This window comes from Pseudomonas lopnurensis, from assembly GCF_015070855.1.
Taxonomy (GTDB): Bacteria; Pseudomonadota; Gammaproteobacteria; order Pseudomonadales; family Pseudomonadaceae; genus Stutzerimonas; species Stutzerimonas lopnurensis.
In genome coordinates, this window is sequence record NZ_JADDIX010000077.1 from 21560 (window position 1) to 77864 (window position 56305).

The 56305-nt window shown below is 65.0% G+C and carries 54 protein-coding genes (1 of these 54 only partly in view); 23 read left to right on the forward strand and 31 right to left on the reverse strand.

All coding sequences use genetic code 11. The features are described from left to right. Position 1: 1 nt before the first annotated feature. From putP to IN820_RS15235, 3 genes are all read right to left on the reverse strand, one after another. A complete protein-coding gene (putP, locus tag IN820_RS15225) occupies positions 2-1486 on the reverse strand; it encodes a sodium/proline symporter PutP (RefSeq protein ID WP_193681772.1) in 1485 nt (494 codons plus the stop codon). Between the two features lie 300 nt (positions 1487-1786). Continuing rightward, complete coding sequence (gene putA / locus IN820_RS15230; RefSeq protein ID WP_193681773.1) at positions 1787-4948, reverse strand: bifunctional proline dehydrogenase/L-glutamate gamma-semialdehyde dehydrogenase PutA; 3162 nt, start codon at positions 4946-4948, stop codon at positions 1787-1789. A gap of 392 nt (positions 4949-5340) precedes the next feature. After that, a complete protein-coding gene (locus tag IN820_RS15235; RefSeq protein ID WP_193681774.1) occupies positions 5341-6096 on the reverse strand; it encodes an AraC family transcriptional regulator in 756 nt (251 codons plus the stop codon). A gap of 116 nt (positions 6097-6212) precedes the next feature. On the opposite strand from IN820_RS15235, the gene lon reads away from it, so the two are divergent. The 4 genes from lon (at position 6213) to cmoB (ending at position 10942) form a co-directional block, all read left to right on the forward strand. Next, complete coding sequence (gene lon, locus IN820_RS15240; RefSeq protein WP_193681775.1) at positions 6213-8600, forward strand: endopeptidase La; 2388 nt, start codon at positions 6213-6215, stop codon at positions 8598-8600. A gap of 161 nt (positions 8601-8761) precedes the next feature. Next, positions 8762-9163, forward strand: coding sequence for a protease inhibitor I42 family protein (locus tag IN820_RS15245; protein ID WP_193681776.1), 402 nt, complete (start codon positions 8762-8764; stop codon positions 9161-9163). 61 nt (positions 9164-9224) lie between these two features. Beyond that, positions 9225-9983, forward strand: coding sequence for a carboxy-S-adenosyl-L-methionine synthase CmoA (gene cmoA, locus IN820_RS15250; RefSeq protein WP_193681777.1), 759 nt, complete (start codon positions 9225-9227; stop codon positions 9981-9983). Beyond that, complete coding sequence (gene cmoB / locus IN820_RS15255) at positions 9980-10942, forward strand: tRNA 5-methoxyuridine(34)/uridine 5-oxyacetic acid(34) synthase CmoB (protein ID WP_193681778.1); 963 nt, start codon at positions 9980-9982, stop codon at positions 10940-10942. Before cmoA ends, cmoB begins: the two co-directional genes overlap by 4 nt. Positions 10943-10973: 31 nt before the next feature. On the opposite strand, the gene IN820_RS15260 is transcribed toward cmoB, so the two are convergent. Next, positions 10974-11219 carry a hypothetical protein gene (locus IN820_RS15260; protein WP_235989175.1) on the reverse strand — a complete coding sequence of 82 codons (246 nt, stop codon included), beginning with the start codon at positions 11217-11219 and terminating at the stop codon, positions 10974-10976. A 190-nt stretch (positions 11220-11409) separates the two neighbouring features. On the opposite strand from IN820_RS15260, the gene IN820_RS15265 reads away from it, so the two are divergent. Together IN820_RS15265 and IN820_RS15270 are read left to right on the forward strand one after the other, a co-directional pair. After that, positions 11410-12330, forward strand: a complete 921-nt coding sequence (locus IN820_RS15265) for a LysR family transcriptional regulator (protein ID WP_193681779.1) — start codon at positions 11410-11412, stop codon at positions 12328-12330. Positions 12331-12349: 19 nt separating this feature from the next. Beyond that, on the forward strand, positions 12350-12556 hold the full coding sequence (locus IN820_RS15270; protein ID WP_193681780.1) for a DUF2905 domain-containing protein: 207 nt from the start codon (positions 12350-12352) through the stop codon (positions 12554-12556). 98 nt (positions 12557-12654) lie between these two features. Here IN820_RS15270 and pdxJ read toward each other — a convergent pair whose 3' ends face one another. From pdxJ to rpoE, 12 genes are all read right to left on the reverse strand, one after another. After that, positions 12655-13401: a pyridoxine 5'-phosphate synthase gene (gene pdxJ / locus IN820_RS15275; RefSeq protein WP_193681781.1), complete on the reverse strand. Its 747-nt coding sequence runs from the start codon at positions 13399-13401 to the stop codon at positions 12655-12657. Beyond that, complete coding sequence (gene recO, locus IN820_RS15280) at positions 13394-14083, reverse strand: DNA repair protein RecO (RefSeq protein ID WP_193681782.1); 690 nt, start codon at positions 14081-14083, stop codon at positions 13394-13396. The genes pdxJ and recO overlap by 8 nt, the downstream gene beginning before the upstream one ends. A gap of 51 nt (positions 14084-14134) precedes the next feature. Further along, a complete protein-coding gene (gene era, locus IN820_RS15285; RefSeq protein ID WP_193681783.1) occupies positions 14135-15046 on the reverse strand; it encodes a GTPase Era in 912 nt (303 codons plus the stop codon). Further along, on the reverse strand, positions 15039-15728 hold the full coding sequence (gene rnc, locus IN820_RS15290; RefSeq protein ID WP_193681784.1) for a ribonuclease III: 690 nt from the start codon (positions 15726-15728) through the stop codon (positions 15039-15041). The genes era and rnc overlap by 8 nt, the downstream gene beginning before the upstream one ends. Beyond that, on the reverse strand, positions 15725-16102 hold the full coding sequence (locus IN820_RS15295; RefSeq protein WP_193681785.1) for a DUF4845 domain-containing protein: 378 nt from the start codon (positions 16100-16102) through the stop codon (positions 15725-15727). Before IN820_RS15295 ends, rnc begins: the two co-directional genes overlap by 4 nt. Before the next feature lie 98 nt (positions 16103-16200). Continuing rightward, the gene (gene lepB / locus IN820_RS15300; protein ID WP_193681786.1) at positions 16201-17055 is read right to left on the reverse strand and encodes a signal peptidase I; all 855 of its coding nucleotides are present in this window, start codon (positions 17053-17055) and stop codon (positions 16201-16203) included. Between the two features lies 1 nt (position 17056). Further along, complete coding sequence (gene lepA / locus IN820_RS15305) at positions 17057-18856, reverse strand: translation elongation factor 4 (protein ID WP_193681787.1); 1800 nt, start codon at positions 18854-18856, stop codon at positions 17057-17059. A 183-nt stretch (positions 18857-19039) separates the two neighbouring features. Then, positions 19040-20455 (reverse strand): DegQ family serine endoprotease, encoded by a 1416-nt coding sequence (locus tag IN820_RS15310; protein WP_193681788.1) that lies wholly within the window; start codon positions 20453-20455, stop codon positions 19040-19042. A gap of 34 nt (positions 20456-20489) precedes the next feature. Next, complete coding sequence (locus IN820_RS15315) at positions 20490-20942, reverse strand: SoxR reducing system RseC family protein (RefSeq protein ID WP_193681789.1); 453 nt, start codon at positions 20940-20942, stop codon at positions 20490-20492. Then, positions 20939-21883: a MucB/RseB C-terminal domain-containing protein gene (locus tag IN820_RS15320; RefSeq protein WP_193681790.1), complete on the reverse strand. Its 945-nt coding sequence runs from the start codon at positions 21881-21883 to the stop codon at positions 20939-20941. The genes IN820_RS15315 and IN820_RS15320 overlap by 4 nt, the downstream gene beginning before the upstream one ends. An 8-nt stretch (positions 21884-21891) precedes the next feature. Further along, complete coding sequence (locus IN820_RS15325; RefSeq protein ID WP_193681791.1) at positions 21892-22482, reverse strand: RseA family anti-sigma factor; 591 nt, start codon at positions 22480-22482, stop codon at positions 21892-21894. Positions 22483-22513: 31 nt separating this feature from the next. Beyond that, entirely contained in the window at positions 22514-23095 is a 582-nt protein-coding gene (rpoE, locus tag IN820_RS15330) for an RNA polymerase sigma factor RpoE (RefSeq protein ID WP_102895128.1), read from the reverse strand. Positions 23096-23445: 350 nt separating this feature from the next. Here rpoE and nadB point away from each other — a divergent pair, with 350 nt between their 5' ends. After that, the gene (gene nadB / locus IN820_RS15335) at positions 23446-25062 is read left to right on the forward strand and encodes an L-aspartate oxidase (RefSeq protein WP_193681792.1); all 1617 of its coding nucleotides are present in this window, start codon (positions 23446-23448) and stop codon (positions 25060-25062) included. Here nadB and IN820_RS15340 read toward each other — a convergent pair. Beyond that, positions 25031-25486: a protein YgfX gene (locus IN820_RS15340; RefSeq protein ID WP_193681793.1), complete on the reverse strand. Its 456-nt coding sequence runs from the start codon at positions 25484-25486 to the stop codon at positions 25031-25033. The two genes, nadB and IN820_RS15340, sit on opposite strands and share 32 nt — an antisense overlap. Continuing rightward, positions 25470-25724 carry an FAD assembly factor SdhE gene (locus tag IN820_RS15345; RefSeq protein WP_003293594.1) on the reverse strand — a complete coding sequence of 85 codons (255 nt, stop codon included), beginning with the start codon at positions 25722-25724 and terminating at the stop codon, positions 25470-25472. Before IN820_RS15345 ends, IN820_RS15340 begins: the two co-directional genes overlap by 17 nt. A 148-nt stretch (positions 25725-25872) precedes the next feature. On the opposite strand from IN820_RS15345, the gene ygfZ reads away from it, so the two are divergent. The 3 genes from ygfZ (at position 25873) to IN820_RS15360 (ending at position 28481) form a co-directional block, all read left to right on the forward strand. Next, positions 25873-26820 carry a CAF17-like 4Fe-4S cluster assembly/insertion protein YgfZ gene (gene ygfZ / locus IN820_RS15350; protein ID WP_193681794.1) on the forward strand — a complete coding sequence of 316 codons (948 nt, stop codon included), beginning with the start codon at positions 25873-25875 and terminating at the stop codon, positions 26818-26820. A gap of 99 nt (positions 26821-26919) precedes the next feature. Further along, complete coding sequence (locus tag IN820_RS15355) at positions 26920-27756, forward strand: HDOD domain-containing protein (protein WP_193681795.1); 837 nt, start codon at positions 26920-26922, stop codon at positions 27754-27756. A gap of 209 nt (positions 27757-27965) precedes the next feature. Next, positions 27966-28481, forward strand: coding sequence for a DUF4142 domain-containing protein (locus tag IN820_RS15360; protein ID WP_193681796.1), 516 nt, complete (start codon positions 27966-27968; stop codon positions 28479-28481). Between the two features lie 39 nt (positions 28482-28520). Here the strand turns inward: IN820_RS15360 and ung are convergent, their stop codons facing one another. Next, on the reverse strand, positions 28521-29216 hold the full coding sequence (gene ung / locus IN820_RS15365; protein ID WP_193681797.1) for a uracil-DNA glycosylase: 696 nt from the start codon (positions 29214-29216) through the stop codon (positions 28521-28523). Between the two features lie 249 nt (positions 29217-29465). Between ung and IN820_RS15370 the strand changes: the two genes are divergently transcribed. The 3 genes from IN820_RS15370 (at position 29466) to IN820_RS15380 (ending at position 32865) form a co-directional block, all read left to right on the forward strand. Further along, a complete protein-coding gene (locus IN820_RS15370) occupies positions 29466-30710 on the forward strand; it encodes an ABC transporter substrate-binding protein (protein WP_193681798.1) in 1245 nt (414 codons plus the stop codon). Between the two features lie 159 nt (positions 30711-30869). Next, a complete protein-coding gene (locus IN820_RS15375; RefSeq protein ID WP_193681799.1) occupies positions 30870-31688 on the forward strand; it encodes an enoyl-CoA hydratase in 819 nt (272 codons plus the stop codon). 70 nt (positions 31689-31758) lie between these two features. Next, the gene (locus IN820_RS15380) at positions 31759-32865 is read left to right on the forward strand and encodes an enoyl-CoA hydratase/isomerase family protein (protein WP_193681800.1); all 1107 of its coding nucleotides are present in this window, start codon (positions 31759-31761) and stop codon (positions 32863-32865) included. Positions 32866-33073: 208 nt separating this feature from the next. Here IN820_RS15380 and IN820_RS15385 read toward each other — a convergent pair whose 3' ends face one another. After that, on the reverse strand, positions 33074-33460 hold the full coding sequence (locus IN820_RS15385; protein ID WP_193681801.1) for a hypothetical protein: 387 nt from the start codon (positions 33458-33460) through the stop codon (positions 33074-33076). 196 nt (positions 33461-33656) lie between these two features. Between IN820_RS15385 and rsxA the strand changes: the two genes are divergently transcribed. The 8 genes from rsxA to IN820_RS15425 all read left to right on the forward strand — a co-directional run bounded on the left by rsxA (position 33657) and on the right by IN820_RS15425 (position 40882). Then, positions 33657-34241, forward strand: a complete 585-nt coding sequence (gene rsxA / locus IN820_RS15390; RefSeq protein WP_193681802.1) for an electron transport complex subunit RsxA — start codon at positions 33657-33659, stop codon at positions 34239-34241. Then, complete coding sequence (rsxB, locus tag IN820_RS15395; RefSeq protein ID WP_193681803.1) at positions 34238-34813, forward strand: electron transport complex subunit RsxB; 576 nt, start codon at positions 34238-34240, stop codon at positions 34811-34813. The genes rsxA and rsxB overlap by 4 nt, the downstream gene beginning before the upstream one ends. Then, the gene (gene rsxC, locus IN820_RS15400) at positions 34810-37287 is read left to right on the forward strand and encodes an electron transport complex subunit RsxC (RefSeq protein ID WP_193681804.1); all 2478 of its coding nucleotides are present in this window, start codon (positions 34810-34812) and stop codon (positions 37285-37287) included. Before rsxB ends, rsxC begins: the two co-directional genes overlap by 4 nt. A gap of 57 nt (positions 37288-37344) precedes the next feature. Beyond that, a complete protein-coding gene (locus IN820_RS15405; RefSeq protein WP_193681805.1) occupies positions 37345-38373 on the forward strand; it encodes an RnfABCDGE type electron transport complex subunit D in 1029 nt (342 codons plus the stop codon). 1 nt (position 38374) lies between these two features. Beyond that, the gene (rsxG, locus tag IN820_RS15410; RefSeq protein WP_235989176.1) at positions 38375-39145 is read left to right on the forward strand and encodes an electron transport complex subunit RsxG; all 771 of its coding nucleotides are present in this window, start codon (positions 38375-38377) and stop codon (positions 39143-39145) included. Beyond that, a complete protein-coding gene (locus IN820_RS15415; protein ID WP_193681806.1) occupies positions 39142-39855 on the forward strand; it encodes an electron transport complex subunit E in 714 nt (237 codons plus the stop codon). The genes rsxG and IN820_RS15415 overlap by 4 nt, the downstream gene beginning before the upstream one ends. Positions 39856-39954: 99 nt before the next feature. Continuing rightward, positions 39955-40593, forward strand: a complete 639-nt coding sequence (gene nth, locus IN820_RS15420; protein WP_193681807.1) for an endonuclease III — start codon at positions 39955-39957, stop codon at positions 40591-40593. Positions 40594-40702: 109 nt separating this feature from the next. After that, positions 40703-40882, forward strand: coding sequence for a PA3496 family putative envelope integrity protein (locus tag IN820_RS15425; RefSeq protein WP_003282969.1), 180 nt, complete (start codon positions 40703-40705; stop codon positions 40880-40882). A gap of 387 nt (positions 40883-41269) precedes the next feature. Here the strand turns inward: IN820_RS15425 and gloA are convergent, their stop codons facing one another. From gloA to IN820_RS15440, 3 genes are all read right to left on the reverse strand, one after another. After that, a complete protein-coding gene (gene gloA, locus IN820_RS15430) occupies positions 41270-41662 on the reverse strand; it encodes a lactoylglutathione lyase (protein ID WP_037038671.1) in 393 nt (130 codons plus the stop codon). Positions 41663-41797: 135 nt separating this feature from the next. Beyond that, complete coding sequence (locus IN820_RS15435) at positions 41798-43015, reverse strand: argininosuccinate synthase (RefSeq protein WP_193681808.1); 1218 nt, start codon at positions 43013-43015, stop codon at positions 41798-41800. An 87-nt stretch (positions 43016-43102) separates the two neighbouring features. Then, positions 43103-43993, reverse strand: a complete 891-nt coding sequence (locus IN820_RS15440) for a flagellar protein MotY (RefSeq protein ID WP_193681809.1) — start codon at positions 43991-43993, stop codon at positions 43103-43105. 187 nt (positions 43994-44180) lie between these two features. Here IN820_RS15440 and pyrC point away from each other — a divergent pair, with 187 nt between their 5' ends. Together pyrC and rnt are read left to right on the forward strand one after the other, a co-directional pair. Beyond that, positions 44181-45224, forward strand: a complete 1044-nt coding sequence (gene pyrC, locus IN820_RS15445) for a dihydroorotase (protein WP_193681810.1) — start codon at positions 44181-44183, stop codon at positions 45222-45224. After that, positions 45221-45901, forward strand: coding sequence for a ribonuclease T (rnt, locus tag IN820_RS15450; protein WP_193681811.1), 681 nt, complete (start codon positions 45221-45223; stop codon positions 45899-45901). The genes pyrC and rnt overlap by 4 nt, the downstream gene beginning before the upstream one ends. A 99-nt stretch (positions 45902-46000) precedes the next feature. Here rnt and IN820_RS15455 read toward each other — a convergent pair whose 3' ends face one another. The 8 genes from IN820_RS15455 to IN820_RS15490 form a co-directional block, all read right to left on the reverse strand. Next, positions 46001-49000, reverse strand: a complete 3000-nt coding sequence (locus IN820_RS15455) for an FAD-binding and (Fe-S)-binding domain-containing protein (RefSeq protein WP_193681812.1) — start codon at positions 48998-49000, stop codon at positions 46001-46003. A 33-nt stretch (positions 49001-49033) separates the two neighbouring features. Continuing rightward, positions 49034-50242: a pyridoxal-phosphate-dependent aminotransferase family protein gene (locus IN820_RS15460; protein ID WP_193681813.1), complete on the reverse strand. Its 1209-nt coding sequence runs from the start codon at positions 50240-50242 to the stop codon at positions 49034-49036. A gap of 76 nt (positions 50243-50318) precedes the next feature. Beyond that, on the reverse strand, positions 50319-51506 hold the full coding sequence (locus IN820_RS15465; protein WP_193681814.1) for a CaiB/BaiF CoA transferase family protein: 1188 nt from the start codon (positions 51504-51506) through the stop codon (positions 50319-50321). Between the two features lie 29 nt (positions 51507-51535). Next, positions 51536-52327, reverse strand: a complete 792-nt coding sequence (locus IN820_RS15470) for an enoyl-CoA hydratase (protein ID WP_193681815.1) — start codon at positions 52325-52327, stop codon at positions 51536-51538. 24 nt (positions 52328-52351) lie between these two features. After that, on the reverse strand, positions 52352-53635 hold the full coding sequence (locus IN820_RS15475) for a TRAP transporter large permease (protein WP_193681816.1): 1284 nt from the start codon (positions 53633-53635) through the stop codon (positions 52352-52354). A 53-nt stretch (positions 53636-53688) separates the two neighbouring features. Continuing rightward, entirely contained in the window at positions 53689-54222 is a 534-nt protein-coding gene (locus IN820_RS15480; protein ID WP_193681817.1) for a TRAP transporter small permease, read from the reverse strand. Between the two features lie 68 nt (positions 54223-54290). Next, a complete protein-coding gene (locus IN820_RS15485) occupies positions 54291-55268 on the reverse strand; it encodes a TRAP transporter substrate-binding protein (RefSeq protein ID WP_193681818.1) in 978 nt (325 codons plus the stop codon). 729 nt (positions 55269-55997) lie between these two features. Continuing rightward, positions 55998-56305, reverse strand: the 3' portion of a protein-coding gene (locus IN820_RS15490) for a GlcG/HbpS family heme-binding protein (RefSeq protein WP_193681819.1). It continues 154 nt past the right edge of the window; the window shows 308 of its 462 coding nt (coding positions 155-462); its start codon lies off the right edge, out of view — the gene reads right to left on this strand; its stop codon occupies positions 55998-56000.

The window sequence follows — 56305 nt, forward strand, 5'->3', positions numbered from 1 at the left end:
ATCAGCCGGCGTGGTAGTCCGCGTCGGCTTCCTCGAAGCGCTTGACGATGCTCGGCGCCGGTTCGGCGTCCAGCTTGCTCACCACGAAGATGGCGAGGCTGGCGAGGATGAAGCCGGGGATGATCTCGTACAGGCCCAGGCCGATGAATTCCTTCCACACCACCACGGTAACCGCACCGACCAGCATGCCCACCAGCGCGCCGTTGCGCGTCATGCGCTTCCACAGCAGCGAGATCAGCACCACCGGACCGAACGCCGCGCCGAAGCCGGCCCAGGCGTAGGACACCAGGCCCAGCACCTTGCTCTCCGGGTTGGAGGCGATGCCGATGGCGATCAGCGCGATCAGCAGCACCATGCCGCGGCCGACCCACACCAGCTCGGTCTGCGAGGCGTTCTTGCGCAGCATGGCCTTGTAGAAGTCCTGGGTCAGGGCGCTGGAGCTGACCAGCAGCTGGGCGCTGAGGGTGCTCATCACCGCCGCCAGCACACCGGAGAGGATGATGCCGGCCACCCACGGGTTGAACAGGATCTTCACCAGTTCCATGAACACCCGCTCGCCGTTCTGGCTCACCGCGCCCGCCTGCTCCGGGTGGTCGGCGAAGTAGGCGATGCCGAGAAAGCCCACCGCCACCGCCCCGGCCAGGGTCAGGATCATCCAGGTCATGCCGATGCGCCGGGCGTTGGGGATGGTCTTGATCGAGTCGGCGGCCATGAAGCGCACCAGGATGTGCGGCTGGCCGAAGTAGCCCAGGCCCCAGGCCAGCAGCGAGATGATGGCGACGAAGGACAGGCCACGGAACATGTCGAAGTTGGCCGGGTTCTGCGCTTCGATGGTGGCCATCACGGTGCCCATGTCGCCCAGGGCGAGGATGACGAACAGCGGCGTGATCAGCAACGCGAAGATCATCAGCGTGGCCTGCACGGTGTCGGTCCAGCTCACCGCCAGGAAGCCGCCGATGAACACGTAGAGGATGGTCGCCGCCGCGCCGACCCACAGCGCGTATTCGTACGGCATGCCGAAGGTCGACTCGAACAGCCGTGCGCCGGCCACCACGCCCGAGGCGCAGTAGATGGTGAAGAACACCAGGATCACCAGCGCGGAGAAGATCCGCAGCAGGCGGCTCTGGTCCTCGAAGCGGTGGGAGAAGTAGTCCGGCAGGGTCAGCGCGTTGTGGTTGTGCTCGGTGTGCACGCGCAGACGCCCGGCGACGAACAGCCAGTTCAGCCAGGCGCCGACGATCAGGCCGATGGCGATCCAGCTTTCCGACAGGCCGGCGACGAAGATCGCCCCGGGCAGGCCCATCAGCAGCCAGCCGCTCATGTCCGAGGCGCCGGCCGACAGCGCGGTGACGAAGCTGCCGAGGCTGCGCCCGCCGAGGATGTAGTCGGAGAAGTTCTTGGTGGCGCGGTAGGCGATGAAGCCGATCAGGATCATCGCCGCGATGTAGATCAGAAAGGTGATCAGCGTGGGTGTACTGACGCTCATTGTGTGTCCCTCGTTAGTTGTTGTTCGGCGCAACGCGAGCGGCCCCGCGCGACACCTTGGCAGAGGGCGATGGCGAAAAAGGCCATCACCTGCGACAGACCCAACCCGGGCCCGTCAGTGGCGGAAGAGCGACCGCCAACTGTCCAATTGTTGTTGTGTTCCGGCTGCCGCAGCAGCCGGGAGGTTTACGCCATTCCGTAGGGTGGATGGCCGCAGCCATCCACCAACCCGCTGCATCCGCGTGGCTGCATCCGCGTGGAAAATCGCTTCGCGAGTTTTCCACCCTACGATCTGACCCGCTCAATCGTCGCCGAGCGACAGCAGCGAAGCGTTGCCGCCCACCGCCGTGGTATTGGTCGAGGTGGTGCGCTCGTTGGTGAAGCGCAGCAGGTAGCTGGGCCCGCCGGCCTTCGGCCCGGTGCCGGACAGCCCGCAACCGCCGAAGGGCTGCACGCCGACCACGGCGCCGATCTGGTTGCGGTTGACGTAGAGATTGCCGACCCGCGAAAGCCGCTCGATGCGCGCGGCGGTTTCCTCGTTGCGGCTGTGCACCCCGAGGGTCAGGCCGTAGCCGGTGGCGTTGATCGCCGCGACGACTTTCTCCAGGTCCGCCGCGTCGTAACGCACCACGTGCAGCACCGGGCCGAAGTGTTCTTTCCTGAGTTCTTCGATGCCGCCGATCTCGAAGGCCACCGGCGCGACGAAATGGCCAGCGAGGCCCTCGGGCAGCGTGGCTTCGGCGATCAGCCGCCCTTCGCCCTTGAGCTGCTGGATGTGCGCCAGCAGCGCGTCGCGCGCCTCCTGGTCGATCACCGGGCCGATGTCGTTCTCGCGCAGGTGCGTCGGGCCGACCTTCAGTTCGGCCATGGCGCCCTTGAGCAGCTCGATCACCCGCTCGGCGATGTCGCGCTGCACGTAGAGCACGCGCAGGGCCGAGCAGCGCTGGCCGGCGCTGGTGAAGGCCGAGCCGACGGCATCCTTGATCACCTGCTCGGGTAGCGCGGTGGAGTCGACGATCATCGCGTTCTGCCCGCCGGTCTCGGCGATCAGCGTGGCGATCGGCCCTTCCTTCTCGGCGAGCTGGCGGTTGATGATGCGCGCCGTGTCCGTCGAGCCGGTAAAGCACACGCCGACCACGCGCGGATCGCGACAGAACACGCCGCCCAGGGTGGCACCGTCGCCGGGCAGGAGGGCGATCGCCTCCTTTGGCAGACCGGCGTCGAACATCAGCTCAAGCGCACGCGCAGCAATCAGGCTGGTCTGCTCGGCCGGCTTGGCCAGCACGGTATTGCCGGCGACCAGCGCCGCGCTGATCTGGCCGAGGTAGATGGCCAGCGGGAAGTTCCACGGGCTGACGCAGACGAACACGCCGCGGCCTTCATGGAACAGCTCGTTGCGCTCGCCGGTCGGGCCCTTGAGCTCCTCGCGGCCGAGTTTCAGTCGTGCCTGCTGCGCGTAGTAGCGGCAGAAATCCACGGCCTCGCGCACCTCGTCGATGCCGTCCTGCAGCGACTTGCCGGCTTCCACGGTGCACAGCGCCATCAGCTCGGCGCGGTGCTGCTCCAGCAGATCGCCCAGGCGTTCCAATATAGCGGCGCGGGTCTCCACTGGCGTGGCATTCCAGGTCGGCCAATAGGTGGCCAGGCGATCGATGGCCTGACGCGCCTGCTCGGCGCTGGCGAACTGGGCCTGGCCGACGACCTTGTTCAGGTCATAGGGGCAGCGCACCTCAGCGGGCGTCCCGCTCAGGGGCTGGCCTCCGATCACCGGCGCGGCCTGCCACTGGCGCTCGAGGAAAGATTGGTAGGCGCTGGCCAGTTCGTTCCATTGGTTCTGGATATTCATGTTGATCCCTTGGGAGTTCTTGCGATTGCCGAACAGCGCCGGCGGCAGCGGAATGCGCGGGTTGCCCAGCGCGGCGAACTGGCGCAGCTGGCTCACCGGGTGATCGATCAGCGAGTCCACCGGCACGCGCGGGTCGACCAGCTGGTGGACGAACGAGGAGTTGGCGCCGTTCTCCAGCAGGCGGCGCACCAGGTATGGCAGCAGGTCCTTGTGCGCGCCGACCGGTGCATAGATGCGCACGTTCTTGCGGTACTTCTCGATCACCGTGTCGTACAGCGCATCGCCCATGCCGTGCAGGCGCTGGAACTCGAACTCGCGCGGCTGCGCGTTTTCCTCGGCCATGGCCAGGATGCAACTGACCGTGTGCGCGTTGTGGCTGGCGAACTGCGGGTAGATCACCCCGCGGGTGTGCTCGGACAACAGGTAGCGCGCGCAGGCGAGGTACGAGGTGTCGGTGCCTTCCTTGCGGGTGAACACCGGGTAGCCGTCCAGGCCCTGCACCTGGCACTGCTTGATCTCGCTGTCCCAGTAGGCGCCCTTGACCAGGCGCAGCGGAATGCGCGCACCGAGTTCGCGACCGAGCAGGGTCAGCCACACCAGCACCGGCAGGCAGCGCTTGGAATAGGCCTGGATGACCAGGCCGAACTCGCCCCAGCCGGCGATGGCCGGGTCACGCATGAGCTTTTCGAACAGCTCCAGCGATAGCTCCAGGCGGTCGGCCTCCTCGGCATCGATGGTGATGCCGACGTCGCGCTCACGCGCCAGGATGGCCAGATCGCGGACATTGGCGAACAACTCGGTGAGCACGCGCTCGCGCTGGGCGACTTCATAACGCGGGTGCAGCGCCGACAGCTTGATCGATACCGAGGGGCGCGGTCCCTTGCCGACCTGCGGCTCGGCCCCCACGGTTTCCACGGCCTGACGGTAGTCGGCCATGTACTTGGCGGCATCCTCGGCGGTCAACGCCGCTTCGCCGAGCATGTCGAAGGAATAGCTGTAGCCCTTCTCGCGCTCGGGACGGCCGTTCTTCAGGGCTTCGGCGATGGTCCGGCCAAGCACGAACTGCTTGCCCATCAGCTTCATCGCCTGGTTCATCGCCCCGCGGATCACCGGCTCGCCGGAACGCTTGAGTAGCCGGCCGATGACGTTCTTCGGACGGCCGTCGGCGGTTTCCGGGTCGACCACCTTGCCGGTCATCACCAGCCCCCAGGCGGCGAAATTGACCAGCACGTTGTCGCTCTGGCCGAGGTGGCGCTCCCACTCGGCGGCGTTGAGCTTGTCGCGGATCAGCGCATCGGCGGTGGCCGAGTCCGGCACGCGCAGCAAGGCCTCGGCCAGGCACATCAGCATCAGCCCTTCCTGGGTGTCGAGGCTGTACTGGCGCAACAGCGCATCGAGGGTATCGACGGCGTTCTCGCGGCCGCGCACCGTCTCGATCAGGCTGCGGGCCCGCTCGCGAATGGCGCCGATCCCGGCGTCGCCGGGATCGGCCAGCTGCAGCAGTTCGGTGAGGTAGGCCGCCTCGTCGACGCTGTAATTGGCGCTGATGGCGGGAAAGAATTCTGCGGCTTTCTGGTTGGCGAAGGCGCCATCCAGCACGTGACCGGCCTTGAACATCGCGCCGCTCCTCCAGTGTGGGTGTGTTTGTAATAGCAGGCTGTTGAAAAACGTAGGCGAGGCAGCCAGCGCAAGGCAAAAACAGGCGAAAAAGCGCAGTTTACGAGCGGTAAATGAGCATTTTGAGCCTGTTTTTAACGCCGCGATGGCAACGCAGGTAGTTTTTCAACAGCCTGATAGGTCTAGCCCATCGATCCGGGCACTGGGGCATTGCCGGGCGGATCGTTGCTGAGCGGATGGCGGAATGTAGGGGCAGCGCAGCGCGACGTTCTTGCGAAAAGCTCCGGAGTTTTTGCAGAAGACTGCGAAATTCGACGACGAAAAGCACTGCGCACCAGGATGAGGCAGCCTTCAGGCACTTTGCGCTGGCGCCGCACCAGGACGGCCCGGGCTCAGCCCTCGGTGTCGCGCAGGCGCTTGGGCGTCAATCCCAGATAGCGGCGGGTCGCCGTGGTCAACGCACTCTGGCTGGAGAAGCCGCACTCCTCGGCGATGCGCACCAGCGGCAGCGGCGTCTCGCGCAGCAGGCGGGCGGCGCGATCGAGGCGGGCCTTGAGCAGGTATTGATGGGGCGTCAGGCCGACGCTGTCCTTGAATTGCGCATGGAAGTGCCCCGGACTCAGGCAGGCGACCTGCGCCAGCTCGGCGACGGTGATGCGCCGCGCCAGGTTGTCATGGATATGCGTATCGAGCCGCTCAAGATCCAGCGGGCTGGCCGGGCGCGGCAGCGACTCGCCGAACAGCCGCAGGTGCAGCGCCCGCAGCAGCACGCCGCCCAGCGCGCGGGCGAGCAGCGGATCGCTGCCATAGCGCGCGAGCTCGGCGCCGGCATAGGCGAGCAGGTTCTGAAAATCGGCATCCAGCGCCGGATAGCGCGGCGCCTCGAACAGCCGGGCGAGCAGTTGCGGATCGTCGAGGCAGGCGTCCTGCTCATCCAGGTCGATGATCAGCATGCGGTTGTCGCCCATGCCGGCGAAGCCGTGATCGGCATCGCCCGGCACCAGGCAGGCGCGCATGCGACAGACTTCGCCGCCGGAGCCCTCCACCTCGAATTCCGCGCGCCCAGCCAGCGACATCACCAACTGGTGATAATCGTGGGCATGCTGATGGGCCTGATCATCCAGGCGGAGCAGACGGGCATTGAGCATGGCGGCACTCTACCGAAGCCGGGCGCACATGCCCACCCCCGCCGCCACATCGCCGTGGGATTGAAATCATCCCACGCGCACCCATCTAAGTTGCACGTATTCGAAACGGGTGCCGCATGAACGACGACATCAACCAGGACAATCTCGACCAGGAAATCATCTCCTCCAACGGGCTCGTGCTGCCGGACCAGCAGCAACCGGACAAGCTCTACATCATCCCCATCCACAACCGGCCGTTCTTCCCGGCGCAGGTGCTGCCGGTGATCGTCAATGAAGATCCCTGGGCGGAAACCCTGGAGCGCGTGGCCAAGACGCCGCACCAGCGCGTGGCGCTGTTCTTCGTCGATTCGCCGGTGCTGGACATGGCGACCTTCGACCCGGCCAGCCTGCCGGAACACGGCACCATGGTCCGCGTGCACCACGCCTCGCAGGAAGGCGGCAAGCTGCAATTCGTCGCCCAGGGCCTGGCGCGGGTGCGTATCCGTGGCTGGCTGCGGCGCAAACCGCCGTACCTGGTGGAAGTGGACTACCCCAAGAGCGACGACGATCCGCGCGACGAGGTGAAGGCCTACGGCATGGCGCTGATCAACGCGATCAAGGAACTGCTGCCGCTCAACCCGCTGTACAGCGAGGAACTGAAGAACTACCTCAACCGCTTCAGCCCCAACGACCCGTCGCCGCTGTCCGACTTCGCCGCCGCGCTGACCACCGCGCCGGGTGCGGAACTGCAGGAGGTGTTGGACACCGTGCCGGTGCTCAAGCGCATGGAAAAGGTGCTGCCGCTGCTGCGCAAGGAAGTGGAGGTCGCCAGGCTGCAGAAGGAGCTGACCGGCGAGGTCAACCGCAAGATCGGCGAGCGCCAGCGCGAGTTTTTCCTCAAAGAGCAGCTGAAGATCATCCAGCGCGAACTGGGCATCACCAAGGACGACAAGAGCGCCGACGCCGACGAATTCCGCGCCCGCCTGGAAGGCAAGGTGGTGCCGCCGGCGGCGCAGAAACGCATCGACGAGGAATTGAACAAGCTGTCGATCCTCGAGACCGGCTCGCCGGAATACGCCGTCACCCGCAACTACCTGGACTGGGCGACCGCCCTGCCCTGGGGGATCTACGGCAAGGACAAGCTCGACCTCAAGCGCGCGCGCAAGGTGCTGGACAAGCACCATGCGGGGCTGGACGACATCAAGAACCGCATCCTCGAATTCCTCGCGGTCGGCGCCTTCAAGGGCGAGATCGCCGGCTCCATCGTGCTGCTGGTGGGCCCGCCGGGCGTGGGCAAGACCAGCATCGGCAAGTCCATCGCCGAGTCGCTGGGCCGGCCGTTCTATCGTTTCTCGGTGGGCGGCATGCGCGACGAGGCGGAAATCAAGGGCCATCGGCGCACCTACATCGGCGCCCTGCCCGGCAAGCTGGTGCAGGCACTCAAGGACGTCGAGGTGATGAACCCGGTGATCATGCTCGACGAGATCGACAAGCTCGGCGCCAGCTTCCAGGGCGATCCGGCCTCGGCGCTGCTGGAGACGCTCGATCCGGAGCAGAACGTGGAATTCCTCGACCACTACCTGGACCTGCGCCTGGACCTGTCCAAGGTGCTGTTCGTCTGCACCGCCAATACCCTGGACTCGATCCCCGGGCCGCTGCTCGACCGCATGGAGGTGATCCGCCTGTCCGGCTACATCGCCGAGGAGAAGCTGGCCATCGCCAAGCGCCACCTCTGGCCCAAGCTGTTGAACAAGACCGGCGTGCCCAGGCAGCGCCTGAGCATCAGCGACGGCGCACTGAAAGCCGTGACCGAAGGCTATGCCCGCGAGGCCGGCGTGCGGCAGCTGGAGAAGCAGCTCGGCAAGCTGGTGCGCAAGGCGGTGGTCAAGCTGCTGGAAGACCCGTCGATCAGCCTGAAGATCACCCCGAAGGATCTGGAAAGCTACCTGGGCAAACCGGTGTTCCGTAGCGAGCAGGTGCTCTCCGGCGTCGGCGTGATCACGGGGCTGGCCTGGACCAGCATGGGCGGCGCCACCCTGCCGATCGAGGCGACGCGCATCCATACCCACAACCGCGGCTTCAAGCTCACCGGCCAGCTCGGCGACGTGATGAAGGAGTCGGCGGAGATCGCCTACAGCTACGTCAGTTCGCACCTGAAGGACTTCAAGGGCGACCCGGAATTCTTCGACGAGGCCTTCGTGCACCTGCACGTACCGGAGGGCGCGACGCCCAAGGACGGCCCCAGCGCCGGCATCACCATGGCCAGCGCGCTGCTGTCGCTGGCGCGCAACCAGCCGCCGAAGAAGGGCGTGGCGATGACCGGCGAGCTGACCCTCACCGGCCATGTGCTGCCGATCGGCGGCGTGCGCGAGAAGGTGATCGCCGCACGTCGGCAGAAAATCTTCGAGCTGATCCTGCCGGAAGCCAACCGCGGCGATTTCGAGGAGCTGCCGGACTACCTGAAGGAAGGCCTGACGGTGCATTTCGCCAAGCGCTTCGCCGATGTGGCCAAGGTGCTGTTCTGAGGGGATGACGGCAGGCCTTGCGGCCTGCATTGCCGCGAGGGCGCGGCTCCTGTCGTAGGGCGGGTTACAACCCGCCCTACATTCCACATCGCCGCAAGCCCTTGGGCCTGCGCCCCAATGGCAGCTATCCTTGCCCACTCCCAACCTGACCGGTGTCGATCATGCCTTTCGTCATCTCCCGTCTGTTGCTGCCCGCCACCTTCCTGCTGCTCGCGGCCTGCGCCGGCAAGAGTCAGGCGCCGTCGAGCGTGGTGCTCAGCGACGATCGCCGCTGCCCACAGGCGCTGCAGAGCGGCCAGCAACTGATCGTCAGCCTGCCGAGCAATCCCGCCACGGGCTATCGCTGGACCCTGCGCGAGGCCTCCGCCGAGCAATTGCGCAGCCTCGGCCCCGAGGTGTTCAGCAATCCGAAGGACGACATGATCGGCGGCGATGGCCTCTCCACCTGGCGTTTCGAGGCCCATGCGCCCGGCAGCGGCCGGCTCTACCTGACCTACCAGCGCCCCTGGGAGCCCGATGCCGAGCCGGCCGGCCTGTTCGACTGTCGGATCGAGGTGCATTGAGCCCCGACGGAGTCCGCGCCCGGACATGCTTTCGGCTACAATGCCGCCCCGTTTTTCACACATGCCGCCCGACACCGTGAGTCACGATCCCGATCGCCTGTTCGCCCAGCCCCTCGCCCGTATCCAGGACTTCGTGTTCAACGAGGACGTGGTGCGGGTGTTCCCTGACATGATCAAGCGCTCGGTACCGGGCTACCCGGCCATCGTCGAGAACCTCGGGGTGATCGCCGCGCAGTTCGCCCAGCCGGACACCCGCCTGTACGATCTGGGCTGCTCGCTGGGCGCGGTGACCCAGGCGCTGCGCCGCCATGTGAAGGTCGACAACTGCCGGGTCGTCGCCGTGGACAATTCCAGCGCGATGGTCGAGCGCTGCCGCGAGTACCTGCACGCGCAGGACTCGATGTTCCAGGAGTTGCTGCCGGTGGAGGTGATCGAAGACGATATCCTTGCTCTGGCATTCCAACCCGCCTCGCTGGTGGCGCTGAACTTCACCCTGCAGTTCATCGCCCCCGAGCAACGCCCGGCGCTGCTCGGCCGCATCCGCCAGGCCCTGGTCCCCGGCGGTGCGCTGATCCTCTCGGAAAAGCTGCGCTTCGAGGACGACGACGAGCAACAGTTGCTGACCGACCTGCACATCGCCTTCAAGCGCGCCAATGGTTACAGCGAACTGGAAATCGCCCAGAAACGCAGCGCCATCGAAAACGTGATGAAGCCCGACAGCCTGGAAACCCACCGCCAGCGCCTGCTGGACGCCGGCTTCAGCAAGGTCGTGCCCTGGTTCCAGTGCCTGAATTTCGCCTCGCTGATCGCCCTGCCATGAATCTCGACCTGACGCCCCTCGCCTGGCGCCTGGCCGGCACGCCCCTGGCCACCTGGGCCAACGATGTACAACGGCAACTGGACGCCAAGCTGGAAATCGGCCATGGCGACCTGCCGCGCTGGCGCCGTGCCGTCGACGCGCTGCCGGAGCTGCTGCCGAGCGCCGTGGAACTGCGCGAGGGTTTTCGCCTGGATGCCACCTGCGACGACGCCACCCGCCTGGCCACCCGCGATGCACTGATGGGCCTGTCGCCGTGGCGCAAGGGCCCGTTCGAGGTGTTCGGCGTACACGTGGACACCGAATGGCGCTCGGACTGGAAATGGGCCCGCGTCGCGCCGCACCTGGATCTCGCCGGCAAGCGCATCCTCGATGTCGGCTGCGGCAACGGCTACTACATGTGGCGCATGCTCGGCGCCGGTGCCGACAGCGTGGTCGGTGTCGACCCCAACTGGCTGTTCTTCTGCCAGTTCCACGCGATGAAGCGCTACCTGCCCGAACTGCCGGCCTGGCACCTGCCCTTCGCCCTGGAAGAGCTGCCGCCGAAACTGGAAGGCTTCGAGACGGTGTTTTCCATGGGCGTGCTCTACCACCGCCGCTCGCCCATCGACCACCTGCTCGACCTCAAGGACTGCCTGGTCCGCGGCGGCGAACTGGTGCTGGAAACCCTGGTGATCGAAGGCGACGAGAACACCGCGCTGCTGCCCGAAGACCGCTATGCGCAAATGCGCAACGTCTGGTTCCTGCCCTCGGTAGCGGCGCTGGAGCGCTGGCTGCGACGCGCCGGTTTCGTCGACGTGCGCTGCGTGGACGTCAGTGTCACCCGTGTCGAGGAACAGCGCAGCACCGAATGGATGCGCTACCAGTCGCTGCCGGACTTCCTCGACCCCGAGGATCATGGCAAGACCGCCGAAGGGCTGCCGGCGCCGATGCGCGCCGTGCTGCTGGCGCGCAAGCCCTGACGCGACGCTTGTTTCGCTCCCGCGGAGCGCCTCAACGGCCGGCACTGGCCGCGCAACGTTTCTGCCGCGCCAGGCGCTGCTGCGCCGCCATCACCCGCAGCGGCCGCTCGGTCTTTGCAATCAGCTGCGGCCGAGTCAGGTCACGTGCCGCCAACTGACGATCGTCCAGCGTCGACAACTGTCGATACAGGCGCCGCAGACACCAGGCGCGGTACCAGTCCTGCAGGCTGTACTGCAGTTCCAGCGGCCACATGGCGGGCAGGTAGACGTCGGGCATCCGCGGCTCCGCCTCTCGTCCTGTCCCGCTTCTACGATGTGCAACAGGCATGCTCACCTCCGCTTCGTTCGGCATGGCGGCAAGCCACCGGCTGTGGCTGCCATCCGTCACGAACAGGATGAGGGGGCTTGGATCGTTCAAACAAACGACTAATATAAAAACCTGCGTTCAGAAATATTGAAGCCAAGCCATGTCACAGCCTGCAGAACAACTCCCTACCGCGATGCCGTTGCTGGAAAGCGACGTGTTGCGAACGTTCGTCGCCATCGCCGAAAGCGGCAGCTTCACCCGCGCCGCGGGACAGGTCTATCGCACCACGTCGGCGGTCAGCATGCAGATCAAGCGCCTGGAAGAAACCCTGGGGCGCCCGTTGTTCGTTCGCGAAGCACGACAGGTGCGCCTCACGCCGGCCGGCGAGACCCTGCTGGGCTATGCGCGACGCCTGCTCAGGCTCAACGACGAGGCGGTCGCGCACTTCCTGCAACCGGCGTTGCAGGGACGCGTGCGCTTCGGCACGCCGGGCGATATCGGCACTCGCATCCTGCCCGGCCTGCTGGCGCTGTTCGCCCGCAGCCATCCGGCGGTGGACGTGGACGTCTCGGTCGGGCGCAGCGTCGAGATGATCGAGCGTATCGACGCGGGCGAGCTGGACCTGGCACTGGTCAGTGTCGGCAACCTGGGGCAGGACGACTCGCGGGGGGAAGCCATCCATAGCGAGCCGCTGGTCTGGGCCGGCCGCACCGGCGGCGTCGCCGCGTTGCGCTCGCCGCTACCGCTGGCGCTGGCCAGCCCCGACTGCGCCTGGCGGCGACAGGCCCTGGATGCCCTCGATCGCGTCGGTCGCACCTATCGCATCGCCTATTCCAGCGAGCAGGCCGCCGGTCAGGAAGCGGCGATGATCGCCGACCTGGCGATCGCGCCCTACCCGCTGAGCCTGCTCCGAGCGCCCTTGCAGCACCTGGACGGCCAGTTCGGCTTGCCCGAACTGGGCGAATATCGGATCAAGCTGCTGCGTGGCAGCAACCGCAGCGAACCGGTCGAGGTACTCGCCGAGCACGTAATCGCGGCCTTCGCCGAATACCGCCGCGGCTGGCCCGGCGGCAACCGGTAACGATCGGGAGGGGAACCGCATGGCACGCTGGATGTTCGTCACCGGGGCGGTTCTGCTCCTGCTCGGCGTCGCCTGGCACTATTTCCCCTGGCTGCTGAACTGGTTCGGTCGTCTACCCGGCGACATCCGCATCGAGTCGGGGCGCAGCAAGGTATTCGTCCCGATCACGTCGATGATCCTGATCAGCATTCTGCTGACGGTGCTGATCAATCTCTTTCGCCGCTGAAGGCTTTCGTAGGGTGGAAAACGAGCGAAGCTCTTTTCCACCAAGCAACGGCCAAAGGTGGAAAACGCGTTGCGATTTTCCACCCTACGCCGGCTTCCTCAGCCCCGCGCCGCTGCGGTGACGATCAGTTGCTTCATTTCCTTGACGGCCTGCTTGAAGCCGACGAACAGCGCATGGGCGACGATGGCGTGGCCGATGTTCAGCTCGTTGACGCCGCGGATCGCGGCAATGGCCTCGGTGTTGTGATAGTGCAGGCCGTGGCCGGCATTGACGACCAGCCCATGGCTCAGCCCCGCCTCCACGCCGTCGCGGATGCGCGCCAGTTCGCAGGCCCGCTCGGCGACGCCGTGCGCATCGGCGTAGCGCCCGGTATGCAGTTCGATGGCCGGCGCACCGATGCGGGCCGCCGCCTCGATCTGCCGCGGATCGGCATCAATGAACAGCGAGACCTCGGCGCCACAGGCCGCCAGCCGCTCCACCGCAGCGCGGATGCGCGCTTCCTGGCCGGCCACATCGAGACCGCCCTCGGTGGTCAGTTCCTGGCGGGTTTCCGGCACCAGGCAGACGTGCTCCGGGCGCAGCCGTTCGGCGAAGGCGAGCATCGCCTCGGTGACGCCCATCTCGAAGTTCATTCGCGTCTGCAGGGCGTCCTTCATCATCAGCACGTCGCGCTCCTGGATGTGCCGACGATCTTCGCGCAGGTGCACGGTGATGCCGTCGGCACCGGCTTCCTCGGCATCCAGCGCGGCCTTGACCGGGTCCGGGTAGCGCGTGCCACGGGCCTGGCGCAGGGTGGCGACATGGTCGACGTTGACGCCGAGCAGGATTCGATTGGCTTCAGTCACGCGGGGCCTCCTTCAGGTTCATGAACAGTTCGCGGCTGACCAGCGGTCGGCCGCCCAGATGAGGTGCCAGGGCCTGGCGCATCAGCCGCTTGGCCGCCGCCAGGGCGCCGGGCGTCTGCCAATCGGCCTCGGCCATCGCCAGGAGTTCCGCACCATTGAACAGCCCGGGCTGGAACAGCTCGACCGCTTCCAGCCCGGCGTCGGGCAGCAGCCGATAAAGCCGCTCGGGCTCGACCGGCTGCCCGCCGATGTCGGTGCTCAAGGAAAAACCATAACCCAGCTCGCTCAGCAATCGCCATTCGAAGGCCCGCAGCAGCGGCTCCAGCGGGCGGTGCGCCGCCAGCGCCGGCAGCGTCGCGACATAGTGATCGAACAAGGCGGGGTGGGCGTCCTCGGCGGGCAGGAGGCGAATCAGCAACTCGTTGAGGTACAACCCGCTGAACAGCGCCTGGCCATCCAGCCAATGCGAAGGTCCGGCGCCTTCGAGGCGGGCGACGGTCTTGAGCTCCGACTTGCCGCGCAGCTCCACTTCCAGCGAAACGAAGGGTCGGATCAGGCTGCCGGCCTTGCCACGCGCCGCGCGCATGACGGCGCGCAACCGCCCCTGCGGGGTGAACAGGTCGACCAGCGCACTGCTTTCCTTATAGGGGCGGCTATGCAGAACGTAAGCGCCGAGCTCCAAGCGACAAGCCTCAAGAAGACTTGCAGCTTGCGGCCTGCGGCTTGCGGCTCATTACTGATAGCCCAGCGAATGCAGCGCGCGCTCGTCGTCGGACCAGCCGCCCTTGACCTTGACCCAGAGGTTGAGCATGACCTTGGAGTCGAACAGCACCTCCATGTCCTTGCGCGCTTCCTGGCCGATGCGCTTGATGCGCTCGCCCTTGTCGCCGATGATGATTTTCTTCTGGCCGTCGCGCTCGACCAGGATCAGCGCATGGATGTGCAGCACGCGGCCTTCCTGCTTGAAGTCCTCGATCTCCACGGTGATCTGGTACGGCACTTCCGCGCCGAGCTGGCGCATGATCTTCTCGCGCACCAGTTCGGCGGCGAGGAAGCGGCTGCTGCGGTCGGTGATCTGGTCTTCGGGAAAGAAATGCTCGCCTTCGGGCAGGCGCTCGGCCACCAGATTTTCCAGCGTCTCGAGGTTCTGCCCATGCTGGGCGGAAATCGGCACGATCTCGGCATTCGGCAGTTGCTCGGCCAGCCAGCGCAGATGCGGCAGCAGCTCGGCCTTGTCCTCGATGCGATCGGTCTTGTTCACCGCGACGATCAGCGGGCCCTGGACGTATTGCACGCGCTCGAGCACCGCCTGGTCCTCGTCGGTCCAGCGGGTGCGGTCGACGACGAAGATCACCACGTCGACGTCCTTCAGCGCCGAGGCGGCGGTACGGTTCATGTAACGGTTGAGCGCCGTCTCGCCATTCTTGTGCAGCCCCGGGGTGTCGACGTAGACCGCCTGCACATTGCCTTCGGTCTTGATGCCGAGCATGTTGTGGCGGGTGGTCTGTGGCTTGCGCGAGGTGATCGCCAGCTTCTGCCCGAGGATGTGGTTGAGCAGCGTCGACTTGCCGACGTTGGGCCGACCGACGATAGCGACGTAGCCACAGCGGCTGATGTCCTCTTGCTGTGCGTGCTCGTCAGTCATTTCCGTTCTCCACGCCCAGGGCGATCAATGCGGCCGCCGCGGCAACCTGTTCGGCAATGCGGCGGCTGGCGCCCTGCCCGTGCGTTTTCTCGTTCAGCAGCGCTACCTGGCATTCGACGAAGAATGTCCGGCAGTGCGGCTCGCCCTGGATGTCCACCACTTCGTAGCGCGGCAGCTCGCAGGCCCGCGATTGCAGGAATTCCTGCAGGCGGGTCTTGGGGTCCTTGTTGGTGTCGACCAGGGTCAGGCCCTGCAGTTCGTTGGCCAGCCAGGCGAGCACGCGGTCGCGCGCGGTTTCCATGCCGGCATCGAGGTAGATGGCGCCGATCAGCGCCTCGAGGGAGTCGGCGAGAATGGATTCACGGCGGAAGCCGCCGCTCTTGAGCTCCCCTGAGCCCAGCCGCAGATGCTCGCCGAGCTCGAAACCACGCGCCAGCACCGCCAGCGTCTCGCCCTTCACCAGCCGTGCGCGCAGACGCGACAGCTGCCCCTCGCGGGCCTGGGGAAAGTGGTTGAACAGCGCCTCGCCAGCGACGAAATTGAGGATCGCGTCGCCGAGAAACTCCAAACGCTCGTTGTTGCGTCCGGCATAGCTGCGATGGGTCAGGGCCAGCAGCATCAGCTCCTGGTCCTTGAATTGGTAACCGAGCCTGCGCTCGAGTCGGGCTAACGAAGTGCTCACGGCATCCTTAGGCGATATTCTTTATCGAAGTTCGCCACCAGATCGAGATTGCGGATCAGCGGCTCGCGTTTTTCGTATTTCAGGTGGGCTCTGAATTCATTGTTCTGGACTTCGATCTTCAGCGCTTTCTTGAGATCGATATCCTGGATGCCGTTGACCTGCATCCCCTTGCTGACATGACTATAGAACTCTCCCACGCTGCGAATCTCCAGCGTTTCGTCGGTTTCCACGGACTTGATGATCTTGTCCATGGACATGTAGTCGAAGTAATGCGGGAACATCTTGAATCCGGTACTGGCAAAGAACGCCACGATTGCCAGCACCAGGACCCAGCTCAGCATGGACAGCCCTTTTTGCGAACGCGCAAAACTCATGTCGACCTCTATGTCGTTACGATACCCACCGATCGGGGCAGACCCAATATAGCGAGCCCGCCCGAACGAACAGGGCCGCAATTCGCAATTCACAGCTTTCAGTGAATCAGGCCCACCCGGGAGAAGTTCGGCAGGTTGCCCAGCTTCGGATCGGGCCAGCTCATCCAGACGGCGAAGGCCTTGCCGACGATATTGCGGTCCGGGACCATCCCGGCGAGCTCGGCCGGAATCGTCTCGCTCTGCCAGTAACGGCTGTCGTTGGAGTTGTCGCGGTTGTCGCCCATCATGAAGTAGTGGCCGGCCGGCACGCTCCACTGTCGGCTCGGCTCGATCCGGTAGCGGCCCATTTCCTTGCGGATCTGGTGCTCCACCTCACCCAGCTTCTCCTGGTAGAGCACGGCGCTGCCCAGGCTGCCCGGCTCCTCGCCGACCAGGGTTTCGGCCACCAACTGGTCGTTGATGTACAGGCGCCGGTCGCTGCTGTAGCGAACGGTGTCGCCCGGCAGACCGACGACCCGCTTGATGTAGTTGATGCTCGGCTCGTTGGGGTAGCGGAACACCATGACATCGCCACGCTTCGGATCGCTGACCTCGATCACCTTGCTATCCACCACCGGCAGACGGATGCCGTAGGCGAACTTGTTCACCAGGATGAAATCCCCCACTTCGAGGGTGGGAAGCATCGAGCCGGACGGGATCTGGAACGGTTCGACCAGAAACGAGCGCAGCACCAGCACGATCGCCAGCACCGGGAAGAACGACTTGCCGTACTCGATCAGCAGCGGCTCCTTGTTCAGCGCCTCCAGCGTCGAGGGATCGATTTCCCCGGCGCGCCCTGCGTAGTTGGCGATGGCAGCCCGCCGGCGGGGGGCGAAGAACAACAGGTCGCTCAGTGCCAACAGGCCGCAGACGGCGACGGCGATGACCAGCAACAACGGGAAATTGATCGACATATCAGCTATCTACCTTCAACACCGCGAGGAACGCCTCTTGCGGGATTTCCACGCTGCCGACCTGCTTCATGCGCTTCTTGCCGGCCTTCTGCTTCTCCAGCAGCTTGCGTTTGCGGCTGATGTCGCCGCCGTAACATTTCGCCAGAACGTTCTTGCGCAGCGCCTTGACGGTGGTGCGGGCCACGATCTGCCCACCGATGGCCGCCTGGATCGCCACGTCGAACATCTGCCGTGGAATCAGCTCTTTCATCTTCTCGGTCAACTGGCGCCCCTTGTAGTGGGCATTGTCGCGATGCACGATCAATGCCAGGGCATCGACCTTCTCGCCGTTGATCAGCACGTCCAGCCTGACCAGATTGGCCGACTGGAAGCGCTCGAAGCTGTAGTCCAGCGAGGCGTAGCCACGGCTCACCGATTTCAGCCGGTCGAAGAAGTCCAGTACCACCTCGCTCATCGGCAGGTCGTAGCGCACCTGCACCTGCGAACCGAGGAACTGCATGTCGCGTTGCACGCCACGCTTCTCGATGCACAGGGTAATGACGTTGCCCAGGTGATCCTGCGGCACCAGGATGTTGGCCTGCACGATGGGCTCGCGCATGTCGTCGATGGAGGACAGGTCGGGCAGCCGCGACGGGTTGTCGACGTAGAGGGTCTCGCCGTTCTTCAGCAGCAGCTCGTAGACCACGGTGGGCGCCGTGGTGATCAGGTCCAGGTTGTATTCGCGCTCCAGGCGCTCCTGGATGATCTCCATGTGCAGCATGCCGAGGAAGCCGATGCGGAAGCCGAAACCCAGGGCCTCGGAGCTTTCCGGCTCGTACTGCAGCGCTGCATCGTTGAGCGTGAGCTTCTGCAGGGCTTCGCGGAAGTCCTCGAAGTCGTCGGAACTGACCGGGAACAACCCGGCGTACACCTGCGGCTTGATGCGCTGGAAGCCCGGCAGCATCTCCACGTCGGGCGTGCTGGACAGCGTCAGGGTGTCGCCCACCGGGGCGCCATGGATGTCCTTGATGCCGGCGATGATGAAACCCACCTCGCCCGCCTTGAGGTCGGCGGTGGTGGTGTGCTTGGGCGTGAAGACGCCGACGCTGTCCACCTGGTGGACCTTGCCGGTGGACTTCACCAATACCTTGTCGCCCTTCTTGATGCGGCCGTGACGCACGCGCACCAGGGACACCACGCCAAGATAGTTGTCGAACCAGGAATCGATGATGAGCGCCTGCAGCGGCGCGTCGATCTCGCCCTGGGGCGGCGGAATGACCTGCACCAGGCGCTCCAGCACGTCGACCACACCCATGCCGCTCTTGGCGCTGCAGGCGACCGCGTCGGTGGCATCGATGCCGATGATGTGCTCGATTTCGTCCTTGACCCGCTCCGGCTCCGCCTGGGGCAGGTCCATCTTGTTCAGCACCGGCATGACCTCGAGGCCCTGCTCGATGGCGGTATAGCAGTTGGCGACCGACTGTGCCTCGACACCCTGGCCGGCGTCGACCACCAGCAAGGCGCCTTCGCAGGCGGCCAGCGAGCGGCTGACTTCATAGGTGAAGTCGACGTGCCCGGGCGTATCGATGAAGTTCAGCTGGTAGGTTTTCCCGTCCTGCGCCTTGTAGTGCAGGGTGACGCTGTGGGCCTTGATGGTGATGCCGCGCTCGCGCTCCAGATCCATCGAATCCAGCACCTGCGCCTCCATTTCGCGCTCGGAGAGGCCGCCGCACATCTGGATGAAGCGGTCCGCCAGGGTCGACTTGCCGTGATCGATATGGGCGATGATGGAAAAATTGCGGATATGACTCAGGTCACTCACAGCTCAACACTCGGAAAAGACGCGGACCGATTGCCCGCCGAAAATAGCCGGGAAGTGTAACTGATCAGCCCTTGGAGCGCCACGCGCAAGCTGCCCGCGCATTGCGAGCGCAACGCCGACCGAAGAACGGGCGCCCGAAACGAAGGAGGGCGGTATGAACCGCCCTCCTTCATTTCGGCTGGATCACTCGGCCAGCTTGAAGGTGATGAAGCTGGCACGCCCCTGACGCAATACGCGCATCGACACCGAGCGATTCTTCGGCAGCTGTTCCGCCACCCGACTGAACGTGGCCGCCGAGTTGATCGCCTGATTGTTCAGATGGGTGATCACATCCCCCGGACGCAGACCGATCATCGCGGCAGGCCCGTTGAGGATTTCGGTGATGACCACGCCACCCGGCAGATCGAGGCTCCTCTTCTGTTCCTCGGTCAGCTCGGTGACCTTGACGCCCAGGCGATTGTCGCTGCGCTCCTGGCCGCCACCGGAGGCCGCCACAGCGTCGCCCTCTTCCGGCATGGCGCCGATCTGGACGTCGAGCATCTTGCGATCGCCGTCACGCACCACTTCCATCTTGGCCGTGCTGCCCGGCTTCAACGCGCCGACCAAGTGCGGCAGATCGGCGGACATGACGATCGGCTTGCCATTGAGGCTGAGAATCACGTCGCCGACACGCAGTCCGCTCCTGGCTGCAGGACCACCGTCCATCGTCTGGGCGACCAGCGCCCCGGCGGGCCGCTCGAGGCCGAAGGACTCGGCCAGATCCTTGTTCACTTCCTGGATCACCACGCCGAGCCAGCCGCGATTGACCTTGCCGTCGGTGCGCAGCTGGTTGGCGACATCCATCGCCACATCGATCGGAATGGCGAACGACAGCCCCATGAAGCCACCGGAACGGGTGAAGATCTGCGAGTTGATGCCCACCACCTCGCCCTCGAGGTTGAACAGCGGCCCACCCGAGTTGCCCGGGTTGATCGCCACGTCGGTCTGGATGAACGGAACGTAGCTTTCGTTGGGCAGGCTGCGCCCGGTCGCACTGACGATGCCGGCGGTGACGGTATGGTCGAAGCCGAACGGCGAACCGATCGCCAGCACCCACTCGCCGACCTTCAGCGCATCGGAGTTGCCCAGCTTCACGGTCGGCAGCCCCTTGCCTTCGACCTTCAATACGGCGACGTCAGTGCGCGGGTCGGCACCCACCAGCGTCGCGCTCAGCTCGCTGCGATCGGGCAGACGCACGATGATCTCGTCGGCACCGGCAACCACATGGTTGTTGGTCAGCACGTAACCGTCATCGGAAATGATGAATCCCGAGCCAAGGGATTGCGCCTCGCGCTGCTGCCCACGCCCCGGAGCGCCGGGAATCTGCGGAATGCCGCGCTCGAAGAATTCGCGAAAGATCGGCGGCAGCCCCTCGAGCTCGGGAATCTGCGTGGTGGCGCCACGCGCCGGCACCTTCTGCTTGGTACTGATATTGACCACCGCTGGCGAGGCGTCTTCCACCAGCGGCGTGAAATCAGGCAAAGCTGCTTGCGCGACCAAGGCCTGCCCGAGTAATGCCAAGCCCGCCACAAAGGCAAAGCAGCTATTTCGATTGAACATGACGACACGTCTCCCCACTGAAGAAACAAGAAACTCAGGGGCTCGCGGGCCCCACGAGCATGGCGCGCAGAACGACCGGCTGCAGATTCGGATCATCCGTCACATGCCGGCTTCGCAGGCGCACGACCAGCCAGGAAGCAAAGAAACCTCCCAGCCCTGCCAGAATGACGATCGGCTCGCGCGCCGAGAACTGGGCGGCAAGCAGCGCAGCCGCCATCAGCATGACCAGGGGAAGAAGATAGACAAGGACGGCACCGCGCAGCAATACGTCCTCGCGGATTCCAACGATGACGGAATCGCCGACTTGCAGATTGAGATCGGAAACCGCTCGAATCAGCCCACGCTGCTCACGAACACCCAGGGTATCCATCAGCCCCTGGCCGCAACCGCTCTTCGCGGAACAACCGGAGCAGGTGCTCTTGCGCCGGGTTTCGACCCATACCGCGCCCGCCTCCAGCGCGACCACGCGCCCCGGCTCTTCGATCATTCTTGCGCCTGTTCCGCGCCGTACCTCATGGACAGGGCCACCCGCTCGGCCGTCCCGAGCGGAATCTCGCCGACCACGGTCACCATGACGTCCCCATCGGCGGTACTGATGCGCTTGGATACGGCCACGGTGGGTCCCATCTGACTGCGTGCATCCTCGACCAGCGCACCGCGCAAAGGCTCGAGGAACACCGAGAACTTGGCCAGCCCATCGCCGTAGGAAAGCCAGGCGACGGTCTCCGGCGAAGCGGGGCTGGGCCGCTCATTGGCATCGAGCAACTCGAAGCCCGGCGGCAGCCAGTCCGAATGCCACGCCGAGTCGGGTGTCGCATCCCGCGCGACCACCGCAATGTCCTTGCAGACAGCGCTGGGCTTCAGCAACTGCTCATCGACCGGATCGGCCGTGAACCGGGTGAACTGGAAGCGCTCGAGCAACTGCCCCTTCTCGTTGAGCATCAACGATTTGAGAGGCAGCCCGGTATCACGATCAAGATGCAGTTCGAAGCCGTAGCGGTGCTGATCCCGCGCGGTCACGGCCAGTGCCACCGCGGAACGGCCGGCGACGCGGGAATCCCCGATCACCCGGAATTCATACCATTCGGAAAGTGCTTTCGGATCGAGGCGCTGGCCGTGCCATGCCTGGGCTTCACGGAACTGAGCTGCGAGCTCGTCGGTGGCGCATTGCACCTGCCCATCGACGCGCACCACCTCGGCCGGAGGCCCATCGAGCTGAAGCAGGCGCTCCTGAACGCGCCCGCCCTCCACTCGCTGCCAGACGGCGTGACTGGAAAAGCTACCATTGCGCTCGTAGACGAACGTCCCTGCGTAGCTCTGCTTCTGTTCCGCTGTCGCGAGGCGATCCATCCAGGCCCCGGCATCAGCAGCAAGGGCCGGCATCGATAGCCAGCCCCCCAACACCACATACAGCGGTAAGACGCGCATGCTTCTCCCTAACGTTCTTCCATGCTGGCGGCGCGAGCGTAAGGCAGCGCGCTCTCCGATCCACTACCAAAAGCAGCCTGCTGCGCGTGTTGACGAACATAGGACGGCAGGCGCTCTTCGTGCCAGCGTTCGATCGGCGCGCTATCGGCCGCAGTTTGTGCCGGCACTTCAGCCTGCCCCTCACTATAGCCAGCCAGCACGGTCGACCCCTGACTGGCTTGCGGTACCGAGATGCTCGGCTGCGCGGCTTGCTGAGCCAGCTGCGGCCCGGCAACCTCGTTCTGATTGTACAGACGCACGCCCGCCAGTACAGCGACAGTCACCGATGCCGCTACAGCCAGCCGGCCCAGCCCTTTCCAGCCGGAGCGCCGTGGCTGCGCGGGCGCGGCCTCATCGGCCAGGGCCGCGGAAACTGCCGCAGCGATGTCCAGACGCGGCTCGATCAACTCCTTATGCATGGCGGCACGGGCGAGCTGATAGCGCGACCAGGTGGCACGCAGTTCAGGGTTGTCGCCTGCGAGCATACGACGTAATTCCAACTCGTCCGCTTCGTTATCCATCACCGCGGACAGCGATTCATGCAGGGCTTCACGACTCATGGCGGTTCCTCTCTTGGCTGTCGCCGCTGTCTCAGGATTCATGCAACAGGGGTTGCAACGCTTTATCTATCGCTTCACGCGCCCGAAAGATCCGAGAGCGCACGGTGCCCACCGGACACTGCATGACACTCGCAATGTCTTCATAACTAAGACCATCAAATTCACGCAGTGTTAGAGCAGTACGTAAATCTTCGGGCAACAGCTGAATGGTTCGGTGAACGGTATCCTCTATCTCATCCCTGAGCAGCGCTCGCTCCGGTGACTCGATATCCTTGAGGGCGTGATCGCCTTCATAGAACTCGGCATCCTCGGAACTCACATCACTATCCGGGGGACGCCTGCCACGCGCCACCAGATGATTCTTCGCCGTATTGATGGCGATGCGGTACAGCCAGGTATAGAACGCGCTGTCGCCGCGAAAATTGGCGAGGGCACGGTAGGCCTTGATAAACGCCTCCTGGGCGACATCCTGAGCTTCGTGGGAGTCGTGCACGAATCGCACGATCAACCCGAGAATCTTGTGCTGGTACTTCATCACCAGCAGATCGAAGGCCCGCTTGTCTCCACGCTGCACTCGCTCAACCAGTTGCTGGTCCTGCTCCTGGGTCAGCATAAACGCTCCTCCCTGATGTTGAAGGGGCGTTGCTCACACCAGCAAACCGACCTGCCAGAATAGACCCGGGCTTTACGCAAAAGTTCTCCCCCCTCCTAGCAAGCGTTCCTGCAATACCTGACGGCGATTGCACTACAGCGTCGTCCAGACCCGCTTACGACGCCGTCTTGGTGTCCATAGCAAACCCGCACCGCCCATCAGCGATGGCCAGCTGGTTTGCCTTCATAACTGCCTATTGAGCTTCAGCCTGCAAGAAAAGTTCCCCTTGTCTGGCAACAAGCTTCCGTTTGTCTATTTTGACGTGAGCTCTGCTCTATATACTAGGACCCGATTTCTCTGCGGAATTCGACATGAGCCAAGTTCAACGATACGACGTCCTGGTCATCGGCAGCGGTGCCGCCGGGCTGACCCTCGCGCTCAACCTGCCCGCGGAGCTGCGCATCGCCGTGCTCAGCAAGGGCGACCTGTCCAACGGCTCGACCTATTGGGCGCAGGGCGGCGTCGCAGCGGTACTGGACGACACCGACACCGTGGAATCCCACGTTGCGGACACCCTCGTGGCGGGCGGCGGGTTGTGCCGCGAGGAAGCGGTACGCTTCACCGTCGAACACAGCAATGAAGCGATCCAGTGGCTGATCGAACAAGGCGTCCCGTTCACCCGCGACGACACCCCCGATCGCGAGGATGGCGGTTTCGAATTCCACCTCACCCGCGAAGGCGGTCATAGTCATCGACGCATCATTCACGCCGCCGACGCCACCGGCGCGGCCATTTTCAACACCCTGCTCGCCCAGGCACAGAGCAGGAGCAACATCGAGCTGCTGCAGCAGCGCGTCGCGGTCGACCTGATCACCGAGCACAAGCTCGGCCTGCCGGGCAGGCGCTGCCTCGGCGCCTACGTGCTCAATCGCGGCACGGGCGAAGTGGAAACCTTCCAGGCCCGCTTCGTGGTCCTGGCGACCGGCGGTGCGGCCAAGGTCTATCTCTATACCAGCAATCCCGACAGCGCATGCGGTGACGGCATCGCGATGGCCTGGCGCGCCGGCTGCCGGGTGGGCAACCTCGAATTCAACCAGTTCCATCCGACCTGCCTGTATCACCCGCAAGCCAAGAGCTTCCTCGTTACCGAGGCCCTGCGCGGCGAAGGCGCACTACTCAGGCTGCCCAATGGCGAGCGCTTCATGCCGCGCTTCGACGCCCGCGAAGAGCTCGCGCCGCGTGACATCGTGGCCCGCGCCATCGACCATGAGATGAAGCGCCTGGGGATCGACTGCGTCTATCTGGACATCAGCCACAAACCCGCCGATTTCATCAAGAACCACTTCCCCACCGTTTACGAGCGCTGCCTGGAATACGGCATCGACATCACCCGCCAGCCGATCCCGGTGGTGCCAGCGGCGCACTATACCTGCGGCGGCGTGCTCGTCGACCAGGCCGGGCGGACCGACATCCCCGGCCTCTACGCGATCGGCGAAACCAGCTTCACCGGCCTGCACGGCGCCAACCGCATGGCCAGCAACTCGCTGCTGGAATGCTTCGTCTACGGGCGCGCCGCCGCCCAGGACATGTTGCGCGAACTGCCCCATGTCACCTCGACGGCGGAACTGCCCGCCTGGGATGCCAGCCAGGTCACCGATTCCGACGAAGACGTGATCATCGCGCACAACTGGGACGAACTGCGGCGCTTCATGTGGGACTACGTCGGCATCGTGCGCACCAGCAAGCGCCTGATGCGTGCGCAGCACCGCGTGCGCCTGCTGCTCAGCGAGATCGACGAGTTCTACAGCAACTACAAGGTCAGCCGCGACCTGCTGGAACTGCGCAACCTCGCCCTGGTGGCCGACCTGATGATCCGCTCGGCCATGCAGCGCAAGGAGAGCCGCGGCCTGCACTACACCCTCGACTACCCGGAGCTGCTGCCGGAGGCCGTCGACACTATTCTGCTGCCGCCCACCTACTGCGACTGAACTTCAACCGCACCCTCAGCCGCCGATGCTGGTCGTGCGGCAGTGCGTCTCGCGCAATACACACGCCGCACGCGAAACGCCGCCCCGCCGGGCGGAAACGCAGGATCACCACGAACGGCAGCGCCAGACTCTCGGGCAGCAGCTGGACCGGTTGCCAGCCGTGTTTCTCGCTCCACAGCTGCCAGCCCCGTTCGTCGTGCCGCAAGCCACGCCAGGCGTCCGGGTGCGACAACAAGGCGCCACGGGCAAGCACGCGCGAGGCATGCACGAGACAGAACAGCAGACAGGCCAGCCGCAGCCAGAGCGGTGCGGGCGACAGCACGATGGCCGCCAGGGCCAGCCCCTGAACGGCGAGGTAGAGCGCCAGCAGCAGGCCGGACGGCCGCCAGTGACACTCGAAGGGTTGCCTACTTGGGCTGGACACGATCGAGGATCATGCGAACCATGCGGCGCAGATCCTCGTCCTCGGGCTCGCCACGCTGCATGAACCAGCCGAACATGTCCTGATCCTCGCAACTCAGCAGCTTGCGGTAGCGGCGCTGATCCTCTTCGTCCAGGCCGGGATAGACCTCCTTGACGAAAGGCACCAGCAGCACGTCCAGCTCCAGCATGCCGCGACGGCTCTGCCAGAACAGGCGATTGAGTTCGGATTGCTCGGCCATACATCGGCTCCTTGGGGGAAGGCCGGCATTATAACGGCTGGCGCTGCGCTCACTAGTCGGTTTTTTCGCCGCACCGCGAACCAGGCCTCGCGCAACCCGTTTGCGCGGCCTGCTATGATGGCCCTCCGGATTCTGACGACGACCCATCATGACCGACACTGCTTATTTTTGCGTTCTGTCGCATGAAGGCGTCCTTGCCGTACGCGGCCCGGATGCCAGCAAGTTCCTGCAGGGCCAGTTGACCTGCAACCTCAACTACCTCGGCGCCGACAACTCCAGCCTGGGCTCGCGCTGCACGCCCAAGGGCCGCATGCAGTCGAGCTTCCGCATTCTGCCGGACGACGATGGCTACCTGTTGGCCATGGCCAGCGAACTGCTGCAGCCGCAACAGGCCGACCTGAGCAAATATGCCGTGTTTTCCAAGTCGCGCCCGAGTGACGAAAGCGCGGCCTGGTGCCGATTCGGCCTGGCTGGCGGCGATGGCTCGCTGGCCGGCCTGGGGCTGGATCTGCCCCAGGTCGCTGACCGCGTGGTACGTGCGAACGGCATGATCGCGATCCGCCTGCCCGATGGGCGCGCCGAACTCTGGGTGCCCAGCGCCGAAGCCGAGCAGGTCCGCTCGCGCCTGCGTGCGCAACTGGACGAGGCCCCTGTGCAACGCTGGCTGCTCGACCAGGTCCGCGCCGGTATCGGCCAGGTGTTCGGCAGCACCCGCGAGCTGTTCATCCCGCAGATGATCAACCTGCAGGCGCTCGGCGGCGTGAGCTTCAAGAAGGGGTGCTACACCGGACAGGAAATCGTCGCGCGCATGCAGTATCTGGGCAAGCTCAAACGGCGCCTGCAGCGCCTTGCCGGCGACGGCGCTCCGGACGAACTGCCCGCACCCGGCGTGGAACTGTTCTCACCGGTCCATGGCTCGAGCGTGGGCGAGGTGGTTTTGGCGGCCCCCAGCGCCGACGGCATGGAGCTGCTGGCCGTGCTCCAGGAAGATGCCGCCGCCGACGGCCGGATATTCCTCGGCTCCCCCGACGGGTTGCCGCTGAGCCTGCTCGAGCTGCCCTATGCCCTCGATCCGGACCGGGAAATCCAGCGATAGGCCAGCCTGCCGATACCAACAGGGCGCGCAGCACGGGCGGCGCACCATGCACCGGCCGACCGCCCCCGGCGATGTCGACCGACACCACAAAGGAATGACATGAGCACCCTTGCCGAGAAAGTCCAGCGCGAACTGGCCCTGGCCATCGAGAACGATGAACTGGTTCTGCCCACCCTGCCGGAGGTGGCGCTGCGGGTCCGCGAAGCCACCGAAGACCCGGATATCAGCATCCCCGCGCTGAGCAAGGTGATCGGCAACGACACGGCCCTCACCGCGCGCATCATCAAGGTGGTAAACAGCCCGCTGCTGCGCACCAGCCGCGAAATCGACGACCTGCAGATGGCGATCAGCCGCCTCGGCATCAACTACACCTGCAACCTGGCCACCGGCCTGGCCATGGAACAGATGTTCCAGGCCACCACCGACGTCGTCGATCGCAAGATGCGCGAAGTCTGGAACAAGAGCACCGAGGTCGCAGCCATCAGCCATGTGCTCTGCCGCCATTACACCCGGCTGATGCCGGACCAGGCGACGCTTGCCGGGCTGGTCCACCAGATCGGCATCCTGCCGATCCTGACCTATGCCGAAGAGCACGGCGCACTGCTCGCCGACTCCATCAGCCTCAACCATGTCATCGACAAGATCCATCCGCTGGTTGGCGAGAAGATCCTGCGCACCTGGGACTTCCCCGACGCGATCGCTGCGGTGGCAGGCCATTACACCGACTTCCAGCGCAACTCCGCCACGGTCGACTACGTCGATATCGTTCAGGTCGCCACGCTGCAAAGCCATCTCGGCAGCAGCCATCCCTATACCCAGCTGGACTGGCGACAGGTACCGGCCTTCGCCAAGCTGGGCCTGGACCCGAGCTCGCTGATGCAGGAAGACGAAGATCTTTCGGCGGCCATGGATGCCGCCATGACCATGCTCCAGTAAGCCTTTCCCCTGGCGCGCCCGTAGCGCCCCAGGGGCCTGCCTGGTCAGTTCAGTGCCAACCCAGGCCACCAGCCCACCGTTCGCCCGAAAGCGAGGAACCGCCCCTGCGACGCTCCAGTCACAGAAAGGGACGGCAATCTCGCCGCATCGCGCTTCGTGCATCGCGCCCCAGGCCGGCACGAGCCCTCAGGTAGATGAAGGAGAACGCTATGGCTACAACAACCAAGATTATCTTCTCAGGCGCCTTCGCTCTGCTGCTCGGACTGGCCGCCAACATGGCCCTGGCTGCAGAAGGGGAAAACTTTGTCGATGAGGCCTCCGCCAAAGGCATTGCCGAAATCGAAACCGCGAAAATCGCCCTGGACAAAGGCACCTCCGAGGATGTGAAGCAATTCGCACAGATGATGATCGATGACCACACCCAGGCCAATCAGCAACTCGCGCAGTTGGCCCAGGAAAAGGATCTGGAAATGTCCGATGAAGCGACCCTGATGGACAAGGCCAAAGCCATGATCCTCAAGTGGCGCGATGGCGAGAACTTCGACCAGGCCTACTCCAACAACCAGGTCGTCGCCCACGAGCAGACCATCGAACTGTACCGCCAGTACCTGGAAAGCGGCGAGAACCCCGACCTCAAGCAGTACGCCGAAACCACGCTGCCCAAGCTCGAACAGCACCTGCAGCATGCCAAGGAGCTGCAAGCCAAGCACGGCGCAAACGACTGATCGCACCCCGCGCCCGATGCCACGCCCGGAGGCATCGGGTCACACCTCTGCCGGCAACTGCCAGTCAATCGGCGTCAGCCCCTGCTGCGCGAGGAATTGATTGGCACGGCTGAAGTGACCATTGCCGAAAAAGCCACGATGCGCCGACAGCGGTGACGGGTGCACCGACTTCAGCATCAGGTGCCGAGTGGCATCGATCAGCTTCGCCTTGGATTGCGCATGCGCGCCCCAGAGCATGAACACCAGATGCGGGCGCCGCTCGCTGACCACCTCGATGATCCGATCGGTGAAGCGTTGCCACCCGGCATTGGCATGCGAACCGGCGATGCCCCGCTCCACGGTCAGCGACGTGTTGAGCATCAACACCCCCTGCTCCGCCCAGTGCTGCAGATAGCCATGCCGCGGAATCTCCAGGTTCAGGTCGCGCTTGAGTTCCTTGAAGATGTTCTGCAGCGACGGTGGCGGCGCTACGCCCGGCTGCACGGAGAAGCAGAGACCATGGGCCTGCCCCGGGCCGTGGTAGGGGTCCTGCCCGAGAATGACCACCTTGACCTGATCGAGCGGCGTCGAATTGAGCGCATTGAAAATCATCGGCCCCGGCGGGTAGATGACCTTGCCGGCCGCCTTCTCGCTACCCAGGAATGCCCTGAGCTGCTGCATGTAGGGCTTGTCGAACTCCTCGCGCAGGGCATCCTTCCAGCCCGCCTCGAGTCTGATGCGGTCGTCTTGAGTCATGAGAATTTCCGGTCGGCCAAGCCGTCGCACCCTAGAAAAGCTGGTTGCCGTTGTCAACGCTCGAAGCCGCGCATGCATTGCATCAGCGCAATAACGGCCATCCTCCTTTAGTCATAATCACACCTGGCTCACGTACTGACGCGGACACCTGCCGCCAAGCCCACATAAAGAGTGACGCAAGCACGCCCGCAAGGTAAAAAAAGCCCACTGCCAATAACCAATAACAAAAGCGATAACAAGGAACATGCGATGAACCGGATCACCCTTCTGGCGCTAGGGCTGGGGTTCTGTCTTACGGCCCAGGCGGCAGACCCCATTACGCTCGGCCTCAACTATCCCCGCACCGGCAGCTACAAGGAAGAAGGCCTGGCGCAGATGCGCGGCGCTCTGCTGGCCATCGACGAAATCAACGCCGCCGGAGGTGTCCTGGGGCGACCGCTGCAACTGATCAGCCGCAACAGCGCCTCGCGGCCGGACAAGTCCGTGGCCAACGTCGACAAGATGGCCGACGAAGGCGTGGCCATGCTCTTCGGCGGCGTGTCCAGCGCCGTCGCCATCGCCGCCAGCAAGCGCGCCAAGGAGCGTGGCCTGCTGTACTTCGGCACGCTCACCTACTCCAACGACACCACGGGCAAGGACGGCCACCGCTACATGTTCCGCGAGTGCAACAACGCCTGGATGAGCGCGCGGGTGCTGGGCCAGTATCTGAACGAGAACATGCCGGGCAAGAACTACTTCTACATCACCTCCGACTACACCTGGGGCCATACCAGCGAAAGCTCGCTGCGCCAGGCCACCGGAACCGTCGACGCGAACAGGCACCCGGGTGTCAGGACCGCCTTTCCCGGTGCCCGCCTCTCCGATTATCGGGCCGCGCTGGAAAAAGCCGCCGCCAGCGACGCCGAGGTTCTGGTCCTGGTGCTGTTCGGCGAAGACATGGTGCGGGCGATGCGCATCGCCGACGAGCTCGGCCTGAACAAGAAGATGCAGATCGCGGTCCCCAACCTGACGCTGTCGATGGTCGAACTGGCGGGCCCCGACATCATGCGCGGCGTGCTCGGGACCGAACCCTGGACCTGGCGCGTACCCGATCTCGAAGGCTCCGAGCCCGGCAAGGCCTTCGTGAAGAACTTCGGCGAGCGCTACCAGACCCATCCATCCAGCTCCGCCGCCTCGGCCTACAGCATCGTCTACCAGTGGGCCGATGCCGCCGCGCGCGCCAAGAGCATCAACAGCGAAAAGGTGATCGCCGCGCTGGAGAACCACAGCTACAGCCTGCTCAAGAATCAGCAGCAATGGCGCGGCTTCGACCACCAGAACGTGCAGACCGTCTACGCGGTGCGCGTGAAGCCTCGCGAAGAAGTGCTGAAGGACCGCTTCAAGCAGGACTACTTCGAAATCGTTCATCGCCTGGCGGGTGAACAGGCGGCTCCCACGCTGGCCGAATGGCAGGAGGAACGCCGCTCGGGCGGCCAGCCGACTAGGCTACAGTGACAGAAGCGCGGGATCGTCCATCCTGCATGGCTCGACGATCCCGGCCGGGCCTCCCGGTTCGCAATGGTTGCAACCCCGGAGCATCGGAAGGACTCTGAACAGAAGCAGCGGCAGAACCGCCAGCAACGGAGCCCCGAACCTGTCACGAGGATTGCGTCCATGAGCACTGCTGTAGAGTCCTATCAAGCCGGCGTCTTCGACCTGACCCACAAGCTGACCGTGGAAAAGCACGGCCACACGGCGCTGATCACCATCAATCATCCTCCCGCCAACACCTGGGATCGCGAATCCCTGATCGGCCTCAGGCAAGTCATCGAACACCTGAACCACGACGACGATATCTATGCCCTGGTGATCTGCGGCCAAGGCGAGAAGTTCTTCAGTGCCGGCGCCGATCTCAAGCTGTTCGCCGACGGCGATCACAACCGCGCTCGCGAGATGGCCCGGCGCTTCGGCGAGGCCTTCGAGGCCCTGCGGGACTTCCGCGGCGTGTCCATTGCCGCGATAAACGGCTTCGCCCTGGGCGGCGGCCTGGAGTGCGCGCTGGCCTGCGATCTGCGCATCGCCGAACAGCAGGCACAGTTGGGCCTGCCGGAAGCCTCGGTCGGCCTGCTGCCCTGCGCCGGCGGCACCCAGGCACTGGCCTGGCTGGTCGGCGAAGGCTGGGCCAAGCGCATGATCCTCTGCGGCGAACGCATCACCGCGGACACTGCGCTGCGCATCGGCCTGGTCGAGCAGGTGGTCGAGCCGGGCGAAGCGCGCGGGCATGCCCTGCTGCTCGCCGCACGCGTCGCACAGCAGAGCCCGGTGGCGGTGCGCGCCGCCAAGCCGTTGATCGATGGCGCCCGCCACCGACTGCCGACCACCTTCGCGGCCGCCGAACGCGAAGCCTTCGTCGGGCTGTTCGAGGCCGAGGACACGCTCGAGGGCGTAAACGCCTTCCTGGAAAAACGCGACCCGCGCTGGCGCAACCGATGATCGCCCGGCCGCTCGTCGCGGCGTCGATCACAGCCATACCCGCCGCCAGCATCCAGCGCCGAGAATGCCCATGAACGTCAGCTTCGAAGAATGCCCCGCCCTGCATGGCAACCGTGTCGCCATCGCCAGCCTGGACGCAGCGCACAGCCTCAACGCCCTGAATCTGTCGATGATCCAGGCGCTGCTCGACCAACTCGAGCGCTGGGCCGAGGACCCTGCGATCGTTTGCGTGCTCCTGCGCGGCAACGGCCCCAAGGCCTTCTGTGCCGGCGGCGACGTCCGACGCCTGGCTCGCGCCTGTCAAGAAAGCCCGGGAACGGTGCCAGCACTGGCCGAGCGCTTCTTCGCCGACGAATACCGCCTCGATCACCGGCTGCATACCTATCCCAAACCGATGCTCTGCTGGGCCCACGGTTATGTCATGGGTGGTGGTATGGGATTGCTGCAAGGTGCCGCGATCCGCATCGTCACCCCGGACAGCCGGCTGGCCATGCCGGAGCTTGCCATCGGCCTCTATCCCGATGTCGGGGCGAGCTGGTTCCTCTCGCGCCTGCCCGGCAAGCTGGGGCTGTTCCTCGGCCTCGGCGGCACGCAGATCAATGCGCGCGACGCCCTCGACCTGGGCCTCGCCGACCGCTGTCTGGCCCCCGAGCGACAACATGACCTGATCGAAGGCCTGGTGCAGATCAACTGGCAGGAACAGGCCTCGAGCCAGCTCACCAGCCTGCTCAGGGCGCTCGCCAACGGGACGGTCGAGCATTTGCCGGTCGCCCAGCTGTTGCCTCGGCGCAGCCGCATCGACGAACTGCTCGACGTAGCCGAGCTGCCCCAGGCCTGGCACGCGTTAACCGCACTGACCCGGGACAGCGATCCGTTGCTTGCCCAGGCGGCAACCCGCCTCGCCGAGGCGTGCCCGCTGAGTGCCCATCTGCTCTGGCAACAATTGCAGCGCGGCCGCCGGCTGTCGCTGGCGCAAGCACTGCACATGGAGTACGCGATGAGCCTGAACTGCTGTCGTCACCCGGAATTCACCGAAGGCGTTCGCGCGCGCCTGCTCGACAAGGACGGCCAGCCGCGCTGGCACTGGCCGGACGTCCAGAGCGTTCCCATGGCCGTGGTCGAGGCGCATTTCGAGCCGACCTGGGATGGGTCGCACCCGCTGGCCGATCTGGCCTGAGCGGCGGGCTGCTCGAAACCGCTGGGGATGAGTTTCGTGACTCTTGCTGGGGCGGACCGGGCGGCGACCCGCTTTAGCCCGCACTGGCCAGCGCTGGTGGGCTGAAGTCCCCTGCAGGATCACATGCAGGAGCGGGCCATGCCCGCGATTCGCGCGCATGGCGCGCTCCTACAAAGTACTCGTTGTGCTTGCCTGAACGGGATTGCCATCAACGCCGGTAGTACTGATAACGCCCACCCCGGCCATAATCCGGCCGCAGCCGATGATCGCGCCCATCCCTGATCAACGGCGAACGCTGATAACGGTGCTCCTGGCGCCAGTACTGCCGTCGCTCGAAACCACGCTGGCGGTCGTAGTACTGCGGGGGCAGCTGGCCCTGATAACGCGGCGGCAGGTTGCGCTGATAGTGCGGGTACTGCGGATAGGGGCTACGCGGATCGTACTGATACGGCCGATTCTCGTGGCGATAGCCCGGATTGTAGTAGCGGGGGCTCTCGGCCTGGAAAACCCACACCCCGTCGCGCCGATCCGCATGCGCCTGCGTGGCGACGCCCAGGCTCAGGCAGAGCAGAACCAGGGCGGAACGAATGTTCATGGGCACCTCCAATGCTGTCGCCGGCTTCGACTCATCAGACCACAATAATTAGGCATATGCTGAAGCCGCGGACAACCGGCCTCGCGCATCGCCCGATCGCCGCGACGGGCTGCCGCAGCTTGTATGCCTGCGGCCGCTTCCCGATAATAGCGACCCTTTCGCCCCACGACTCTCGCAGAGCGCGACGGAACCTTCGATGACCGAACTCGCCCTGATCATGGTTAGCGCCATCCTGGTCAACAATTTCGTGCTGGTGCAGTTCCTCGGTCTGTGCCCGTTCATGGGCGTCTCGAAAAAGATCGAGACCGCCATCGGCCTCTCGCTGGCCACCACCTTCGTGCTGACCCTGGCGGCCATGTGCAGCTACCTGGTGCAGCAATACGTGCTCAAGCCGCTGGACCTGGAATTCCTGCGCACCATCAGCTTCATCCTGGTGATCGCGGTGACGGTCCAGTTCACCGAGATGGTGGTGAACAAGACCAGTCCGCTGCTCTATCGCGTGCTGGGCATCTTCCTGCCGCTGATCACCACCAACTGCATCGTCCTCGGCGTGGCCCTGCTCAACGCCAACAAGGCCGAGTTCACCTTCCTCAGCGCCACCGTCAACGGCTTCGCCGCCGGCCTGGGCTTCTCGCTGGTGCTGGTGCTGTTCGCCGCCATGCGCGAGCGCATTGCCATCGCCGACGTGCCGAAATCGTTCCAGGGCGCGGCGATCGGCATGGTCACGGCCGGCCTGATGTCGCTGGCGTTCATGGGCTTCACCGGGCTGATCAAGCTATGAGCGCGGTCCTCATCGCAGTGCTCGCACTGCTCGCCCTTTGCCTGCTCGGCGGTGCCATCCTCGGCTTCGCCGCGGTGCGCTTTCGCGTCGAGGGCGACCCCATCGCCGAACAGATCAACGCCCTGCTGCCGCAGACCCAGTGCGGGCAATGCGGCTATCCGGGCTGCAAGCCCTACGCCGAGGCGATTGCCGGCGGCGACAAGATCAACAAGTGCCCACCGGGTGGCGAGGCGACCATCCAGGCACTGGCCGACCTGCTCGACGTCGAGCCGGAACCGCTGGACGCCGAAGGCGGCGAGAAGCCGCAGATGGTCGCCTACATCCGCGAAGCCGAATGCATCGGCTGTACCAAATGCATCCAGGCCTGCCCGGTGGATGCCATCGTCGGCGCCGCGCGGCAGATGCACACCGTCATCGTTTCCGAATGCACCGGCTGCGACCTCTGCGTCGAACCCTGCCCGGTGGACTGCATCGACATGATCGAAGTGGGCAGCAATCTGCAGAGCTGGAAATGGGATAAGCCGCTGGCGCCCGGCCAGATGATCGCCACCGACCGGGAGCAGGCCGCATGACCGCCATGAAAATCTGGGACATCCATGGCGGCGTTCACCCGCCGGAGCGCAAGGAGCTGTCCAACCGCGCCCCGCTCCAGCCAGCCCCGCTGCCCAAACGCCTGATTCTGCCGCTGGCGCAGCACCTGGGCGTACCGGCCGAGCCCTGTGTGACGCTCGGCGAGCATGTGCTCAAGGGCCAGCGGATCGCCATGGCCAGCGGCTTCGTCAGTGCCCCGCTGCATGCGCCGACCTCCGGCGTGATCAGCGTCATCGGAGCGCAACCCTATCCGCACGTGTCGGGCATGCTCGGCAATGCCATCGTCATCGACAGCGATGGCCAGGACCAGTGGATCGAGCTGCATCCGCAGCCGGACTACCGGCAACTCGAGCGTACCGCACTGCTGGAAATCATTCGCCAGGCCGGCATCAGCGGGCTCGGCGGTGCGGGCTTCCCCACCTCGGCCAAGCTGACGCCACCGCCGACCCAGCAGATCCGCACGCTGATCATCAACGGCAGCGAGTGCGAGCCCTACATCACCGCCGATGACCTGTTGATGCGCGAGAAGGCCGCCGAGCTGGTGGCCGGCATCGAAATCCTCGCGCACCTGATCCAGCCGCAGGACGTGCTGATCGGCATCGAGGACAACAAGCCCGAGGCCATCGCCGCCGTGCGCGCGGCCATCGGCGAACGCCCGTTCACGGTGAAGGTGTTCCCGACCAAATACCCCTCCGGCGGGGAACGGCAGCTGATCCAGATCCTCACCGGCGAAGAAGTGCCCAGCGGCGGCCTGCCGGCGGATATCGGCATGCTCTGCCAGAACGTCGGCACCTGCGTCGCCGTCCATGATGCGGTACTGCTCGGCAAACCGCTGATCTCGCGCATCACCACCCTCACTGGCGAGGCCCTGGCGCGCCCGATGAACGTCGAGGTGCTGATCGGCACGCCGGTGAACGAACTGCTGGCCTTCGCCGGCCTCATGCCGGACAGGCTCAACCGCCTGATCATGGGCGGGCCGATGATGGGCTTCACCCTGCCCTCGCTCGACGTGCCGGTGATCAAGACCACCAACTGCCTGCTGGCCAGCACGCTCGAAGAGCTGCCACCACCCCCACCGGCGCTGCCCTGCATCCGCTGCGGCGAATGCGCCGAGGTCTGCCCGGCGAGCCTGCTGCCGCAACAATTGCACTTCTTTGCCCTCGGCCAGGAGCACGAGCAGCTCAAGGCCCATCACCTGTTCGATTGCATCGAGTGCGGCGCCTGCGCCTATGTCTGCCCTTCGAGCATTCCGCTGGTGCAGTACTACCGCGCCGCCAAGGGCGAGATTCGCGAACTGGAGCACAAGCACCAGAAGGCCGAGCACTCCAGGCAGCGCTTCGAACTGCGCCAGGAACGCCTGCGCCGCGCCGAAGAGCAGAAGGAAGCCGAACGCAAGGCCCGCGCCGAACGCGCCGCCCGCGCCAAGGCCGCGCAGAGCGAAAGCGGACCAGCCACAACGACGGCCGATGCAGCGGCCGTAGCCCCAGCGCAGAAAGCCGGCCTCTCAGAAACGCAAAAGAAGCTGAAGATCGAAGCCAGCATGGCCCAGGTCGCCTTGAAGAAGGCTGAGAAACAGCTGGCCACGCATGCCACGGCGGAACTGGAAGCCCAGGTCGCCGACCTGCGCAACGCCGCCGAAGCCGCACAGCGGGCGCTGGATGCCGCGATGCAGGAAGGCGCCAGCGCTTCACCCTCCACGGTCAACGACACAACTGCGAAGAAAGCCAAGATCGAAGCCGCCATGCTCAAGGCGCAGATTCGCAAGCTGGAGAAGCTCGAAGCGCCCGACGACGATCAGCAGGCCGAACTCGCCCGCCTGCACCAGCAACTGCATGAAGCCGAGCAGGCGCTGGCCGCCGCCCAGAGTGCAGCGCCCGCACCGGCCGCCACGCCGGCCGGCGACGAGGCGCTGAAGAAGGCCAAGATCGAAGCTGCCATGCTCAAGGCGCAGCTCCGCAAGCTGGAGAAGCTCGAAGCCCCCGACGACGATCAGCAGGCCGAACTCGCCCGCTTGCGCCAGCAACTGCATGAAGCCGAGAAAACCCTGGCCGCCGCACAGGATGCGGCACCGGCCGCACCCGCCAAGCCAGCCGGCGACGAGGTGCTGAAAAAGGCCAAGATCGAACTGGCGATGAAGCGCGCCGAATTGAAGAAAGCCGAGAAGGCTGGCGCCGAAGAAGCCGAGCTGAGCCGCTTGCGCGATGCCCTGGCCGCGGCCGAGCAGGCGCTGCATGCCGCCGAAGACGCCTCGGCCAAGCCGGCGCCGCAACTGGTACGTACCGCCAAACCCGGCGTCGACGAACGCCAGCGCGCACTCAAGACCGAGGTCGCCTTCGCCCGTGCCGACCTGCGCAAGCTGGAGCGCGAGGAGAACGCCGAGCCGGCCGCGCTGGAAACCGCCCGGGCGCGTCTGGACCAGGCCGAGCGCCAGTTGGCGGAATACCAGGATCACTGATTTCGGAGAGAGCCCATCCAGGGCCCGCTCCACGTAAAGCATTAGACCGGAGAGCCGATGGCCCTGCCCCGTATCACCTCGCCCCATGCCAAGGGCGCCAACCGGACCCAGCGCGTCATGCTGCTGCTGCTCGCGGCCACCCTGCCCGGGGTGGTCGTGCTGACCTGGCTGTACGGCGCCGGCACCCTGATCAACCTGGCCTGGGCCTGCACGACCGCGCTCGCCTTCGAAGCCGTGATCCTCAAGCTGCGCCAGCGCCCGGTAGGCTTCTTCCTGCGCGACGGCAGCGCGCTGGTCACCGCCGTGCTGCTGGCGCTGGCCTTGCCGCCGTATTCGCCGTGGTGGCTGACGCTGATCGCCAGCGGCTGCGCCATCGTCTTCGGCAAGCAACTCTACGGCGGGCTCGGCCAGAACCCCTTCAATCCCGCGATGGTCGGCTACGTGGTGGTGCTGATCTCCTTTCCCGTGGAAATGACCACCTGGCCCGTGCCCCATAGCGTCGGGCTGGGCAGCGGCCTGCAGCACATCCTCGGCATCGCCTCGCTGCCGGACGGCTGGACCCAGGCCACCGCGCTGGATGTGATGAAGGTGAACAACAGCCTCACCGTCGACGAGCTCTGGCGCAACCCCGCCTTCGGCCACTTCGGCGGTATCGGCTCGGAGGTGGTGAACCTGGCCTTCCTCGCCGGCGGCCTGTTCCTGCTGCACAAGCGCCTGTTCAGCTGGCATGCGCCGGTCGGCATGCTCGGCGCCCTGGCGCTGATGAGCCTGGTGTTCTGGAACGGCTCGGGTTCGGACAGCAATGGCTCGCCGCTGTTTCACCTGCTCAGCGGCGCCACCATGCTCGGCGCCTTCTTCATCGTCACCGATCCGGTGAGCAGCGCCACCAGCCCGCGCGGCCGCCTGATCTTCGGGGCCGGTGTCGGCATCCTGGTCTATGTCATCCGCGCCTGGGGCGGCTATCCGGACGCAATGGCCTTTGGCGTATTGCTGATGAACCTGGCTGCCCCCACCATCGACTACTACACCCGCCCGCGCACCTACGGCCACCGCAAGGCCGAGCGCGGCTTCAAGCTGGGCGAATGACATGATGCTTCCGGAAATCAGCCGCTCGATGCTGAAGAACGCCGCGGTGCTGGGCCTGTTCGCCATCGTCACGGTGGGCGCGGTGACGCTGCTGCAGCAGGGCACCGCCGAACGCATCCAGGCCGCCGAACGCGCCGCGCAGGTCCGCGCACTGGGCGAAATCCTGCCTGCCGGCAGTTATGACAACCACCTGCTCGACAACAGCGTGCCGATTCAGGACCGCCTGCTGGGCAATAGAAGCCCCCTGCCCGCCTACGTCGCAATGAAGGACGGGCGTCCGAGCGCAGTGATCCTCCAGACCATTGCGCCGGACGGTTACAGCGGCGCCATCCACCTGCTGGTGGGCATTCACGCTGACGGCCGGGTCGCTGGTGTCCGGGTCATCGGCCACCGTGAAACGCCAGGCCTGGGCGACAAGATCGAACTGGCGAAGAGTCCGTGGATTCGCAGTTTCGAGGACAAGTCACTGGGTAATCCCGCGGACGCCGGCTGGGCCGTCAGGAAGGACCGGGGCGAGTTCGACCAGTTCGCCGGTGCCACCATCACCCCGCGTGCAGTGGTCGCCGCGGTGCATCGCGCGCTGCAGTACTTCGACGCGCACAAGACCGAGCTGCTAGCGACCGATGCCGGTACGGCGGAAGCGCCGGCCCCGCTCGACGACCACAGCGAGCCCGCCGAAGCCACCACCCACTCCCGTGCCGGCGACGCCGCGACGCGCGACGAGCTGCCTGCCAGCGATCCTCGAGCCAAACCGGAGGGGGACCAGCCATGAGCGCACCCAGCTACCGCGAACTGACCGTCAACGGTCTGTGGAAGAACAACCCGGCACTGGTGCAACTGCTCGGGCTCTGCCCGCTGCTGGGGGTGAGCAACTCGGCGGTCAACGCCCTCGGTCTCGGCCTGGCGACGATGCTGGTGCTGACCTGTTCCAACATCGGCGTGTCGCTGGTGCGTGGCGTGGTCAACACCGCCGTGCGCCTGCCGGCCTTCGTGATGATCATCGCCGCACTGACCACCTGCATCGAGCTGCTGATGCAGGCCTTCACCTACGAGCTCTATCAGATTCTCGGCATCTTCATCCCGCTGATCACCACCAACTGCGTGATCCTCGGCCGCGCCGACGGTTTTGCGGCCAAGCACAATCCACTGGTGGCCGGCTTCGACGGCCTGGTCATGGGCATCGGTTTCTGCCTGGTACTGGTGGTACTCGGCGGCCTGCGCGAACTGTTCGGCACCGGTGCGTTGTTCGCCAACATGCACTTGCTGTTCGGCCCCATCGCCAACGACTGGCAGATCACCCTTTTCAGCGACTACAAGGGCTTTTTGCTGGCGATCCTGCCGCCCGGCGCGTTCATCGTGCTCGGGCTGTTGATCGCCCTGAAGAACCGTATCGACCAGCAACTGGCCGAACGCGCCAGGGCGCGGCAACCCGAAACGCCCGTGCAGAGCCGTCGCGTACGCGTGACCGGGGTGATCGAATGAAGTGGCAAGCTGCAAGCTTCAAGCGGCAAGTAGAAGCGGCAGTGATTCTGACATCGGCCCCGGCTTGACGCTTGTGGCTTGAAGCTTGGAGCTGTTTGCATGAACACCGAAAAACGCCGGGAAATCTTTCGCCGCTTTCACGAAGACAATCCCGAGCCGAAGACCGAGCTGGCCTATAGCACGCCCTTCGAACTGCTGATCGCAGTGATTCTATCGGCTCAGGCCACCGACGTCGGGGTCAACAAGGCCACGGCCAAGCTTTATCCGGTGGCCAACACCCCAGAGGCGATCTACGCGCTCGGCTACGACGGGCTCTGCGAGTACATCCGCACGATCGGCCTGTATCCGAGCAAAGCGAAGAACGTCATCGAAACTTGCCGCATCCTGATCGAGAAACACGGCGGTCAGGTTCCGGACAACCGCGAGGATCTGGAGGCCCTGCCCGGCGTCGGCCGCAAGACCGCCAACGTGGTGCTCAACACCGCGTTCCGCCAGTTCACCATGGCGGTGGATACGCACATCTTCCGGGTCAGCAACCGCACGCGCATCGCACCGGGCAGGAACGTGCTGGAGGTCGAGCGCAAGCTGATCAAGTTCGTGCCCAGGGAATACCTGCTCGACGCCCACCACTGGCTGATCCTGCACGGCCGCTATGTCTGCAAGGCGCGCAAACCGCAGTGCGGCAGTTGCCGGATCGAGGACCTGTGCGAATACAAGCACAAGACTTCGGACGATTGATCGCTCACGTAAAAAGCGTGCCTGGCGATTGAAAAAAACTTTTTTACCGGCCCCGGATTTGCCGCTATAAGGTGCGCCAAGAGCGCCCCCGTAGCCTTGGAGTGAACAAGTGGCCGAGAAAGAAGACATTCAGATCGAAGACGATTTCATCGCCGAAGATGACGACGAGAGCAGCGAAGCCCCGGTCGAGGTCGCCAAGACCAATCTGACCAAGCGCCGGATCATCGACAACCTGCTCGAGGAACGCCGCCTGCAGAAACAGTTGAACGACTTCGACTTCGACCTGTAAACGAAAAAGCCCCGCAAGGGGCTTTTTCATAGGCTACGGCAGGGCTGGCTGTTACGGATGGACATACCCCCGGAGGAGCGGGCCATGCCCGCGAACACCCAGCGCACAAAAGCTTCGCGGGCATGGCCCGCAGTGAAGCCTGGGGCGCTTGTAGGAGCCCGCTTGCGGGGGATCCGCCGCAACGCCGATGATCGCCGGCAAGGACTCGGCGCCCCCCGGTTCCTACGGGCGCCGTGTGCAATGCGGCTTTCTCGAAGAGTGACCTGCGACTGCACTCTGCTTGCTGCACGACAGCGCTGCGTCGAAGACCCGGAGGCGCCTCCTACGGACATCCGGAACACATCCGCACTGCGAGCAACACGGGGGCATAGGCTTGGTATCGGCTGCTCAGTCGCCCCGCTGCGGCGACAGCAGCTCGATCTTGTAGCCGTCCGGGTCTTCGACGAAGGCGAGGATGCTCGAGCCGTGCTTCATCGGGCCCGGCTCGCGGGTGATCTTGCCGCCACGGGCACGGATGTCCTCGCAGGCCTTGTAGACGTCTTCCACTTCCAGGGCGATATGCCCGTAACCGTCACCCAGCTGGTAGCTGTCCACGCCCCAGTTGTGGGTCAGTTCGATGACGCTGTTGTGCGCCTCGTCGCCGTAGCCGACGAAGGCCAGGGTGAACTTGCCTTCCGGGTAGTCCTTGCGACGCAGCAGGGTCATGCCCAGCACTTCGGTGTAGAAGGCGATGGATTTGTCCATGTCGCCGACACGCAGCATGGTATGCAAAAGACGCATGTCATCTTCCTCACGGTCAGAAAATGAAACCCCGGCGTCATGGGCCAGGGCTTTTTAGCTGCAAGCGGCAAGCCTCAAGCCACAAGCGCGCTCCCGCCGCCTGAAGCTTGAAGCTTGAAGCTTGAAGCTTGAAGCTCACAACAAGGTGCGGCCCTTGCCGGCGGCGATGCGCATGCGCAACGCGTTGAGCTTGATGAAGCCACCGGCATCGGCCTGGTCGTAGGCGCCGGCATCGTCCTCGAAGGTGGCGATGTTGGCGTCGAACAGCGAGTCGTCGGACTTGCGGCCGACGACGATGACGTTGCCCTTGTACAGTTTCAGGCGCACCACGCCGTTCACGCTGACCTGGGAAGCATCGATCATCTGTTGCAGCATGCTGCGCTCGGGGCTCCACCAGTAACCGTTGTAGATCAGGCTGGCGTACTTGGGCATCAGTTCGTCTTTCAGGTGAGCCACTTCACGGTCGAGGGTGATCGACTCGATGGCGCGGTGGCCCTTGAGCATGATGGTGCCGCCGGGGGTCTCGTAGCAGCCGCGCGACTTCATGCCGACGTAGCGGTTCTCGACGATGTCCAGGCGACCGATGCCGTTTTCGCCACCGATCTGATTGAGCTTGGCCAGGACGCTCGCCGGGGTCATCTCGACGCCGTCGATGGCGACGATATCGCCCTTGCGGTAGGTCAGCTCGATGTAGGTCGGGGTATCCGGCGCGGCTTCCGGGGACTTGGTCCAGCGCCACATGTCCTCTTCGTGCTCGGTCCAGGTGTCTTCCAGCACGCCGCCTTCGTAGGAGATGTGCAGCAGGTTGGCATCCATGGAGTACGGCGACTTCTTCTTACCGTGGCGCTCGATCGGGATGGCGTGCTTCTCGGCGTAGTCCATCAGCTTCTCGCGCGACAGCAGATCCCATTCGCGCCAGGGGGCGATGACCTTGACGCCGGGCTTGAGCGCGTAGGCGCCCAGTTCGAAGCGCACCTGGTCGTTACCCTTGCCGGTGGCGCCGTGGGAAATGGCGTCGGCGCCGGTGGCGTTGGCGATCTCGATCAGGCGCTTGGCGATCAGCGGACGGGCGATGGAGGTGCCCAGCAGATACTCGCCTTCGTAGACGGTGTTGGCGCGGAACATCGGGAAGACGAAATCGCGGACGAACTCTTCGCGCAGGTCGTCGATGAAGATTTCCTTCACACCCAGCGCCTGGGCCTTGGCACGGGCCGGTTCGACTTCCTCGCCCTGGCCGAGGTCGGCGGTAAAGGTCACCACTTCGCAGTTATAGGTGTCTTGCAGCCACTTGAGAATCACCGAGGTGTCCAGGCCACCGGAATAGGCCAGAACCACCTTCTTAACGTCCGCCATGCCATCAGCTCCACGGGTTGTACGGAAAACCTGTGATTCTACCGATCGCGACCGTGGTTTTACAGGGGCGCGCGGCCATGCCTGTGCTCAGGACGACGGGCCGGCCTCGGCGGCCGAGGCCGTGACCGGCACCGTTTCGCGCTCCAGGCGCAGGGTCACGCGGCGGTTCTTCGCCCGATTGGCCTCGCTGCTGTTGGCCACCAGCGGATAGCGCTCGCCATGGAAGCGCAGGGTGATCTGCTCTGGCGGTACGCCGTTGGCGAGCAGGTAGTCCTGCACCGCCAGGGCACGGCGTCGGGACAGGTCACGGTTGAGCAGGCGATTGCCACTGTTGTCGGAATGGCCATCGAGGAGAATGCGGTTGACGCTGGGGTCGGCACGCAGGTACTGCAGGACGATATCCAGCCGCGCCCGCGCCCGCGGGTCCAGCGCCACGTCGGCGCTGGGGAAGCCGAGCTGCGATTGGCGAACCTGATCGAAATTCACCGGCAGCAGCTTGGCGGTGCAGGCCCGGTAATCCTCGTAGGCCTTGCCGAAGCGCGCCGGCAGCAGGCGAATCTCCAGCGTCTCGCCGTGCAGCGTACGATGGCGGACCACCGGGCTGCGCCCTTCGAGCAGCCCGCTGAGCAGCCGTCCGGCCTGCAGCTGGGTGCTGTTGAATGGAATCTCGCCGCCGCCCACGGACACCACGCCCAGATTGATGTCGCTGCGCGTCGGCTGCCAGGGCGCGGCGGCCGCGAGCAGGGTCGCGGAGCCGGCGCCCAGCCAGCGCTCCGGAGACTGCAGGCGGAAGATCGCCTGCTCGCCGGCGCGACGGACGAACTGGCCGCTGCCGAAGCCGGCGATGGGCTGCACCAGCCGGCACTCGAACTGATCGCCCTCGACCTGCCACTGCACCCGTTCCAGACGAGTCTGGAACGTCAGGGCATTGGCCGGCGAGGCCAGCAGGCACAGCAGTACGAGGGGACGCAGGCGCACGATGAGCTCCGGGAGGATGCGTGTTCCTGTTGCGTATCGGTGCGCATGAGCAAAACTTGAGCGCAGCCTTCACGCTCGGCATGACCTGCCGAACAGCCGGAAGCCGCGCGCAGAGACGAAGCCGGCGTGCCGTAACCAGGCTTTTCCGGTAGCATTCGCGCACGTTTCACCCGCCTGGAAACCCCGCATGCTCGACCGACTCACACTGCTGCGCCCCGACGACTGGCACATCCACCTGCGCGACGGCGCCGCCCTGCCCCACACGGTGGCGGACGCCGCCCGTCAGTTCGCCCGCGCCATCATCATGCCCAACCTGGTGCCGCCAGTGCGCAACGCCGACGAGGCCGAGGCCTATCGCCAGCGCATCCTCGCCGCCCGTCCGGCGGGCAGTCGCTTCGAGCCGCTGATGGTGCTCTACCTCACCGACGGCACCCGCCCGGAGGATATCCGTGCGGCCAAGGCCAGCGGTTTCGTGCATGCAGCCAAGCTCTACCCCGCCGGCGCCACGACCAACTCGGCATCCGGCGTGACCGCCATCGACAACATCTTCGGCGTGCTGGAAACCATGGCCGAGGTCGGCCTGCCGCTGCTGGTCCACGGCGAAGTGACCCGTGGCGAAATCGATATCTTCGATCGCGAAAAATATTTCATCGACGAGCAGCTGAGCCGGGTGACCGCGCGCTTCCCGACGCTGAAGGTGGTCTTCGAGCACATCACCACGCGCGACGCGGTGCAATTCGTCGAGGCGGCCGGCAGCAACGTCGGCGCCACCATCACCGCGCATCACCTGCTGTACAACCGCAACCACATGCTGGTCGGCGGCATCCGCCCGCATCTGTTCTGCCTGCCGGTGCTCAAGCGCAACCTGCACCAGGAGGCGCTGCTCGACGCGGCCACCAGCGGCAACCCGAAATTCTTCCTCGGCACCGACTCGGCGCCCCATGCGCAGCATGCCAAGGAAGCCGCCTGCGGCTGCGCCGGCTGCTACACCGCCCATGCCGCCATCGAGCTGTATGCCGAGGCTTTCGAACAGCGCCAGGCGCTGGACAAGCTGGAGGCCTTCGCCAGCCACTTCGGCGCGGACTTCTATGGCCTGCCGCGCAATACCGCGAAGATCACCCTGGTTCGCCAGGACTGGGACGTACCGGCCAACCTGCCGTTCGGCGAGCAGGTGGTCGTCCCGCTGCGGGCCGGTGAGCGCCTGCACTGGCGCTTGGAGGAGAGCGTATGAGCGACGACAACTTCGACGACGAACTGGAAGTTGAAGGCCACCCGCCCGGCAAACCCCGCTCGCCGATGGCACGGCGCTTCCGTGGCTTCCTGCCGGTGGTGATCGACGTCGAGTGCGGCGGTTTCAACTGCGCCACCGATGCGCTGCTGGAAATCGCCGCGGTCACCATCGCCATGGACGAACAGGGCCTGCTGTATCCGGAGGAGCCGCAGTTCTTCCGCATCGAACCCTTCGCCGGCGCCAATATCGAGGCCGCCGCGCTGGAGTTCACCGGGATCAAGCTCGACCACCCGCTGCGCATGGCCGTGGCCGAGTCGCACGCCCTGGGCGAGATCTTCCGCAACGTGCGCAAGGCGGTGAAATCCAACGGCTGCAAGCGCGCGATCCTGGTCGGCCACAACAGCAGCTTCGACCTGGGCTTCCTCAACGCCGCCATCGCCCGCTGCGAGATCAAGCGCAACCCCTTCCACCCCTTCTCCAGCTTCGACACCGCGACCCTGGCTGGCCTCGCCTACGGCCAGACCGTGCTGGCCAAGGCCTGCCAGGCGGCGGGAATCGACTTCGACGGTCGCGAGGCCCACTCGGCCCGCTACGACACCGAGAAAACCGCCGAGCTGTTCTGCGGCATCGTCAACCGCTGGAAGGAGATGGGCGGCTGGGAAGAGTTCGACGACTGAGCGCGTCGCCCCCAGCCAAGGGCCGCCCGGCGCGGGCGGCCTGCATCTGATTGCCGGCAAGGCCCGCGCCATCGGTGCGCGGGCCTGCCAGCGGTCACCTCAGGCCAGCGCCCGCTCCAGTACCCTCGCCACATGCAACGCCGTGCGCTGGGCGCCATCCTGGATCTGGTGCCGACAACTGGTGCCGTCGGCCACCACCAGGTCGCCCGCCTCGGCCTGACGGACCGCCGGCAGCAGCGCCAGCTCCGCCATCTGCATCGAGGCCTCGTAGTGCTCGTGCTCGTAGCCGAAACTGCCGGCCATGCCGCAGCAGGAGGTTTCGATGGTCCTGACCTGCAGGTCCGGTATCCAGCGCAATACCCGTTCCACCGGCCGCAGCGCGTCGAACGCCTTCTGATGGCAATGGCCGTGCAACAGCGCCCGCGGCGTCTCCAGGGCCTTGAGCCTGAGCTGCAGATGGCCGGCATCGTGTTCCTTGACGAGAAACTCCTCGAACAGGAAGGACGCCTTCGCCAGTGCCTTGGCCTGCTCACCGTAGCCGTAGCGCAGAAACTCGTCGCGCATCGTCAGCAGGCACGAGGGCTCGAGGCCGACGATGCTCACGCCGCGTTCGACGAACGGCAGCAGATGATCGAGCGTGCGCCGCGCCTCGGCCTTGGCCTTGTCGACCTGCCCCGCCGCCAGGTAGGTACGCCCGCAGCACAGCGGTCGTTCCTGCGGCGCCTGGTTGAAGTGCACCCGATAGCCAGCGGCCTCGAGCACCCGGCAGGCCGCCTGCGCGTTCTCGGGTTCCATGTAGTTGTTGAACGTGTCGACGAACAGCAGGACTTCCCGCGTGGACGCCGAAGGGCTCGCGCGGGTGCTCGCCAGGAAGTTGCCCGCGAAGCGCGGCAGCGCCCGCTGCTCGGCCAAACCGAGCCTGCGCTTGAGCCAGTGCGATAGCAGTGGCATGCGCTCGACGGCGGCGGTCAGACCTGCCAGATGGCGGGCGTAAGGCGCATAGCGCGGCATCTGCGCCACCAACCGCTCGCGCAGCGGCAGCGGATTGTTCCTGGCCCAGGCCGCGCGGGCCTCGATCTTCATCTTCGCCATATCGACGCCGGTCGGGCACTCGCGCTTGCAGCCCTTGCAGGACACGCACAGATCGAGCGCCGCCTTGACCTCCTCGCTGGCCAGCCCCTCGCTGCCGAGCTGCCCGGACAACGCCAGGCGCAGGGTGTTGGCGCGCCCGCGAGTCAGGTGCTGCTCGTTGCGCGTGGCGCGGTAGCTGGGGCACATGGTGCCGGCGTCGAACTTGCGGCAGTGGCCGTTGTTATTGCACATCTCCACGGCACCGATCAGCCCGCCAGTCGGATCGGCGCCGCTGCCGGGCGCACTTTGCTCACCAGTCAGCGGATCGCGCAGTACGTTCCACTCCGACCAGTCCAGTACCGGCGTTACCGGGATCGGCTGATAAGTCCTGGGGAAGCGGAAATAGCTGTGATCATCCATGCGCGGGGTGTCGACGATTTTGCCGGGATTGAGCAGGTTCTGCGGATCGAACAGCTGCTTGATCTCCTTGAAGGCGGTATTGAGCTGCGGACCGAATTGCCACGCCACCCATTCGCCACGGCATAACCCGTCGCCATGCTCACCGGAATAGGCACCCTTGTAGGCGCGTACCAGCGCCGAAGCCTCTTCGGCGATGGCACGCATTTTTTTCGCGCCATCACGGCGCATGTCGAGAATCGGCCGGACATGCAGGGTGCCAACGCTGGCATGGGCGTACCAGGTCCCCTCGGTGCCGTGCTTGTGGAACACCTCGGTGAGCTTGGCGGTGTATTCGGCGAGATGCTCCAGAGGCACGGCGCAATCTTCGATGAAGGACACCGGCTTGCCGTCGCCCTTCATGCTCATCATGATGTTCAGACCGGCCTTGCGTACGTTCCACAGCGCCGTCTGTTCCGCGGCCTCGGTCATGCTCACCACGCTGCCGGGCAGGCCGAGATCGGCCATCAGCTCGGTCAGCCGGTCGAGGCACTGGCGCAGACCGGCGACGTCCTCGCCCGCGAACTCGACCAGCAGCAGCGCTTCGGGCTGGCCGATCAGCGCCTTCTCGATCACCGGTTTGAAGGACGGATTCTCCATCGACAGGTCGATCATGGTGCGATCGACCAGCTCGACCGCCGTCGGGTCGAGCGTGACGATGTGCTGGGTCAGGTCCATCGACTGGTAGAAAGTCGGGAAGTTGACCACCGCCAGCACCTTGTGCCGCGGCAGCGGTGCGAGCCTGAGCTTGATCCGCCGGCTGATGCCGAGGGTGCCCTCGGAACCGACCAACAGGTGAGCCAGGTTGGTCTGCCCGTCCGGGTCGTAGGGGCGCGGGTTCTGGCAATCGAACAGGTCCAGGTTGTAGCCCCCGACCCGGCGCAGCACCTTGGGGTAATGCGCGCGGATGTTCGGCTGCTCGCGCTCGGCGATGCGCTGCACCTCGCGGGCGATCTGGCGCACCCGGTCACCCTCGGCGAGTTCGTGCAGGAAACCGAAGCGGCCTTCGCTACCGTCGGCCAGCAGCGCGTCGATGCCCAGCACGTTGTGCACCATGTTGCCGTAGCGGATCGAACGCGAGCCGCAGGAGTTGTTGCCGGCCATGCCGCCGAGCGTGCACTGGGCGGACGTCGACACGTCCACCGGGAACCACAGGCCATGTGGTTTGAGCCAACGGTTCAGATCATCGAGCACCAGCCCCGGCTCGACCACCACGGTAAGCGCCTGCGGATCGAACTCGACGATCTGGTTCAGCCAGCGACTGGCATCGACCACCAGGGCGTCGCCCACGGTCTGGCCGCACTGGCTGGTGCCGCCGCCACGGGCCAGCAGCGGCACCTTGGCGTCGCGGGCGATATCCAGCGCCACCTGCAGGTCATGCTGGTGACGCGGGATCACCACGCCGACCGGCATGACCTGGTAGATCGAGGCATCCGTGGCATAGCGGCCGCGCGACGCCGTGTCGAACAGCACCTCCCCGGCGATCTCGCGCTGCAGGCGCGCCGCCAGCGCGGACATACGCTCGAGCGGCACCTTGCTCGCCGGTATTCTGGGTTCGGTAAACGAAGTCATCATGACCTCCCATGTCAGCGGTCGAAGGGGATATCAGCGCGCGTCGCCCAGCGGATGCGCGGCGAAATAGTCCAGCGCGGCGAGCACGCCGCTGCCCTCGAGCTTCACCCCGGACAACTTGAGGCCGGCCTCGCAGCCGCCGAGGGTGGCGATCAGCGTCAGGTCGTTGCAGTCACCCAGGTGGCCGATACGGAACATCTTGCCCTTGGCCTTGCCCAGCCCGGTGCCCAGCGACAGGTCGAAGCGCTGGTAGATCAGGCTGCGCACGCTGTCGGCGTCGATCCCGTCGGGCATCACCACGCCGGTCAGCACCGGCGAGTAGACACTCGGGTCCTGGCACTGCACTTGCAAGCCCCAGCACTCGACTGCGGTGCGCACGCCGGCCGCCCAGCGCTGGTGACGGGCGAACACCTGCTCCAGACCTTCCTCGAGGAGCATGTCCAGCGCTTCGTTGAGGCCGTACAGCAAGTTGGTGTTGGGGGTGTAGGGCCAGTAGCCGCTCTCGTTCAGGCCCAGGATCTCGTCCCAGGCCCAGAAGCTCCTGGGCAGCTGCGCGCGACGGCTGGCCTCGATGGCCTTGTCGGAAACGGCGTTGAAACTGATGCCCGGCGGCAGCATCAGGCCCTTCTGCGAGCCGGAAATGGTCACGTCGACGCCCCAGCCATCGTGCTGGTAGTCGGCACAGGCCAGACCCGAGATGGTATCGACCAGCAGCAGCGCCGGGTGCCGCGCCTCGTCGATCGCCCGGCGCACGGCGGCGATGTCGCTGGTCACGCCGGTGGAGGTTTCGTTGTGCACGACGCAGACCGCCTTGATGCTATGGTCGCTGTCCTCCTTCAGGCGCCGTTCGATCATGTCGGCCTGCACCCCGTTGCGCCAACCGTCGTACCCCGGCAAGCCGAGAAACTCCGGTTCGAGCCCCAGGCGGCGCGCCATCTTCTCCCACAACGTGGCGAAGTGGCCGGTCTCGAACATCAGCACCCGATCGCCCGCCGACAACGTATTGACCAGCGCCGCCTCCCAGGCGCCGGTGCCCGACGCGGGGTAGATGACCACCGGCTGCTCGGTCTTGAACACCTCGCGAATCTTGCGTAGCACTTCCAGCCCCAGCGCGCCGAACTCGGGGCCGCGGTGGTCGATGGTCGGCAGGCTCATGGCCCGCAGGATGCGATCCGGCACCGGAGACGGCCCCGGGATTTGCAGGAAATGGCGGCCGGAGGGGTGGAAATCGAGCTTCAACATGGCGGTTCTCCCGATTGTTCTTGATTTTGTATTTTGCGTTTTGAATTCAAAAGCATATAAAAAACGAAGCGGCCCCTCAGCGGATGCAGCCCTCGTTGCGCAAACCGAGAATTTCCTCGTCACTCATGCCGATGCCCTGCAGCACCTCGTCGGTGTGCTCGGCGAACAGGGGTGCCGGACGGCGGATCTGCAACGGCGTGCGGGAGAATTTGGAGGGAAAGCCGATGGTTTTCATGCTGCCGACCACCGGGTGCTCGACCTCCTGGACCATCCCACGGGCCAGGTAGTGTTCGTCCTGCATGGCCTGGGCGAAGTCATTGATCGGTCCCGCCGGCACGCCGGCCGCATCGCAGCGTTCGAGCCAGTGCTGGATCGGTTGCCGGGACAGGATGTCTTCGAGAATGTCTTCGAGCGCCTCGACATGGCGCGCACGGTCGCTGTTGGTGACGAAACGCTCGTCGGCCAGCAGATCCTCACGCCCGATCACGTCGCGGCACAGACGTTCCCAGGTGCGCTGGTTGGCGCAGCCGAGCATCAGGTAGCCATCCTCGGCCCGGATCGCCTGATAAGGCGCCGAGACACGGTGGCGCGAACCGGTGGGCTGCGGCACCTTGCCCTCGGCGAAATAGGCCGCCGCTTCCCAGCTGAACCAGGGCAAGCCGCATTCGGTGATGGCGATGTCGATGTGCTGCCCTTCGCCGGTGTTCTGCTTGTGGATATAGGCGGCGAGAATGGAATAGATCGCGGTGATGCCGCCACCGATGTCGTAGACCGCGACACCGGTTTTCATCGGGCGCCGCCCCGGCTCGCCGGTCATCGACATCAGCCCGCTCATGCCCTGGGCGACCAGGTCGAAGCCGCCCCTGTTGCTGTAAGGGCCGGTCTGGCCGTAGCCGGAGATCGAGCAATAGATGATGCCGGGATTGATCCGGCTGATCGTTTCGTAGTCGATCTCCAGCGACTGGGTGACACCCGGTCGATAGTTCTCGACGATCACGTCGGCTTCGCTGGCCAAGCGATAGAAAATGTCCCTGGCGCGGCTGTCCTTGAGGTTCAGCGAAATGCTCTTCTTGTTCCGGTTGATCTGCAGGAAGCAGCTGGACTCGCCATTGACGTAAGGCCCCATCTGCCGGCTGTCATCGCCGCCGTTGGCCTTTTCCACCTTGATGACCTCGGCGCCCATGTCGCCCAGCACCATGGTGCAGTACGGCCCGGCCATGATTTGCGATATATCGAGGATTTTCATGTTCTGCAGTGCAAGCATGGTGTTCTCCAAGGCTGTGAGCGCCGATGTCATTCACCGGACCACTCGAAGGACGTTTTGCTGACGAACCGGCCGACGGCGGCCTTGAAGTCCCGGCTGCCATAACAGGCCCGTACCCAGTCGTCGCCGGCATCCGCCGCGGTGCGCCGGTGCGCGAGCACCCGGTTGATCAGCTCCTTGGAGGCCTGCACGGTGAGCGGCGCCCGGCCGGCGAATGCCTGCGCCTTGCGGGCTACCTCCTGATAGATGACCTCCGGCTCGAGTACCGCACTGACGAGCCCCATCGTTGCCGCCGCGGGCGCCTCGATCAGCGTGGCCGCCATGAGGATTTCCTTCGTCCGTGCGACCCCCACGAGGTCCATGAGACGCGAGACATTGGTCGCCGACAGGCAATTGCCGAGCGTCTGTGCGATCGGCACGCCGAACTTCAGCGACGGCGTGCAGTAGCGGAAATCACAGGCCAGCGCGATGGCCGCCCCGCCACCGACACAGAAGCCTTCCAGCAAGGCGATGGTCGGTTTGCGCAGGTTTTCCAGCCCGGCGATGGCGCTGTCGATCCGGCGCTCGTAGGCCACCCCCGCCTCGCCGTCGAAATCGGCGAACTGCTTGATATCCGTACCGGCGACGAACGCCTGGCCACCGCATCCGTGAAACACCACGGCGGTGATGCCGCGGTCGGCCTCGACTTCCTGGCACAACCGGGCCAACGTGTCGTACATGTTCCAGGTCATCGCGTTGCGGCTCTCCGGGCGGTTGAAGCCGATCCAGGCCACGCCTTGTTCGACACGACAATCGACCTGCCCCTTGGATGTATCGCTCATCGTTCTTTCTCCGTTGAGTGGCCCTTAGCCGTAGATCAGGTTTACCAGTGCCATGGCAAAGGCGGGAATGTAGGTGTTGATCATCAGGATCAGCACGAGCACCCCGAGGAACCAGAGATTGGTACGGGTCGTGGCCCAGATGTCCGCCTTGGCGATGGAGCAGGAGGCGATCAGCACACTGGCCACCGGCGGCGTCTGCTGGCCGATGGCCAGGTTCAGCGTGACGATGAGGCCGAAGTGGATCGGGTCGATGCCGACGGCGAGTACCAGCGGCAGCACGATCGGCACGACCAGGATGATGGCCGCAGCCGAGTGCAGGAACATGCCGAGGATGAGGAAGATGATGTTGAGCAGCGCCAGGATGACGTACTTGTTGTTCGTCATCTCGCCGATCGTACCGGCCAGTTGTTGTGGCAACTGCGTTTCGGTCAGGTACAGCCCGACCACGGCCGAGCTCGCCACCAGCAACATCACCACCGCCGTCTGCACCCCAGCGTCGAGACAGGCCTTGTAGAAGGTGGCAAGGGTGAACTCCCGGTACACCACGGCGCTGATGAATATCGCCACCACCACCGCCAGCGCAGCGCCTTCGGTGGCCGTCACGACCCCGCCGAAAATGCCACCAAGAATGATGACCGGGATCGACAGCGCCCAGATCGCGCCTTTGAAGGTCTCCCACAGCCGTTTGCTCTGGAAGGCGCCCTCCGAAGGGAAGTTGTGCTTGCGTGCCAGGTAATAGCACATACAGGCCAGACCAAAGGCGCCGAGCAGGCCCGGGAATATGCCGGCAACGAACATCTTGACCACCGACTCACCGGACATCACCGCATAGAGGATCATGGGAATCGAAGGCGGCAAGATGATCGCCAGGCTCGCCGCCGAGGACGACAACGCGGCGGAAAACTCCTTCGAGTAGCCCTTGTTCTTCATCGCCGGGATCATGATGCTGCCGATGGCCGAGACTCCGGCCACGGCGGAGCCGGAAATCTCCGCGAAGAAGATCGAGGCGCCGATGGTGACCATCGACAGCCCGCCCTTGATGAACCCCAGCAGCGCCGAGGCCAGGTCGATCAGGCGCCGCGAGATGCTCGAGGCGTTCATGATCGCGCCGGCGAGAATGAACAGCGGAATGGCGATCAGGGGGAAGCTGGTGGTGCCGTCGTACATGACCATCCCGATATTGGGAAGCGCCAGTGCGCCGTAACTCATGAAGATCGCCACCGCACCGACGACACCCAGCGCGATGGCTACCGGGACGTTGATGAGTATCAGGAATATCAAGCCAAGGAACATGTAGAGGATGGTCATTTCTTGTTCTCCCCGAGCGCCCGCCACGGACGCTCGTTATGCGTTTCGGCCATTCACGCCTTGGCGAGCTTGATGCCGGCTTCTTCGAGTTCGTGATCGATGAATCCGCTGCCCTTGGCGCTCTCGATCACCTCCGGCAAGCGCAGCAGCTCGGCGATGATGAACAGCGCCGAACCGATCGGCAGCACGGACTGGGTCAGTTGCAGCGACACGCTGGTCAGGCTGACCAGCGTCGAGCCTTCGAGGATCAGCACCACCTGCATGCCGGTCCAGGCCAGCAGCACGAAGAAACCGATGGTGATCGCTTCGGCGACCAGCGCAACGGCCAGGCGCAACGTCGGCGGGAAGTAATTGATCAGGCTCGGGCAGCCGATATGCGCCCCTTTCGCGGCCGCCAGCGCCGCGCCGTAGTAGGTCAGCCAGGCGAGCCCCACCGAGGCCACTTCGTCGTACCAGCTGAACGGCGAACCGGCCAGCCGCGAGACGAAGCCGATGGTGATCACCAGGGCCAGCGCCACGACGTTGAGGACCACGATGATTTCGAGAAACTTGGAAAAACCCTTTCTGAAAGCGGCGACGGAATTCATCAGCTCTCTCCGATCTATCTGAGGCATCGCCGCACCGGGCCGGGTGCGGTCATGCGGAGGCAGGTGGGTTACATCTGGCGGAGCTGTTGCACCTTGTCGAGCATCGCCTGGCCGCCCTCGACTTCCTTGGCGAACTTGGCGTAGATCGCGGCGGAGCCGTCGATGAAGGCCTGCTGGTCGACTTCGTTCACTTCCATGCCGGCCTCTTCCATCTTGGTCACCAGGCTTTCGTCGAGCGCCTGGCCCTGCTCCAGGGCATAGGCCTCGACCTGTTCGGCGGCCTCGGTCAGCGCCTGCCTCACGTCCTCGGGGTAGCGTTTCCAGCTCGCGCCGGTGAGCACGAAGGCGGGGGTGTAGACGTGGTTGGACATGGAGAGGTATTTCTGGACCTCGTGGAAGCGCTGCGAATAGCTCTGCACCAGGGGATTTTCCTGGCCGTCCATCGCGCCGGTCTGCAGCGCCACGAAGGCTTCGGAGAGCGCCATCGGCGCCGGGTTGGCACCGTAGCTCTTGAACATCTCGACGCGCCAGATACCGTTCGGCGTCCGCAGCTTCAGGCCTTTCAGATCACCCGGCACGACGATCGGGCGGGCGTTGTTGGTGATCTGCCGGACGCCGTTCTCCCAGACCCCGATGATCTTGTAGCCCTTGCCTTCCGCGGCCTTGTACAGCACGTCGCGAACCAGTCCGTCGCGCACACGCTTCATGTGTTCGCGGTCGCTGATCAGGTAGGGCATTTCGAATAGCGAGAATTCCGGCGCCACGCTGCTCATCACGGTCGAGGGAAGCGCCAGGTCGAGCGAGCCGAGCTTGAGTTTGTTGAGCATCTGCGAGTCGTCACCGAGCTGGCTGGAGCCGTAGACCACGACCTTGGCCGTGCCTTCGAGCTTCTCGTTGGCGATGCGCGCGAACTCGTTGGCCGATATTTCGAACAGCGACCCGGGGCCACCGACGTGGCCGAACTTGATCTGGATTTCCGCCGCCTGGACAAGCGACGCAGTGAGACCCAACAACGACCCGATCAACGCTGATTTGAAGATTTTCATGCTGCCTCCACTCTTGTTCTTATTGAGGTGGTACCGCAATTACCCGTGGCTCAGGCCGGCCCTGACGATTCGATCCGAACGTAGGCACCACTGACGGATAGGCAACCCGCCAGCCAGCAGATGCGTTGGGTATCGTTCAATCAAAGTCGGCCACCAAGAAATGAATTCATTATTCACTTCCCGAAACAGACAGTAGTTCAGCTTTTTTCCAAGCGCCAACCTCGGAGAAAAATTTTCGGCGCCTCCAGGACCAACGGTCTTCGCCATGCCCTTACCAGAACGTGATGGAGCGCAGGCGAGACCTCAGCGCACGCGCAGGCAAACGATGAGCGCAGGTATGGGGCGAGGGGGGGCGTCGCGCCGCCGGATTGCCGTTCCGCTCGGCGAGCGCATCGGAGCGCTGGGCCTGCATGGCGGCGAAGACGTACCAAAGCCCGGGCACACAGCGTCATGCCGGCCCGTTAAGCGTTTGGTTCCCGTGAAATTGAAATGTCGGGCTCGTAGGCGGCAGCTTGCTGGCGATGCCGTGGAACCGCCGATCGCCAGCAAGCGGCTCCTACCCAAAGCGCCCCTACCATAACCACAGAGGGGCACAGAGCCTTAGCTGATCGGCATCAGTACACCGCGGCCTTTTGACCAAGCGGGCTGCAGCGCGGCCAACAACGAGATGCCGGCGGCGCATGCTCGCGAATGCACAGCACTGCGCGCGCTCCGGCAACTGCCGGGCGCTCAGGCCGGAACGATTCCCGCCTTGAAGCCAGCCGCCTCGATACCGGTCACAGCCACGTGCTCGTCTTCCTCCGACGACGCACCGCTGACGCCCACGGAGCCGATCACCTCGTCCTGCTCGTCGAGGATCAGCACGCCGCCGGGCACGGGAATGAAATTGCCGCCCGAAGCTGCGGCGACCGCGGCGAGGAATGCCGGGCGAAGTTCATTGCGCTCACCCACCGTTCGGCTGGAGATGCCATTGCCCAGCGCGGCGAACGCCTTGCCCCGGGCTACCGGCAGGCGCAACGGGGCGCAGCCGTCCTCGC

What these genes read in the sequence shown, in the direction of transcription:
- IN820_RS15485 (WP_193681818.1), bottom strand. Translation starts at nt 55,268, where the DNA reads ATGAAAATCTTCAAATCAGCGTTGATCGGGTCGTTGTTGGGTCTCACT.
- IN820_RS15480 (WP_193681817.1), bottom strand. Translation starts at nt 54,222, where the DNA reads ATGAATTCCGTCGCCGCTTTCAGAAAGGGTTTTTCCAAGTTTCTCGAA.
- IN820_RS15375 (WP_193681799.1), top strand. Translation starts at nt 30,870, where the DNA reads ATGAGCACTGCTGTAGAGTCCTATCAAGCCGGCGTCTTCGACCTGACC.
- nth (WP_193681807.1), top strand. Translation starts at nt 39,955, where the DNA reads ATGAACACCGAAAAACGCCGGGAAATCTTTCGCCGCTTTCACGAAGAC.
- IN820_RS15415 (WP_193681806.1), top strand. Translation starts at nt 39,142, where the DNA reads ATGAGCGCACCCAGCTACCGCGAACTGACCGTCAACGGTCTGTGGAAG.
- IN820_RS15385 (WP_193681801.1), bottom strand. Translation starts at nt 33,460, where the DNA reads ATGAACATTCGTTCCGCCCTGGTTCTGCTCTGCCTGAGCCTGGGCGTC.
- IN820_RS15265 (WP_193681779.1), top strand. Translation starts at nt 11,410, where the DNA reads ATGTCACAGCCTGCAGAACAACTCCCTACCGCGATGCCGTTGCTGGAA.
- IN820_RS15470 (WP_193681815.1), bottom strand. Translation starts at nt 52,327, where the DNA reads ATGAGCGATACATCCAAGGGGCAGGTCGATTGTCGTGTCGAACAAGGC.
- gloA (WP_037038671.1), bottom strand. Translation starts at nt 41,662, where the DNA reads ATGCGTCTTTTGCATACCATGCTGCGTGTCGGCGACATGGACAAATCC.
- IN820_RS15465 (WP_193681814.1), bottom strand. Translation starts at nt 51,506, where the DNA reads ATGCTTGCACTGCAGAACATGAAAATCCTCGATATATCGCAAATCATG.
- IN820_RS15325 (WP_193681791.1), bottom strand. Translation starts at nt 22,482, where the DNA reads ATGAGTCGTGAAGCCCTGCATGAATCGCTGTCCGCGGTGATGGATAAC.
- IN820_RS15245 (WP_193681776.1), top strand. Translation starts at nt 8,762, where the DNA reads ATGCCTTTCGTCATCTCCCGTCTGTTGCTGCCCGCCACCTTCCTGCTG.
- lon (WP_193681775.1), top strand. Translation starts at nt 6,213, where the DNA reads ATGAACGACGACATCAACCAGGACAATCTCGACCAGGAAATCATCTCC.
- IN820_RS15295 (WP_193681785.1), bottom strand. Translation starts at nt 16,102, where the DNA reads ATGAGTTTTGCGCGTTCGCAAAAAGGGCTGTCCATGCTGAGCTGGGTC.
- IN820_RS15380 (WP_193681800.1), top strand. Translation starts at nt 31,759, where the DNA reads ATGAACGTCAGCTTCGAAGAATGCCCCGCCCTGCATGGCAACCGTGTC.
- IN820_RS15345 (WP_003293594.1), bottom strand. Translation starts at nt 25,724, where the DNA reads ATGGCCGAGCAATCCGAACTCAATCGCCTGTTCTGGCAGAGCCGTCGC.
- IN820_RS15355 (WP_193681795.1), top strand. Translation starts at nt 26,920, where the DNA reads ATGAGCACCCTTGCCGAGAAAGTCCAGCGCGAACTGGCCCTGGCCATC.
- IN820_RS15260 (WP_235989175.1), bottom strand. Translation starts at nt 11,219, where the DNA reads ATGCCCGACGTCTACCTGCCCGCCATGTGGCCGCTGGAACTGCAGTAC.
- ung (WP_193681797.1), bottom strand. Translation starts at nt 29,216, where the DNA reads ATGACTCAAGACGACCGCATCAGACTCGAGGCGGGCTGGAAGGATGCC.
- IN820_RS15360 (WP_193681796.1), top strand. Translation starts at nt 27,966, where the DNA reads ATGGCTACAACAACCAAGATTATCTTCTCAGGCGCCTTCGCTCTGCTG.
- cmoB (WP_193681778.1), top strand. Translation starts at nt 9,980, where the DNA reads ATGAATCTCGACCTGACGCCCCTCGCCTGGCGCCTGGCCGGCACGCCC.
- putA (WP_193681773.1), bottom strand. Translation starts at nt 4,948, where the DNA reads ATGTTCAAGGCCGGTCACGTGCTGGATGGCGCCTTCGCCAACCAGAAA.
- pyrC (WP_193681810.1), top strand. Translation starts at nt 44,181, where the DNA reads ATGCTCGACCGACTCACACTGCTGCGCCCCGACGACTGGCACATCCAC.
- rsxA (WP_193681802.1), top strand. Translation starts at nt 33,657, where the DNA reads ATGACCGAACTCGCCCTGATCATGGTTAGCGCCATCCTGGTCAACAAT.
- rpoE (WP_102895128.1), bottom strand. Translation starts at nt 23,095, where the DNA reads ATGCTGACCCAGGAGCAGGACCAGCAACTGGTTGAGCGAGTGCAGCGT.
- IN820_RS15235 (WP_193681774.1), bottom strand. Translation starts at nt 6,096, where the DNA reads ATGCTCAATGCCCGTCTGCTCCGCCTGGATGATCAGGCCCATCAGCAT.
- IN820_RS15310 (WP_193681788.1), bottom strand. Translation starts at nt 20,455, where the DNA reads ATGTTCAATCGAAATAGCTGCTTTGCCTTTGTGGCGGGCTTGGCATTA.
- IN820_RS15455 (WP_193681812.1), bottom strand. Translation starts at nt 49,000, where the DNA reads ATGACTTCGTTTACCGAACCCAGAATACCGGCGAGCAAGGTGCCGCTC.
- rnt (WP_193681811.1), top strand. Translation starts at nt 45,221, where the DNA reads ATGAGCGACGACAACTTCGACGACGAACTGGAAGTTGAAGGCCACCCG.
- IN820_RS15270 (WP_193681780.1), top strand. Translation starts at nt 12,350, where the DNA reads ATGGCACGCTGGATGTTCGTCACCGGGGCGGTTCTGCTCCTGCTCGGC.
- rsxB (WP_193681803.1), top strand. Translation starts at nt 34,238, where the DNA reads ATGAGCGCGGTCCTCATCGCAGTGCTCGCACTGCTCGCCCTTTGCCTG.
- IN820_RS15460 (WP_193681813.1), bottom strand. Translation starts at nt 50,242, where the DNA reads ATGTTGAAGCTCGATTTCCACCCCTCCGGCCGCCATTTCCTGCAAATC.
- IN820_RS15370 (WP_193681798.1), top strand. Translation starts at nt 29,466, where the DNA reads ATGAACCGGATCACCCTTCTGGCGCTAGGGCTGGGGTTCTGTCTTACG.
- rsxG (WP_235989176.1), top strand. Translation starts at nt 38,375, where the DNA reads ATGATGCTTCCGGAAATCAGCCGCTCGATGCTGAAGAACGCCGCGGTG.
- IN820_RS15405 (WP_193681805.1), top strand. Translation starts at nt 37,345, where the DNA reads ATGGCCCTGCCCCGTATCACCTCGCCCCATGCCAAGGGCGCCAACCGG.
- ygfZ (WP_193681794.1), top strand. Translation starts at nt 25,873, where the DNA reads ATGACCGACACTGCTTATTTTTGCGTTCTGTCGCATGAAGGCGTCCTT.
- cmoA (WP_193681777.1), top strand. Translation starts at nt 9,225, where the DNA reads ATGCCGCCCGACACCGTGAGTCACGATCCCGATCGCCTGTTCGCCCAG.
- putP (WP_193681772.1), bottom strand. Translation starts at nt 1,486, where the DNA reads ATGAGCGTCAGTACACCCACGCTGATCACCTTTCTGATCTACATCGCG.
- IN820_RS15475 (WP_193681816.1), bottom strand. Translation starts at nt 53,635, where the DNA reads ATGACCATCCTCTACATGTTCCTTGGCTTGATATTCCTGATACTCATC.
- rsxC (WP_193681804.1), top strand. Translation starts at nt 34,810, where the DNA reads ATGACCGCCATGAAAATCTGGGACATCCATGGCGGCGTTCACCCGCCG.
- IN820_RS15435 (WP_193681808.1), bottom strand. Translation starts at nt 43,015, where the DNA reads ATGGCGGACGTTAAGAAGGTGGTTCTGGCCTATTCCGGTGGCCTGGAC.
- era (WP_193681783.1), bottom strand. Translation starts at nt 15,046, where the DNA reads ATGACTGACGAGCACGCACAGCAAGAGGACATCAGCCGCTGTGGCTAC.
- IN820_RS15320 (WP_193681790.1), bottom strand. Translation starts at nt 21,883, where the DNA reads ATGCGCGTCTTACCGCTGTATGTGGTGTTGGGGGGCTGGCTATCGATG.
- lepB (WP_193681786.1), bottom strand. Translation starts at nt 17,055, where the DNA reads ATGTCGATCAATTTCCCGTTGTTGCTGGTCATCGCCGTCGCCGTCTGC.
- nadB (WP_193681792.1), top strand. Translation starts at nt 23,446, where the DNA reads ATGAGCCAAGTTCAACGATACGACGTCCTGGTCATCGGCAGCGGTGCC.
- IN820_RS15315 (WP_193681789.1), bottom strand. Translation starts at nt 20,942, where the DNA reads ATGATCGAAGAGCCGGGGCGCGTGGTCGCGCTGGAGGCGGGCGCGGTA.